At 70.0% G+C, this 57,671-nt stretch carries 48 protein-coding genes (1 of these 48 running past the window's edge); 17 read left to right on the top strand and 31 right to left on the bottom strand.

All coding sequences use genetic code 11. The features are described from left to right. Positions 1-942, top strand: partial view of a hypothetical protein gene (locus ACWD26_RS23735; protein ID WP_451273139.1) — the 3' portion only. 459 nt of this gene lie to the left of the window's left edge; the window shows 942 of its 1,401 coding nt (coding positions 460-1,401); its start codon lies beyond the left edge, outside the window; its stop codon occupies positions 940-942. Positions 943-997: 55 nt separating this feature from the next. Beyond that, positions 998-1,939 (top strand): RluA family pseudouridine synthase, encoded by a 942-nt coding sequence (locus tag ACWD26_RS23730; RefSeq protein WP_451273137.1) that lies wholly within the window; start codon positions 998-1,000, stop codon positions 1,937-1,939. A gap of 24 nt (positions 1,940-1,963) precedes the next feature. On the opposite strand, the gene ACWD26_RS23725 is transcribed toward ACWD26_RS23730, so the two are convergent. From ACWD26_RS23725 to ACWD26_RS23700, 6 genes are all read right to left on the bottom strand, one after another. After that, on the bottom strand, positions 1,964-3,445 hold the full coding sequence (locus tag ACWD26_RS23725; RefSeq protein ID WP_451273135.1) for a cytochrome P450: 1,482 nt from the start codon (positions 3,443-3,445) through the stop codon (positions 1,964-1,966). A 150-nt stretch (positions 3,446-3,595) separates the two neighbouring features. Continuing rightward, the gene (locus ACWD26_RS23720) at positions 3,596-4,222 is read right to left on the bottom strand and encodes a GTP-binding protein (RefSeq protein WP_451273133.1); all 627 of its coding nucleotides are present in this window, start codon (positions 4,220-4,222) and stop codon (positions 3,596-3,598) included. Continuing rightward, entirely contained in the window at positions 4,203-4,619 is a 417-nt protein-coding gene (locus ACWD26_RS23715; protein WP_451273131.1) for a DUF742 domain-containing protein, read from the bottom strand. Before ACWD26_RS23715 ends, ACWD26_RS23720 begins: the two co-directional genes overlap by 20 nt. Continuing rightward, a complete protein-coding gene (locus ACWD26_RS23710) occupies positions 4,616-5,023 on the bottom strand; it encodes a roadblock/LC7 domain-containing protein (RefSeq protein ID WP_451273129.1) in 408 nt (135 codons plus the stop codon). The genes ACWD26_RS23715 and ACWD26_RS23710 overlap by 4 nt, the downstream gene beginning before the upstream one ends. After that, entirely contained in the window at positions 5,020-6,657 is a 1,638-nt protein-coding gene (locus tag ACWD26_RS23705) for a sensor histidine kinase (protein ID WP_451273127.1), read from the bottom strand. Before ACWD26_RS23705 ends, ACWD26_RS23710 begins: the two co-directional genes overlap by 4 nt. 282 nt (positions 6,658-6,939) lie before the next feature. Further along, positions 6,940-7,575, bottom strand: a complete 636-nt coding sequence (locus tag ACWD26_RS23700; RefSeq protein ID WP_451273125.1) for a TetR/AcrR family transcriptional regulator — start codon at positions 7,573-7,575, stop codon at positions 6,940-6,942. Between the two features lie 193 nt (positions 7,576-7,768). On the opposite strand from ACWD26_RS23700, the gene ACWD26_RS23695 reads away from it, so the two are divergent. The 4 genes from ACWD26_RS23695 to atzF all read left to right on the top strand — a co-directional run bounded on the left by ACWD26_RS23695 (position 7,769) and on the right by atzF (position 14,621). Then, positions 7,769-8,593 (top strand): urea amidolyase associated protein UAAP1, encoded by an 825-nt coding sequence (locus tag ACWD26_RS23695; protein WP_451273123.1) that lies wholly within the window; start codon positions 7,769-7,771, stop codon positions 8,591-8,593. Then, on the top strand, positions 8,590-9,189 hold the full coding sequence (locus ACWD26_RS23690) for an urea amidolyase associated protein UAAP2 (RefSeq protein WP_451273121.1): 600 nt from the start codon (positions 8,590-8,592) through the stop codon (positions 9,187-9,189). The genes ACWD26_RS23695 and ACWD26_RS23690 overlap by 4 nt, the downstream gene beginning before the upstream one ends. Continuing rightward, a complete protein-coding gene (locus tag ACWD26_RS23685) occupies positions 9,186-12,710 on the top strand; it encodes a 5-oxoprolinase/urea amidolyase family protein (protein WP_451273119.1) in 3,525 nt (1,174 codons plus the stop codon). Before ACWD26_RS23690 ends, ACWD26_RS23685 begins: the two co-directional genes overlap by 4 nt. Positions 12,711-12,950: 240 nt before the next feature. Next, positions 12,951-14,621: an allophanate hydrolase gene (gene atzF, locus ACWD26_RS23680; RefSeq protein WP_451273117.1), complete on the top strand. Its 1,671-nt coding sequence runs from the start codon at positions 12,951-12,953 to the stop codon at positions 14,619-14,621. Positions 14,622-14,742: 121 nt separating this feature from the next. Here atzF and ACWD26_RS23675 read toward each other — a convergent pair whose 3' ends face one another. The 11 genes from ACWD26_RS23675 to ACWD26_RS23625 all read right to left on the bottom strand — a co-directional run bounded on the left by ACWD26_RS23675 (position 14,743) and on the right by ACWD26_RS23625 (position 26,235). Next, on the bottom strand, positions 14,743-17,592 hold the full coding sequence (locus ACWD26_RS23675) for a DEAD/DEAH box helicase (RefSeq protein ID WP_451273115.1): 2,850 nt from the start codon (positions 17,590-17,592) through the stop codon (positions 14,743-14,745). A 192-nt stretch (positions 17,593-17,784) separates the two neighbouring features. Beyond that, positions 17,785-18,744 carry a twin-arginine translocase subunit TatC gene (tatC, locus tag ACWD26_RS23670; RefSeq protein ID WP_451273113.1) on the bottom strand — a complete coding sequence of 320 codons (960 nt, stop codon included), beginning with the start codon at positions 18,742-18,744 and terminating at the stop codon, positions 17,785-17,787. Between the two features lie 50 nt (positions 18,745-18,794). Beyond that, the gene (gene tatA, locus ACWD26_RS23665) at positions 18,795-19,082 is read right to left on the bottom strand and encodes a Sec-independent protein translocase subunit TatA (RefSeq protein WP_451273111.1); all 288 of its coding nucleotides are present in this window, start codon (positions 19,080-19,082) and stop codon (positions 18,795-18,797) included. Between the two features lie 258 nt (positions 19,083-19,340). Beyond that, positions 19,341-19,535: a hypothetical protein gene (locus tag ACWD26_RS23660; protein ID WP_451273109.1), complete on the bottom strand. Its 195-nt coding sequence runs from the start codon at positions 19,533-19,535 to the stop codon at positions 19,341-19,343. 10 nt (positions 19,536-19,545) lie between these two features. Continuing rightward, a complete protein-coding gene (locus ACWD26_RS23655) occupies positions 19,546-19,806 on the bottom strand; it encodes a hypothetical protein (protein WP_451273188.1) in 261 nt (86 codons plus the stop codon). A gap of 53 nt (positions 19,807-19,859) precedes the next feature. Then, positions 19,860-20,927: a helix-turn-helix transcriptional regulator gene (locus ACWD26_RS23650; protein ID WP_451273107.1), complete on the bottom strand. Its 1,068-nt coding sequence runs from the start codon at positions 20,925-20,927 to the stop codon at positions 19,860-19,862. 15 nt (positions 20,928-20,942) lie between these two features. Beyond that, the gene (locus tag ACWD26_RS23645; RefSeq protein ID WP_451273105.1) at positions 20,943-21,896 is read right to left on the bottom strand and encodes a helix-turn-helix transcriptional regulator; all 954 of its coding nucleotides are present in this window, start codon (positions 21,894-21,896) and stop codon (positions 20,943-20,945) included. Positions 21,897-22,046: 150 nt separating this feature from the next. After that, a complete protein-coding gene (locus tag ACWD26_RS23640) occupies positions 22,047-22,418 on the bottom strand; it encodes an FKBP-type peptidyl-prolyl cis-trans isomerase (protein WP_319067263.1) in 372 nt (123 codons plus the stop codon). A gap of 62 nt (positions 22,419-22,480) precedes the next feature. Then, positions 22,481-23,473, bottom strand: coding sequence for an FKBP-type peptidyl-prolyl cis-trans isomerase (locus ACWD26_RS23635; protein WP_451273103.1), 993 nt, complete (start codon positions 23,471-23,473; stop codon positions 22,481-22,483). A 131-nt stretch (positions 23,474-23,604) separates the two neighbouring features. Beyond that, positions 23,605-24,966: a Pup--protein ligase gene (gene pafA, locus ACWD26_RS23630; RefSeq protein WP_451273101.1), complete on the bottom strand. Its 1,362-nt coding sequence runs from the start codon at positions 24,964-24,966 to the stop codon at positions 23,605-23,607. Between the two features lie 9 nt (positions 24,967-24,975). Further along, the gene (locus ACWD26_RS23625; RefSeq protein ID WP_451273099.1) at positions 24,976-26,235 is read right to left on the bottom strand and encodes an MFS transporter; all 1,260 of its coding nucleotides are present in this window, start codon (positions 26,233-26,235) and stop codon (positions 24,976-24,978) included. 107 nt (positions 26,236-26,342) lie between these two features. Here ACWD26_RS23625 and ACWD26_RS23620 point away from each other — a divergent pair, with 107 nt between their 5' ends. Next, positions 26,343-27,362 (top strand): LacI family DNA-binding transcriptional regulator, encoded by a 1,020-nt coding sequence (locus tag ACWD26_RS23620; protein WP_451273098.1) that lies wholly within the window; start codon positions 26,343-26,345, stop codon positions 27,360-27,362. A 140-nt stretch (positions 27,363-27,502) separates the two neighbouring features. On the opposite strand, the gene prcA is transcribed toward ACWD26_RS23620, so the two are convergent. The 6 genes from prcA to arc form a co-directional block, all read right to left on the bottom strand. Beyond that, positions 27,503-28,243: a proteasome subunit alpha gene (gene prcA / locus ACWD26_RS23615; RefSeq protein WP_451273096.1), complete on the bottom strand. Its 741-nt coding sequence runs from the start codon at positions 28,241-28,243 to the stop codon at positions 27,503-27,505. Positions 28,244-28,310: 67 nt separating this feature from the next. Then, a complete protein-coding gene (gene prcB / locus ACWD26_RS23610; RefSeq protein WP_451273094.1) occupies positions 28,311-29,156 on the bottom strand; it encodes a proteasome subunit beta in 846 nt (281 codons plus the stop codon). Beyond that, positions 29,108-29,707: an endonuclease domain-containing protein gene (locus tag ACWD26_RS23605; protein WP_451273092.1), complete on the bottom strand. Its 600-nt coding sequence runs from the start codon at positions 29,705-29,707 to the stop codon at positions 29,108-29,110. The genes prcB and ACWD26_RS23605 overlap by 49 nt, the downstream gene beginning before the upstream one ends. A gap of 49 nt (positions 29,708-29,756) precedes the next feature. Further along, entirely contained in the window at positions 29,757-29,972 is a 216-nt protein-coding gene (locus ACWD26_RS23600) for a ubiquitin-like protein Pup (RefSeq protein ID WP_123544333.1), read from the bottom strand. 188 nt (positions 29,973-30,160) lie between these two features. After that, on the bottom strand, positions 30,161-31,672 hold the full coding sequence (dop, locus tag ACWD26_RS23595) for a depupylase/deamidase Dop (protein ID WP_451273089.1): 1,512 nt from the start codon (positions 31,670-31,672) through the stop codon (positions 30,161-30,163). A 233-nt stretch (positions 31,673-31,905) separates the two neighbouring features. Beyond that, positions 31,906-33,672 (bottom strand): proteasome ATPase, encoded by a 1,767-nt coding sequence (arc, locus tag ACWD26_RS23590; RefSeq protein WP_451273088.1) that lies wholly within the window; start codon positions 33,670-33,672, stop codon positions 31,906-31,908. Positions 33,673-33,917: 245 nt separating this feature from the next. Between arc and ACWD26_RS23585 the strand changes: the two genes are divergently transcribed. Further along, positions 33,918-34,223 carry a ferredoxin gene (locus tag ACWD26_RS23585; protein WP_451273086.1) on the top strand — a complete coding sequence of 102 codons (306 nt, stop codon included), beginning with the start codon at positions 33,918-33,920 and terminating at the stop codon, positions 34,221-34,223. 91 nt (positions 34,224-34,314) lie between these two features. On the opposite strand, the gene ACWD26_RS23580 is transcribed toward ACWD26_RS23585, so the two are convergent. The 3 genes from ACWD26_RS23580 to ACWD26_RS23570 form a co-directional block, all read right to left on the bottom strand. Beyond that, complete coding sequence (locus ACWD26_RS23580) at positions 34,315-34,890, bottom strand: hypothetical protein (RefSeq protein WP_451273084.1); 576 nt, start codon at positions 34,888-34,890, stop codon at positions 34,315-34,317. A gap of 193 nt (positions 34,891-35,083) precedes the next feature. Continuing rightward, positions 35,084-35,986, bottom strand: a complete 903-nt coding sequence (locus tag ACWD26_RS23575; protein ID WP_451273082.1) for a tRNA (adenine-N1)-methyltransferase — start codon at positions 35,984-35,986, stop codon at positions 35,084-35,086. A 122-nt stretch (positions 35,987-36,108) separates the two neighbouring features. Next, complete coding sequence (locus ACWD26_RS23570) at positions 36,109-37,953, bottom strand: site-2 protease family protein (protein WP_451273080.1); 1,845 nt, start codon at positions 37,951-37,953, stop codon at positions 36,109-36,111. 232 nt (positions 37,954-38,185) lie between these two features. Between ACWD26_RS23570 and ACWD26_RS23565 the strand changes: the two genes are divergently transcribed. Both ACWD26_RS23565 and ACWD26_RS23560 read left to right on the top strand, forming a co-directional pair. After that, a complete protein-coding gene (locus ACWD26_RS23565; RefSeq protein ID WP_451273078.1) occupies positions 38,186-39,109 on the top strand; it encodes a RecB family exonuclease in 924 nt (307 codons plus the stop codon). 15 nt (positions 39,110-39,124) lie between these two features. Then, complete coding sequence (locus ACWD26_RS23560; RefSeq protein WP_451273076.1) at positions 39,125-39,796, top strand: response regulator; 672 nt, start codon at positions 39,125-39,127, stop codon at positions 39,794-39,796. Between the two features lie 83 nt (positions 39,797-39,879). On the opposite strand, the gene ACWD26_RS23555 is transcribed toward ACWD26_RS23560, so the two are convergent. The 4 genes from ACWD26_RS23555 to metH form a co-directional block, all read right to left on the bottom strand. Further along, a complete protein-coding gene (locus ACWD26_RS23555; RefSeq protein ID WP_451273074.1) occupies positions 39,880-41,463 on the bottom strand; it encodes an ABC transporter substrate-binding protein in 1,584 nt (527 codons plus the stop codon). A 92-nt stretch (positions 41,464-41,555) separates the two neighbouring features. Next, positions 41,556-43,160 (bottom strand): ABC transporter substrate-binding protein, encoded by a 1,605-nt coding sequence (locus ACWD26_RS23550; RefSeq protein ID WP_451273073.1) that lies wholly within the window; start codon positions 43,158-43,160, stop codon positions 41,556-41,558. A gap of 407 nt (positions 43,161-43,567) precedes the next feature. Beyond that, on the bottom strand, positions 43,568-44,272 hold the full coding sequence (locus ACWD26_RS23545) for an HAD family hydrolase (protein ID WP_451273071.1): 705 nt from the start codon (positions 44,270-44,272) through the stop codon (positions 43,568-43,570). A gap of 257 nt (positions 44,273-44,529) precedes the next feature. Beyond that, on the bottom strand, positions 44,530-48,057 hold the full coding sequence (gene metH / locus ACWD26_RS23540) for a methionine synthase (protein ID WP_451273069.1): 3,528 nt from the start codon (positions 48,055-48,057) through the stop codon (positions 44,530-44,532). Between the two features lie 380 nt (positions 48,058-48,437). On the opposite strand from metH, the gene ACWD26_RS23535 reads away from it, so the two are divergent. The 7 genes from ACWD26_RS23535 (at position 48,438) to ACWD26_RS23505 (ending at position 56,287) form a co-directional block, all read left to right on the top strand. Then, complete coding sequence (locus ACWD26_RS23535) at positions 48,438-49,202, top strand: IclR family transcriptional regulator (RefSeq protein WP_451273067.1); 765 nt, start codon at positions 48,438-48,440, stop codon at positions 49,200-49,202. A gap of 298 nt (positions 49,203-49,500) precedes the next feature. After that, positions 49,501-50,298, top strand: coding sequence for an MIP/aquaporin family protein (locus tag ACWD26_RS23530; RefSeq protein WP_451273065.1), 798 nt, complete (start codon positions 49,501-49,503; stop codon positions 50,296-50,298). Positions 50,299-50,399: 101 nt separating this feature from the next. Continuing rightward, positions 50,400-51,938, top strand: a complete 1,539-nt coding sequence (glpK, locus tag ACWD26_RS23525; RefSeq protein ID WP_451273063.1) for a glycerol kinase GlpK — start codon at positions 50,400-50,402, stop codon at positions 51,936-51,938. A gap of 56 nt (positions 51,939-51,994) precedes the next feature. Continuing rightward, complete coding sequence (locus ACWD26_RS23520; protein WP_451273061.1) at positions 51,995-53,611, top strand: FAD-dependent oxidoreductase; 1,617 nt, start codon at positions 51,995-51,997, stop codon at positions 53,609-53,611. A 157-nt stretch (positions 53,612-53,768) separates the two neighbouring features. Further along, positions 53,769-54,329, top strand: a complete 561-nt coding sequence (locus ACWD26_RS23515; protein ID WP_451273059.1) for an SMI1/KNR4 family protein — start codon at positions 53,769-53,771, stop codon at positions 54,327-54,329. 114 nt (positions 54,330-54,443) lie between these two features. Continuing rightward, complete coding sequence (locus ACWD26_RS23510) at positions 54,444-55,115, top strand: FadR/GntR family transcriptional regulator (protein ID WP_451273057.1); 672 nt, start codon at positions 54,444-54,446, stop codon at positions 55,113-55,115. Between the two features lie 158 nt (positions 55,116-55,273). After that, positions 55,274-56,287 (top strand): PAC2 family protein, encoded by a 1,014-nt coding sequence (locus tag ACWD26_RS23505; RefSeq protein WP_451273056.1) that lies wholly within the window; start codon positions 55,274-55,276, stop codon positions 56,285-56,287. A gap of 99 nt (positions 56,288-56,386) precedes the next feature. Here the strand turns inward: ACWD26_RS23505 and ACWD26_RS23500 are convergent, their stop codons facing one another. Beyond that, positions 56,387-57,397, bottom strand: a complete 1,011-nt coding sequence (locus ACWD26_RS23500) for an SMP-30/gluconolactonase/LRE family protein (protein ID WP_451273055.1) — start codon at positions 57,395-57,397, stop codon at positions 56,387-56,389. Positions 57,398-57,671 lie beyond the last annotated feature (274 nt).

Raw genomic sequence — 57,671 nt, 5'->3', positions numbered from 1 at the left:
GAGATGTCCGGCCTCTTCACCGCGCTGTGCACCGCGCCCGAGTCGAGCTCCGCCCTGGAAGCCAGGACCACGTTCCTGTGGGGCGTCCTGGCGGGCATCAGCGAGTACTACGCGGGCACCGTGCCCCATGAGCAGGAGATCGGCAGGCTCGCCCGGGAGGCGGTGGCCGCGTCCCGGGAGTGCGTGCGGCAGCACGGTGACGAGGGCGAGCTGGTGGTGGCCGCTCAGGCGGAGTGCGGCGCGGTCCAGCTCGTCGACAACCTGACCGGGATCCTCCAACTGCCGGCCCTCTTCGGCACCGAGGAGTACATCCGGATCAGGGGCGCCGACATAGGGGTGCACATCTACACCGTCCAGGACGACCTCTCGGAACGCTTCCGGGAGATCGTCGACGAGACCACGATGGTCGCCGTGCTCGCCCATGACCTGATCGACCAGGGCCGTGACACCGAGAACGGCAACCGCAACAATCTGGGTCTGCGCCTGCCCGACAGGGAACAGCTCTGGGACATCCTGGAGGTCTGCCTGAGCCACACCTGCGCGGTCGGGGGAGAGCAGTGGCAACGGGTTGTCGCGGGCTTCGTGGTGGGCACCTGCCTCTATGCGCGAGGAGGCAGGGAACGCGTCCACGACGGCGCCGCGACGAAGGTACGCAAAAGGCTTCGTCCGAGCGTGGACTGGACGTACGCGCCCCGGCTGGCCGACCACTTCGCCAAGGGCGGGTGCGGCTGCACGGAGCAGGCCGGTCCGGTCGACGTCGGGCCGGAACTCGACCGGCTCTACGCCGACAGCTCGACCATCGTGCGCGGCTGGCTGCACGGCCGCTGGGACGCGCACTTCGACGTGGCCCGGCTGCAGGGGCTCGCTCTCGCCTGTGCGTCGGCCGTACGGAACGACAGTCCGCTGTTCTCCGGCCGGAACGGAGCGGAAGTGATCCCCTGAGCGAGGTCCGCGCTCCGCCGTCTCGTCCCGGTGCGGGATCGTACGCTTGATCGTGATGAGACGCCGCACCCCGCCACCGCCCTCTCCCCTGCCGCAGCGCGAGGGAGTGGATCCGGTGCGGGTGCGGCTGCCGGCCGGGGACGCGTGGGCGACGGTGCGGGATCATCTCGTGACGCGGCTCGCGGCCGGGGCCGGCGTGATCGACTCGATGCTCGACGCGGGACGGATCGTGGACGCCGAGGGCCGTCCGGTGCCGAGGGACATGACGTACGTGCCGGGGATGTTCGTGTGGTTCCACCGGGAGCTGCCGGACGAGGAGCGTGTGCCGTTCACGGTCGACGTCGTGTACCGGGACGAGCATGTGGTGGTGGCCGACAAACCGCACTTCCTGGCCACCACCCCGCGCGGCAGCCATGTCGCCGAGACGGCCCTGGCGCGGCTGCGGCGGCAGCTGGGAGTCCCGGCACTGAGCGCGGCCCACCGGCTGGACCGGCTGACGGCCGGGCTGGTGCTGTTCACCGTGCGGCCCGAGGAGCGCGGCGCGTACCAGTCGCTGTTCCGCGACCGGCGGGTGGCGAAGGAGTACGAGGCGGTGGCCCCATACGACCCCGCACTGGACCTGCCGCGCACCGTGCGGAGCCGGATCGTCAAGGAGCGCGGGGTCGTGGCCGCCCACGAGGTCGAGGGCGAGCCCAACGCCGAGAGCCGGGTGGAGCTGCTGGAGCACCGGGACGGGCGTGCCCGGTACCGGCTGGTGCCGCGTACCGGGCAGACCCATCAACTGCGCGTGCACATGAGCGCGTTGGGGGTGCCGATCCTGGGCGATCCCCTCTATCCGGTGGTGACGGGCCCCGTGCCGGCCGGCGATTTCCGGCGTCCGCTCCAACTGCTGGCGCGGCGCCTGGAGTTCACCGACCCGGTCACGGGGCACGAGCACCGGTTCGTCAGCCCCCGGGTGCTGCGGGCCTGGTCCTCGTACGAGGAGTGGGCCACGTAGCGGGCCGGGTGCCCGGCTCTCGTCTCAGCTGCGGCGCAGCCGGCGCAGCCGGCGCAGGAGACGCCGCAGGAGGCCCGGGCGGTCGGCCGGTCCGGGCGTGGACGTGGGCTCGCCGGACGGGTCGGCGGGCTCCGGAGCCGTGGGCTTGGGCAGCTCCGCGCCGGTCTGCCCGGTGTGCGGGCGCTGCGCCGGAACCGACCTGCCGGGGGTGACCAGCGTGACCTCCTGCTGGGGCCCCGGCGTGAACTTCACCGGCAGCTCCACCAGATGCCGGTTGGAGATGGTCTCGGTCCATCGCAGCTCGTCCTCGTCGCAGGCCAGCTGGATGTCCGGAACACGGTTCAGCAGCGCGTCGACGCCCACATCGGCGATGGCGCGGCCGATGTCCTGGCCGGGGCACTCGTGGGGCCCGCCGCTGAAGGCGAGGTGGGCGCGGTTGCCCTGCATGTTGGCCTTGAGGTCGGGGCGGACGCGCGGGTCGACGTTGCCCGGTGCGATACCGAGGAGGAGGCCGTCGCCCTGGCGGATGTGCTGGCCGCCCAACTCGGTGTCCTGCTTGGCGAAGTAGGCGATGACGGCGCTGAACGGCGGCTCGTCCCACAGGGTCTGCTCGACCGCCTCGGGCACGGTCATCTGGCCGCCGTTCAACTGGGCGCGGAAGCCCGGGTCGGTGAGCACCATGCGCAGCACGTTGGCGAGGAGGTTGGTGGTGCTCTCGTAGGCGACGATGAGGACGAGCCGCAGGTGCTGGCCCACCTCCTCGTCGGTGAGCCGCGCCGGATGGTTGATGAGGTGGCTGGTGAAGTCGTCCTCGGGCTGGGCCCGGCGGCGGGCGACGAGCCGCATCAGGACGTCCATGATGTACGCGTTGCTGGCGAGGGCGGTCTCGGTGCCCTTGGGCAGGTCCCGGGCGGCCTCCACGATCCGGTCGTTGTACTCCTCGGGCATACCGAGGATCTCGCACATGGCCACCATCGGCAGGCGCTCGGCGAACTGGCTGACCAGGTCGGCCCGGCCCTCCTCGCAGAACTTGTTGACCAGGTACTGGGTCGCGCGGTTGATGTGGCGGCGGATGGCCCGGTAGTTGATGGTCGACATGGCGCCGCTGACCGCGCCGCGCAGCCGCAGGTGCTCGTCGCCCTCGGCGTGGCTGCAGATGGGCTGCCAGGCGAGGTGGGGCATGAGCGGGTGGTCCGGCTTGGCCGTGCCGTCCCGCATGGGGGTCCACAGGCGGGTGTCGCGGCAGAAGTGGGAGGGGGTGCTCACCATGTGCAGGTTCTCGTTGTGGCCGAGCACCACCCAGATCGGTACGTCCTGGTGGAGGAGGGCGGGGGCCACCGTGCCGTGTTCGGCGCGGAGTTTCTCGTACACGGCTCCCAGGTCCTCCGCCCCGGGGCCGTAGAGCCGACGCAGGTCGCCGGGGCCGAGGGCGTGTGCGGGGCAGCCGGGGGGCGGCCCGACCGAGGGGTCGTCCGTGTCGGTCGGGGAGTGGGGTTCAGGCGTCACGACGATCGCTTTCGAACGGGAGTGGATCCGGTGTGGGGTGCGGGGTGACCGGGAGGGGACACCGTGCGGGACGACACGGCTCCCGGTCGGGGACGGGTTCGGGGCGGGTGGCTCAGAGACGTTGTGGGACGCCCAGAAGCGGTACGGGGGTCATGCCGGCGCCGACGCCCCCGGCATCGCCAGGGAGTGCAGGAAGCGCATGAGGGTCATCAGGACGTCCCGGCTGGACGCCCGACGCCGCGCGTCGCAGCGGATGATCGGGATCTCCTCGGCCAGGTCGAGTGCCTGGCGCAGTTCCTCGAGGGCGTAGCGGGGGGCGTCCGGGAAGTCGTTGACCGCCACGACGAAGGGCACGTTGCGCTCCTCCAGGCGGTCCATGACGTCGAAGCTGACCTCGAGCCTGCGGGTGTCGACCAGGACGACCGCGCCGAGGGCGCCCTCGAACAGGCCGTTCCACAGGAACCAGAAGCGCTCCTGTCCGGGGGTGCCGAACAGGTAGAGCACCAGCTCGTCCGTGATGCTGATGCGGCCGAAGTCCATGGCCACGGTGGTGGCCGTCTTGGACTTGGAGCCGAAGTTGTCGTCGACTCCGATGCCGGCCTGCGTCATGGTCTCCTCGGTCGTCAGCGGCCTGATCTCGCTGACGGATCCCACCATGGTCGTCTTGCCGACGCCGAAACCGCCCACGATCACGATCTTCGCCGCGGCCTGCGCGGTGTGCGGCAGGTGGTCCTCGGTCCGTGGACCCGTGATGGTGTCAGAGCTTTTGAAGTCCATGCATCACCGCTTCGAGGAGGGAACGGTCTGCCCGCGCCTGCCGGACGACCGGTGCGCGCGCCTGTACCAGTTCGGCCGTCAGCAGCTCGGTGAGCAGGACGGTCACCACGCTGATCGGCAGGTTGAGATAGGCCGAGATCTCGGCCACGGAAAGGGGTGCCTGGCAGATCCGGAGCAGCGCCGACTGTTCCGGAGCGGCGGACGGGGGCGGATCTGCGCGCGCCACGATTAACGTGACGAGGTCGATCGGAGCTCGCTCGCCGTCCTCGCCGGTGAGGATGTAGAGCCGCTCGGGGGGACGCTGCCCCGTCGCGGTCGGCAGACCGTCCTCGGGCGGCGGCGGAGGCGGGGGCGGATCGTGCCTGGGCTGGCGGCGCTGGCGGCGGGGAGGCGTCATACGGTCTGCCCGTTCCGCCGCGGCGGACTGGTGAGGTGGGAGCCGATCCGGTCGACGAGGTCGCGCATGCGGTTGCTCATCAGTCCGGGCTCGGCGATCTCGTTGGCGAGCACCGCGAGATAGGCGTTGGATCCGGCGGCCATCAGATAGAAGTAGCCGCCGTTGATCTCGATGATGACCATGCGCATGTGGCCGTCGCTCTGCGGGATCTCCCCGGCCACGGCGCCGGCCAGGCTCTGCAGTCCCGCGCAGGCCGCGGCGACGCGGTCGGCGGCGTCCGGGTCGCCGCCGTGGCGGGCGATCCGCAGGCCGTCGGCGGAGAGCACGACGATCTGCTGGATGCCGGGTACTCCGTCGGCCAGATCCTTCAGCATCCAGTCGAAATTGGCTCGTTGCTGGATCACTTGAGGTCCCCCTCGTCGTCGGCCTCCGTGCGGGCCGGCTCGGTGTTCGCGGTGAGAGCGGTGGACGCCGTCGAGTCGTCCGGGTTCCTGAATGCGTTCGGGTCGGGGTCGCCCTTGAGCCCGGCCATGAACGCCTCGACCCACATGCCGGGCGGGGGCAGTTCCTTCTCCGGCTCGGGCTCCGGCTGCCAGACGGGAGCGGCGGCCATGGCGGCCTCGGCGGCGGCCTCCGCGGCGGCGGCCTCGGCGTAGCGCTGGCTCAACGGGATCTTGTTCCGGCTGCGGCGCTGCGGCAGCCCGTTGGCCGTCCACTCGGTGACGACGGGTACGTCGTCCTCCATGCCCCGGTCCATCTCCTCCGCGGAGCTCGGGATCCGCGGTCCGGTGGTGGGGCGGCGTCGCTTGGGCTTGCGGTTGGGGCCTTCGACACCGTCGGTGTCCATGGTCGGTACGGAGCCGATGCCGATGCCGTGGGCGAGGCCGGGGGCGGCCTCCTCGGTGAGCATGTTGCGGGGGACGACGACGACGGCGCGCACGCCGCCGTACGCGGACGGCCGCAGCGAGATCTGCATGTTGTACATGGTCGACAGCCGGCCCACGACGGCGAGGCCGAGGCGCGGGCTGCCGCCCAGGTCGTGCATGTCCATGCCCTGCCGGGCCTTTTCGAGCAGGTCCTCGACCTTGGCGCGGGCCTCCTCGCTGAGGCTGATGCCACCGTCCTCGATCTCGATGGCGATGCCGGTCTGCACCTCCACGGCGGTGACGTGCACCTTCGTGTGAGGTGGGGAGTAGCGGGTGGCGTTGTCCAGGAGTTCGGCGCAGGCGTGGATGACCGGTTCGACGGAGACGCCGTTGACGTTGACCTTGGCGATCGAGTCGAGCTCGATGCGGCGGTACTCCAGGATGCGGGACATGGCCCCGCGCAGCACGCTGTACAGCGGGACGGGCATGGGCCACACACGGCCGGGGCGGCCGCCGCCGAGGACGGCGATGGAGTCGGCGAGGCGGCCGATCAGCGCGGTGCCGTGGTCGATGCGCAGCAGGTCGTCGAAGACCTCGGGGTTGCGCCCGTGGTCCTCCTCCATCTCCCGCAGTTCCTTGTTCTGCTGGTGGACGATGGCCTGGACCCGGCGGGCGATGTTGACGAACGACCGCTGCGAGGAGTCGCGCAGGGTTTCCTCGCGGTCGATGATGTCGAGCACGGTGTACAGCAGGTCGCGCTGGGACTTGGGAATCTCGCGCCACTCGACGTCGCCGTCGACGACGTGACGAATCACCTCTGAGGGGGATTCTCCGGTGCGCAACCGGTACAGCGCGGCGGGCAGGATCTCCTTGCCCAGCCGGGTGAATTCCTGGTCGTGGGCGGCGATCCGCTGTTCGAGACCGGCGGTCTGCCGCTGGTGTTGGGCGCGCAGTTCACGGACCGTACGACGGCCGCCTCGCACCGCGAGGACGGCGACCGCGATCAGCAGGAGCGTCGCGGCGGCTCCGCACAAGCCGACGGCGAGCCGGGCCGGACCCGTCACCAGGGAGACGGTGGTCCCGGTCGCCGCGGCCATCAGTATCGCGGGGAGTGGCAGCAAGCGCGCGTAGGAAAGTTCACGGCCACCGGGAGGCTTTTGAACACTCACCATGTATGCCCTCTGAAGAAGAATCAAACTGGGTCTTCGGTATTTTTTGGAACAAGCGCACGAATACACCTCAACTCGGTGCGCTGCGGGCGAGCTTAGTCCGACCGGATCATCGCTGTGTCATATTCAGCAACCGACTGAAATCGCCCTCGCGACAGGAGTACGCTCTGGTTATTTACACGCTGGGGCATTAATCGCACACAATGCGTAACGGCGCGCGGGCGTGCGAACCGAGCTCCTTGACAGGGTGAATCGGCGTCCGAGCCGGGGTTCCGGGATGCCTTGTCAGGCGCCGGCGATGCGCAGTGCGGCGTCCGCCGTCGCCTCCGCGAAGAGGGAGACGGGCCGGTCGGGGTCGGAGCGGTGCACGAGGATGACACCCTCGATCAGCCCGAAGACGAGGTCCGTCCGCAGCTCCAGCGCACTTTTGGCAAGCACCCCGCCCGCGTCCGTCGCCGCGATCAACTGCCGGTAGGCGTCCTTGAGTTCGGCCCGTACGGCATGGAAGCCGGCGAAGCGTTCGGTGCGGACCTCCGGGAGGAGATAGAGGCCGCCGAGGTTGTGCGGGCCGCCGCACAGGAGGACCACGTCGGCGCGGCACAGCTTCCACAGCCGGTCCTCGGCCCGAACGGTGTCCTGGACGAGGAGCTCACGGGCATAGGCGAGCGACGGCTCGACCGTGGACTCCAGCAGCTCGGCGAGCAGTTCCTCCTTGCCGGAGACATGGTGGTACATGGACGCCTGCCGCATACCGGCGCGCTCGGCGACGGCCCGGGTGGTGGTGGCCGCGTAGCCCCGTGTCGTGAACAACTCGGCGGCGGCCGCGAGCAGTTCGGCGCGGGGCGAGAGCCCGCTCTCCGGGCGCTGTTCGGCCCGGGGCCTGCCGACCCGCCTCCCACCGGTGCCACCCGCGCTTCCCATGCGTTCGATCCTCGCACACGGCCCGCCACGCCCCGGCTGTGACCGGTCGCGCGGTTCCCCACGCCGCCGACGAGGCACGATCATCGTGAGAGGTCGGTAACTGCCCGGCAACGCAAGGGACATGACGCCGACCCGGCCCACTCCTAATTTCTGTCGCACGACAGAAACACACGCCGCACCCGGAGGTCCCGCGATGGCGACATCGACGACGTACGGAGCACGTGACCACGCCCGCGCACAGGAGGGCGCCCAGGCCGAGGCCATGCCCGTGGTGCCCGCGAGCGCCTGGCCCGAGCCGCCCCGCGAGGCGGAGCGGCTGGTGTGGGCGGAGACGGTGGCGGGCGGGAACTACACCCACAAGGTGCTGGCCCGGGGCACCGAGCTCCAGCTGACCGATCTGCGGGGCGACGCCTGCGCCCATCTGCTCCTGCACCACGCCGACCGCCCCTGGGAGCGGCTGAACGTCGCGGACACCGTCAAGGTCCAGTGGAACGCCTACCTCGGCGAGGGCGTCCTGCTCCTGTCCGACCAGGGCCGCGTCCTCGCCTCGGTGGTCGCCGACACCTCCGGCCGGCACGACGCGCTGTGCGGCACCTCCACGCTGGTGCGCAACACCGAGCGGTACGGCGACGGCACCCCGCAGTCGCCCTCCCCCGCCGGACGCGAGCTGTTCAAACTGGCCGCCGCCAAGAACGGCCTGGAACCCCGGGACCTGCCGCCCTCCCTCTCCTTCTTCCAGGGGGTGGAGGTACGCGAGGACGGCACCCTCGACTTCACCGGCTCCACCGGCCCCGGCGGCAGCGTGACCCTGCGCACCGAACAGGACGTGACCGTACTGATCGCGAACGTGCCGCACCCGGCCGACCCGCGACCCGACTACGTCAGCACCCCGCTGGAGGTGCTCGCCTGGCGCGCCCGGCCGACCCGGCCCGGCGACCCCCTCTGGGACGCCACGCCCGAGGGCCGTCGCGCCTTCCTGAACACCGCCGAGTTCCTCGCCGCGAGGGGGATCGCATGAAGACCGTCGTTCCGGCCAGAGCCGCCTGGTCGTCCGTGATACCCGCCGGTGAGACCCTCACCATCACCGATCTGCACGGCAACCAGGCCGTCGACTTCCTCGTGTACGACGCCCACGACACGTCCGTCCGCTACAGCGCGCCCGACACGATCCACGCGCAGGGCGGCATCTTCCTCACCACCGGCAGTGTGCTGATGTCCAACGAGCACACCCCGCTGATGACCGTGGTCGCCGACGACGTCGGCCGGCACGACACGGTCGGCGGGGCCTGCTCCAAGGAGTCGAACTCCCTGCGGTACGGGCACCACACCTGGTCGCAGCACGCCTGCGTGGACAACTTCCTCGCGGAGGGCGCCAGGCACGGCCTCGGCAAGCGCGACCTCGTGTCGAACGTCAACTGGTACATGAACGTGCCCGTCGAGAAGGACGGCACCCTCGGCATCGTCGACGGCATCTCCGCCCCCGGCCTCGCCCTGACCCTGCGCGCCGAGCGCGACGTGCTCGTGCTGGTCTCCAACTGCCCCCAGATCAACAACCCCTGCAACGGCTTCGACCCGACGGCGGTGGAGATGACGATCACCGGAGCCGGCACATGACCTTCGACACCCTGCTGGTCGCCAACCGGGGCGAGATCGCCGTCCGGATCATCCGCACCGCCCGCGAGCTGGGCCTGCGGACGGTCGCGGTGTACTCCGACGCCGACCGCGCCGCCGCCCATGTCCGGCTCGCCGACGAGGCGGTACGGCTCGGCCCGGCGCCCGCGCGACAGTCGTACCTCGACGCGGACCTGGTCCTGAAGGCCGCCAAGGACACGGGCGCGGGCGCCATCCACCCCGGCTACGGCTTCCTCTCCGAGGACGCGGCCTTCGCCCGCCACTGCGAGGACGCGGACATCGTGTTCGTCGGCCCTACCCCCGAGCAACTGGAGCTGTTCGGCGCGAAGCACACCGCACGGGAGGCCGCCGAGGCCGCGGGCGTGCCGCTCCTGCCCGGCACCGGCCTGCTGCCCTCGCTCGACGACGCCCTCGACCACGCCCGCGCCCTCGGCTACCCGGTGATGCTCAAGGCCACCGGCGGTGGCGGCGGCATCGGTATGTCGGCATGCCGGTCCGCCGACGAACTGACCGAAGCCTGGGAGCGGGTGCGGCGCGTCGCCGCCGCCTCCTTCTCCGCGGCGTCTTCGTCAGGTCTCTTCCTCGAACGTCTCGTCGAGCGGGCCCGCCATGTCGAGGTCCAGGTCTTCGGCGACGGCGACGGACTCGTCGTCACCTTCGGCGACCGCGACTGCTCCCTGCAGCGCCGCAACCAGAAGGTCGTCGAGGAGGCCCCGGCCCCCGGCCTCCCCGACCACGTACGCGAGCGACTGGCCGCCGCCGCCCGCGACCTGTGCGCGAGCGTCGAGTACCGCTCCGCCGGAACCGTCGAGTTCGTCTACGACGCCGCACGCGAGGAGGCGTATTTCCTGGAGGTCAACACCCGCCTCCAGGTGGAACACCCCGTCACCGAGGAGATCTACGGTGTCGACCTCGTCGCCTGGATGCTGCGCCTGGCACGCGGCGACCTGGCCGTCGTCCAAGCCCCGGGACAACCGCGCGGCCACGCCGTCGAGGCCCGTGTCTACGCCGAGGACCCCTCCCGTGAACACCGGCCCAGCGCGGGCCTGTTGACCCGGGTCGAGTTCCCGCGGGGCGTTCGGGTGGACGCCTGGGTCGAGACCGGCACCGAGGTCACCACGTCGTACGACCCGCTGCTCGCCAAGGTGGTCGCGTACGGCCCCGACCGCGCCCACGCGCTGCGCCGGCTCGACGAGGCGCTGGCGCGGACCCGGGTCGACGGCATCGAGACGAACCTGGGCCTGGTCCGGGCGGCCCTCGACGACCCGGCCTTCCGGCAGGCCACCCACTCCACGGCCACCCTGGCGACCGTGACCGACCCGACGCCCCGGGTCGAGGTCGTCGCGGGCGGCACCCTCACGACCGTGCAGGACTGGCCGGGCCGCACCGGCCACTGGCAGGTCGGCGTCCCGCCCTGCGGCCCCATGGACGACCTGTCCTTCCGCCTCGGCAACCGGGCTGTCGGCAACCCCGAAGGCGCTCCCGGCCTCGAATGCACCCTCCAGGGCCCCTCCCTCCGCTTCACCCACGCCACCACGGTCTGTGTGACGGGCGCCCCGGCCCCGGTGACCGTGGACGGCGCCCCGGTCGCGCAGTGGGAGCCGGTGACCGTGCCCGCGGGGGCCGTACTGGCCGTCGGCGCGCCCACGGAACACGGACTGCGCACCTACGTCCTGTTCGCGGGCGGCGGCCTGGACGTCCCCTCGTTCCTGGGCAGCGCGGCCACCTTCACCCTGGGCCGCTTCGGCGGCCACGGCGGCCGGGCCCTGCGCACCGGCGACGTCCTGCACGGCGGTACGGTCACGGAAGGCCGCCCCGTCCCGCCGGAGGCGCGACCGCGGTTCACCTCTGCCTGGCGGGTGGCCGCCCTCGAAGGCCCGCACGCGGCACCGGAGTTCTTCACCGAGGAGGACATCCACGAGTTCTACGGGGCCGACTGGAAGGTCCACTTCAATTCGGCCCGCACCGGCGTACGCCTCATCGGCCCCAAGCCCCGCTGGTCCCGCACCGACGGCGGCGAGGCGGGCCTGCACCCCTCCAACATCCACGACACCCCGTACTCGGTCGGCGCGGTCGACTACACGGGCGACATGCCGGTCCTCCTCGGCCCGGACGGCCCTTCCCTGGGCGGCTTCGTCTGCCCGGCCACGGTGCTCTCGGCGGAGCGCTGGAAGCTCGGCCAGCTGCGCCCCGGCGACACGGTCCGCTTCCTGCCCGTGGCCGACGACGGCTCACCCCGCCCCGCGATCGTCGACGGCGGGGTCCTGGCCCGCGACGGCGATGTGACCTACCGCCGCAGCGGCGACGACAACCTCCTGATCGAGTTCGGCCCGATGCAGCTCGACCTGGCCCTGCGTATGCGGGTGCACGCCCTCATGGAGGCGGTGGCCGAAGCGAGCTTCGACGGCGTCACCGACCTCACCCCCGGCATCCGCTCCCTCCAGATCCAGACGGACCCGACGGCCCTGCCACAGCCCGAACTCCTCGCGGAGGTACGGCGGATCGTGTCGGCCCTCCCCCCGGCGGACGAACTCGTCGTCCCCTCCCGCACGATCCACCTCCCGCTCTCCTGGGACGACCCGGCCACCCGCGAGGCCATCGCCCGCTACATGGCGGGCGTCCGCGACGACGCCCCCTGGTGCCCCTGGAACATCGAGTTCATCCGCCGCGTCAACGGTCTGGCCTCGGTGACCGACGTGTACGACACGGTCTTCGCCGCCGAGTACCTGGTCCTGGGCCTGGGCGACGTCTACCTGGGCGCCCCGGTCGCGACCCCGCTGGACCCCCGCCACCGCCTGGTCACGACGAAGTACAACCCCGCCCGCACCTGGACCGCCGAGAACTCGGTCGGCATCGGCGGTGCGTATCTCTGCGTCTACGGCATGGAGGGCCCCGGCGGCTACCAGTTCGTCGGCCGCACCACCCAGGTCTGGTCCCCCTGGCAGCAACGCGGCGCCTTCGAACCCGGCTCGCCCTGGCTGCTCCGCTTCTTCGACCGCGTCAAGTGGTACCCGGTGGACGCCGACGAACTGCTGACCCTCCGCGCGGACATCGTCTCGGGCCGCTTCGTACCCCGGGTGGAGCACGGCACCTTCTCCCTGGCCGAGTACGAGAGGTTCCTCGAGGAACACGCCGACTCCGTCGCCGAGTTCAGAACCCGGCAGCAGGCCGCCTTCGCGACGGAGAGGGCCGCGTGGGAGGCCGCAGGCGAGTTCACGAGGACGGAGACGACGACAGCCGCACCGGCTCCCCCGACCGAGGTCCACGTCCCCGAGGGCGGCCATCTGATCGAGGCCGAGTTCACCGCGTCGGTCTGGCAACTGAACGTCCAGCCGGGCGACCGGGTGACCACCGGCCAGCCCCTCCTGTCCCTGGAAGCCATGAAGATGGAGTCCCGAGTCCACGCCCCCGCGGACGGTGTCATCCACCAGATCCTGACCACCCCGGGCAACCAGGTGGACGCGGGCACCCCCCTGATCATCCTGACTCCGGTAAGCCCCTAGGGGCGCGGGAAACTGCGCGAGCGACCTTCAGGGGCGCGAGGAACTGCGCGAGCAACCACGACCCACCCGCACCCGCACCCGCACCCGCCGACGAGCCCACACCCCCGAGCTCTCAGGCGCAAGGGGGTCGAAGGGGCACAGCCCCTGGGGGATGGGACGGGTAGGGGCGGCGGGGGCGAAAACCCACGCGCACCCCCACCGGCCCCGCACCCGACCACAACACCCCACCCAGGAGCACAGATGCCCCCGTCCCCCACCCCCACCCCCACGCTCACCAGAGTCCGCATGGCCTACGCCCGCATCGAGGCCGTGAACCGCCCCGAGATCTGGATCGACCTACGCCCCCAGGCCGACGTCGAGGCCGAGGCCCAAGCCATCGACGCCCGCCTCACCACCGGCGCCCGGCTCCCCCTCGCCGGCCGCCTCTTCGCCGCCAAGGGCAACATCGACGTCCACGGCCTCCCCACGACCGCCGGATGCCCGGCCTACGCGTACACACCGGACGCCGACGCCCCCGTGGTCGCCCGTCTGCGCGAGGCCGGCGCCCTCGTCCTCGGCACCACCAACCTCGACCAGTTCGCCACGGGCCTGGTCGGCACCCGCTCCCCGCACGGCGCCGTCCGCAACGCCCACGACCCCTCCCGCATCAGCGGCGGCTCAAGCTCCGGCTCGGCCGTGGCGGTGGCGCTCGGCATCGTCGACTTCGCCCTCGGCACCGACACCGCCGGCTCCGGCAGGGTCCCCGCCGCCTTCAACGGCATCGTCGGCCTGAAGCCCACCCGGGGCCTGGTCCCCACCACCGGTGTGGTCCCGGCCTGCGCCTCGATCGACTGTGTGACGGTGTTCGCCCGCACCCTCCCGGAGGCCGAACTGGCCCTCGCCCACATGGCCTCCCCACCCGACCGCACCCTCCCGTCACTCCCCCGGCGCACCCCGGGCCCGTGGCGCGTAGCGGTCCCTCCGCGCGAACAGGTGGGCGAGCTGGACGAGGGCTGGGCGGAGGCGTACGAGGCTGCGGTGACCCGTCTGACGGCCGCCGGCGCGGACGTACGCCCCCTCGACCTGACCCCCTTCACCGAGGCGGCGGCGATGCTCTACCAGGGCGCGTTCGTGGCCGAGCGCTACACAGCCGTGGGGAGCTTCGTCGACAAGGCGATCGCGGACGGCGTCGGTTCCCTGGACCCCACGGTCGCCGGCATCATCACCCGAGCCCGGGACATCCCGGCCCACCAGCTCTTCGCCGACCAGGACCGTCTGGCCGCCCTCCGCAAGCGGGCCCTCACCGAACTGGCCGACGCGGACGCCCTGTTGCTGCCGACCGCGCCGGGCCACCCCACCCTCGCCGAGGTCGCCGCCGACCCGCTGGGCGCCAACGCCCGCCTGGGCCGCTTCACCAACTCCACCAACCTCTTCGACCTGGCGGCGGTCGCCGTTCCCGCGGGTGAGGTGAACGGCCTCCCGTTCGGCGTCATGCTGATCGGCCCGGCCTTCACGGACGACCGCCTGGCCCGCCTCGCCACGCTCCTCCAGCCGGACGCACGCCTGGCGGTCGTGGGCGCCCACCTCTCGGGCCAGCCCCTGAACCCCCAACTCCTGTCCCTGGGCGCCCGTCTGGAGCAGACGACCACCACGGCCCCGGTCTACCGCCTCCACGCCCTCCGCACGACCCCGCCCAAGCCGGGCCTGGTCCATGTCGGCGAAGGCGGCGCCCCCATCGAGACGGAGATCTGGCGCCTCCCGGCGGAGGGCCTGGGCCGCCTCCTGACCACGCTCCCCCGGCCCATGACCCTGGGCACCATCGAACTGTCCGACGGCACCCGAGCCCCCGGCTTCCTCTGCGAGCCCGCCGCCCTACAGGACGCCCCCGACATCACGGAGCACGGCGGCTGGAGAAACTATCTGGCCCGCTGAGCAACAGCCCGCGCCTCCACCAAGGGACGCGGGCAGCCTGCCCTCAGGGGCGCGGGGAACTGCGCGACCAGCCCCCACACACCCGCACCCGCCGACGAACCTCCACACCCCCCAGGCGAACTCACCCCACCGACGAGTAAGCCACAACCCCCCTCAACAACCCGTCAACCGCCTTACGCGCACTCTTCCCCACGCTCGACCCGGAGGGCGCCGCGGCAGAGATCTGCCCCAGCACGTCAATCACCTGCTTGCACCACCGCACGAAGTCCCCGGCCGGCATCTCCGCCTCCCGAAGCACCTCGTCCAGCCCCGACCCGGACGCCCACATGTACGCGGCCCAGGCGAAGCCGAGGTCGGGCTCCCGCTGCCCGACCCCCTCGCTCTGCGTGATCCGAAACTCCTCCTCCAACGCGTCCAGCCGCCCCCAGATCCGCACCATCTCCCCCAGCGCGGCCTTCGCGTTCCCGGACGGCAGCTTCGGCGCCATCGCGTCGTCGCCGACCCGGGCCTCGTACACCAGCGCGGACACACACGCGGCGAGCTCGGCGGGCCCCAGCCCCTCCCAGACCCCGGCCCGCAGACACTCACTCGCCAGCAGATCCAGCTCGCCGTAGAGCCGCGCGAGCCGCTTCCCGTGCTCGGTGACCTCGTCGCCCCGGAGATAGTCCAGTTCGGTCAGCAGCGCCACGATCCGGTCGAAGGTCCGCGCGATCGTGTTCGTCCGGCCCTCGATACGCCGCTCCAACTGCGCGGTGTCCCGCTTGAGCCGGTAGTACCGCTCGGCCCAACGCGCATGATCCTCACGCGCGTCGCAGCCATGACACGGGTGCGCCCGCAGCTCGGCGCGCAGCCGGGCGATCTCACGGTCGTCCGCGGCCGCGGCCCGCCGCTTGCGGTGCCGGTCGGGCACGAGATGCCCGGCCTTGGTGCGCAGCGCCGACGCCAGATCCCGCCGTGACTGCGGCGACCGCGGATTGAAGGACTTGGGAATCCGCATCCGGTCCAGTGCCTCCACCGGTACCGGGAAGTCCATCGACGCCAGTCGCTTGACCTGCCGCTCGGCGGTCAGCACCAGCGGACGCGGCCCGTCGTGCTGCTCGAACCCCCGGTGGCCGTTGGACCGCCCGGCGGGCAGCCCGGGGTCCAGCACCAGCGCCAGGCCCGCGTACTTGCCCGTCGGCACATGGATGACATCGCCGGGCTTCAGCTTCTCCAGCGCGACGGCCGCCTCGGCGCGCCGCTGGGCCGCGCCCTGCTTCGCCAGCTCGGTCTCGCGGTCCTTCAGCTCCCGCCTGAGGCGCGCGTACTCCTCGAAGTCCCCGAGGTGGCAGGTCATGGACTCCTTGTAGCCCTCCAGGCCCTCCTCGTTGCGCTGCACCTGCCGGGAGATCCCGACGACCGACTTGTCGGCCTGGAACTGCGCGAACGATGTCTCCAGCAGCTCACGGGACCGGTGCCGCCCGAACTGCTCGACCAGGTTGACCGCCATGTTGTACGACGGCTTGAAGCTGGAGCGCAGTGGATACGTACGGGTGCCCGCGAGTCCGGCCAGATGGTCGGGGTTCATGCCGCGCTGCCAGAGCACGACGGCGTGGCCCTCGACGTCGATGCCGCGCCGGCCCGCGCGACCGGTCAACTGGGTGTACTCGCCGGGGGTGATGTCGGCGTGCTGCTCGCCGTTCCACTTGACGAGCTTCTCCAACACCACCGAGCGGGCGGGCATGTTGATGCCGAGCGCGAGGGTCTCGGTGGCGAACACGGCCTTGACGAGGCCGCGTACGAAGAGTTCCTCGACGACTTCCTTGAACGTCGGCAGCATGCCCGCGTGGTGGGCCGCGATACCGCGCTCCAGGCCTTCCAGCCACTCGTAGTAGCCGAGGACGTGGAGGTCCTCGTGCGGGATCGACGCCGTGCGCTCCTCGACCAGGGCGCGCACCCTGAGGCGGGCGTCGTCGTCGTTCAGCCGGAGCCCCGCGTACAGGCACTGCTGGACGGCGGCCTCGCAGGCGGCGCGGCTGAAGATGAAGGTGATGGCGGGCAACAGGCCTTCGGAGTCGAGCCGTTCGATGACTTCGGGGCGGCTCGGGATCCAGATCCTCGACCGCTGCCGGCGGTCGCGCTCACGGTCGGCCTCGCGCATGGCGCGGCCGCGTCTGCGGTCCTGGAAGGAGGGACGGCTGGCCTCCATGCGCGCCATGCGCGTGAGGTCGGGGTTGACGGCCTTCTTGTTGCCCTCGCCCTCCTCGAAGAGGTCGTACATCCGCCGCCCGGCGAGCACGTGCTGGAACAGCGGCACGGGCCGGTGCTCGGAGACGATCACCTGGGTGTCGCCGCGCACGGTGTCCAGCCAGTCGCCGAACTCCTCCGCGTTCGACACGGTGGCCGAGAGGGAGACGAGGGTGACCGACTCGGGGAGATGGATGATCACTTCTTCCCAGACGGCGCCGCGGAAGCGGTCGGAGAGGTAGTGCACCTCGTCCATGACGACATGGCCGAGGCCGAGGAGGGTCTGGGAGCCCGCGTACAGCATGTTCCGCAGCACCTCGGTGGTCATCACGACCACGGGGGCGTCGGAGTTGACGCTGTTGTCGCCGGTGAGCAGGCCGACCTTGTCGGAGCCGTAACGGCGGCACAGGTCGGCGTACTTCTGGTTCGACAGGGCCTTGATGGGTGTCGTGTAGAAGCACTTCTTGCCCTGTCGGAGGGCGAGGTGGACGGCGAACTCGCCGACGATCGTCTTGCCCGAGCCGGTGGGGGCGGCCACCAGGACGCCCTTGCCCGCCTCCAGCGCCTGGCAGGCCTCGATCTGGAAGGGGTCGAGACCGAAGTCGTACATCTCGCGGAAGGAGGCGAGTGCGGTGGCCTGCTCGGCAGCGCGCTTGCGGGCTGCCGCGTACCGCTCGGCCGGTGAGAGGTCCTCTGTCATCGTGCTTTCGAGACTACCGGCCCGCACTGACAACAGGACGATCATTATCCGGATCGGTGTCTGGGCGGCACAGGATCACCGCAGTTCAGGGCCGTGCGTGTGGGGACGGTCGTGGTCCGGCGCACACGGCGGCGCGCGAGGTGGCGGGAGCGATTTCGCGCCGGACGCGCGAACGGCCGGGTGCGCGCGGTGTGGGCGCCCCGGCCGTGTGGCGGGCTGCGAGGTGTCGTCCTCGGGTCAGGTCACGTCGTCGTAGCCGTTGATCCGGTCGCGTTCGGTCTCCGGCGACGGCGACGGCGACGGCAGGGCCCGGCTCGCGGAGACCGTCTCGACCTCGCCGACGTCCTCGGGGGTGAGATCCAGCTCGGAGGCCTCGTCGTCGGCGGGACCCAGCGCATCGCGCTGCCGGCGCCGCTTGTCGTTCAGCAGGGAGAACCCGGTGGCCAGGAAGTACAGCAGGATGATCGGCGTGGCCAGCGAGAGCATCGAGACCGGGTCGACGGTCGGGGTGGCGAACGCGGCGAAGACGGTGACACCCATGATCATGGCCCGCCACCAGCCCAGCATCCGGCGTCCGGTGACCATGCCGGTCATGTTCATCATGACGAGCACGAGCGGCAGCTCGAAGGAGAGCCCGAAGACGATGACCATGCGGGTCACGAGGTCCAGCAGCTCGTCCAGGGGCAGCAGGTTGACGGCGTTGTCAGGGGTGAAGTCGAGCAGGACCTCGGCAGCCGCGGGCAGCACGTGGTACGAGAAGTAGGCGCCCACCATGAACAGCGGGAAGCCGGCCGCGACGAAGGCCATCGAGTAGCGCTTCTCGTGCCGGTGCAGGCCGGGCGCGATGAAGGCCCAGAGCTGGTAGAGCCAGACGGGGCTGGCGAGAACCACACCGGCCGTCAGGGACACCTTGATCATCAGCGTGAACGGGCCCATCAGACCCGACATGGTGATGTTGCCGCAGGCTCCCGTGCTCTCCTTGGCGAGCTCCGTGAAGTCCCGCGTGCAGCCGACGGACTCCTGGACGGGCCGGGTGAGGAAGTTGATGATCTCCTGGTAGAAGACCAGGCCCACCACCGAGGCCAGGACGATCGCCAGGAGTGCTTTGCCCAGCCGGTTGCGGAGCTCGCGAAGGTGCTCCACGAGGGGCATCCGCCCCTCGGGATCCTTCTCCTTGTTGCGGGCAGACTTGAGCAACCCACGTTCCCATCTCGTGCGGCAGGCCGGAGCTCTTGTCCGGCCTTGCGTCAGCGCTTGGTCGTGTCCGTCGGCTCGGTGACCGGGCGGGAGCTGGTCACATCGCCGGGGGCGGCCTGGATGGTGCGCTGCGCCGGGGCCTCACTGCCGGGGTGCGGAGGCGCGGCCGCCGCGGTCGTGTCGTCCTGGCCGTCCGACTTCATGGCCTTGGCCTCGCTCTTGAGGATGCGGGCGGACTTGCCGAGCGAGCGCGCCATGTCCGGAAGCTTCTTCGCACCGAACAGCAGGATGATGACGACGAGGATCAGAATGATCTCGGTGGGGCCGAGCCTACCCATAGCTGTCTACCTTCTTCACCGAGGCGGCGGGTGGGGGCTGTCCGACCAGTCGGACAGGTGTCCGAACGATCGTACTGGCAGCGATCGTAACGCTCAGGGGTGAACGCTAGGCAATGCCTGTGCGTACTCCCGATTCGCGACCCGGGCCTCGTTCTCCGTGCCGCGACAGGCAGCGTACCTGCCGAAGGTGAGAAGGTGACAGGGCGAAGTGGCGCAAAACGCACCGGGCCATCAACTCACAGGAGCCTCGGCCGGAACTCACAGAGTGTCCACGGAGCGGGCCGCGCTCGCCGTCGCCCGCTCCAGATCCTCCGCCGCCCGGTTGATCCGCCGTGCCGACTCCGTGACCTGCGCGCCCAGCCGCTGAGCCTCCACGAAGACCCGCACGGCGAGCACCCCGAGCACGACGAGCCCCACAAAACCCATAGCTACCGCGAACATCGGCCAGAACATGGCGACGACCCTAGCCCGCCGAATGCAGCCGCAGGGTCCGCACCCCGCCCCCGGTGAGCAGCTCGACGATCCGCTCCCCGGCCGGCTTGCGAACGGAAATGCCGCACTCGGGGCAGGTGAAGGAGTAGAAGGTCGTCTTGCTGGTGGCGCCGATGGCGAGCCGCAGCGCGCTCGCGCCCAGCTCGAAGTTGGCCCGGCAGTCGGGGCAGCCGGCTCTGAACACCACGTCGACCGCCCTCTTCATGCCCGCGAAGGCGACCGCCACGGTCATCTCCTGGATCTCCTGCACACCGGACTTCACACCAGACACAACGGACCCGCCGCTCACAGCCCTCGCTCCTGCCTGTCGTACCGCCGCTCCTGAACTCCGTGAGGCGCACCGAGCGGGCCGGGCCCGTCGGACGCCGGTGCGACCTCGTCGTAGGCCGCCAGTGCCTCGCGGGCGGCCCGGCGGGCGCTGTCGGCGAGGTCCTGCGGGGAGACGATCCGCCCGTCGCGCCCGAGCCGCAGCGCGAGACGCCGCAGCGAGGCGGGGTCGGGGGTGCGCAGACTGATGCGCAGCCCACCGTCCGGCAGCTCCTCGGCGCTGTCGTGCGGGTAGTACTCGGCCACCCAGCGCCCGCCGGGGCCGACCTCGACGACGACCTCGGGGTCCTCGGCGGCCGGCTGCACCAGCGCCTCCGACAGGTCCCGCAGCTCGATCTCGGGCGGCGCGGACGGCTCGTCCAGGATCTTGATCTCGGCGACCCGGTCCAGCCGGAACGTACGCCGCGCCTCGGAGCGGCGGCACCAAGCCTCGACATAGGTGTGCCCGACGCTGACCAGGCGAATCGGGTCGATCTCGCGCTCGGTGACCTCGTCACGGGCGGGCGAGTAGTAGCGGATCCACAGCCGCCGCCGCTCCGAGATGGCCCGGTCGACGTCCGCGAAGACCCCGCCCTCGGCCTCGAAGGTGACCGACAGACGCGAGCTGGCGCCCGCCGCCTCCCCGGCCGCGGTCTCGACCTTGGCGGTGGCCCGCAGCAGGGCCTGCCGGTCGCTCTCGCGCAGCCCGGGCAGCGTGGCCACCGCGCGGGCGGCCACCAGCAGGGCGGTGGCCTCGTCGGCCGCCAGCCTGAGCGGCTCGGCGGCCTCCGCGCCGAGCGCGGCCGGGTTGTGCCACCAGATGCGCTCGCCGTCGGTGTCGATGTCGAGCAGATCACCGCCGCGGAAGCTGGTCCCGCACATGGGCAGCACATCGAGGTCCGACACCAGCTCGTCCTCGGTGATCCCGAAGGCGCGGGCCACGTCCTCGATCCGCGCGCCGGGCCGCTCCCGCAGATACGTCACCAGGGAGAGCATCCGCCGGGTCTGGTCGATGGCGTTCCCCGGCCGCGCCGGCTTTCCCACCACGTTCTTACGTCCCCCTCAGCCCTTGGCCACGGCACGCAGCCGGTCCACCACATCGGCCCGCAGCTCGGCGGGCTCCAGGACCACCACGTCGGGCCCGAACTCGACCAGCCAGGCATCCAGACCATGCCCGTACGGAATCTCCAACTCGTCCCAGCCGTCCCCGAGTTCCCGTACGGCGGAGGCCTTCGACCGCAGCGGGTAGCCGGCGCCCGTGCGCAGCCGGATCAGCGCGGAGCGGTCGGCGGTCTCCCCCGCCCAGCTCGCGACCGTCTCCCGCACGGTGACGACGTCCGGGACGGGCGCGGTGAAGGCGCTGCCCCGGCTGCGCACCTTGCCGGTGATCCGGGAGAGCCGGAAGACCCGCTCGGCGCCCCGGTCCCGGTCGAAGCCCGCGAGGTACCAGTGACCGCGCCAGCACTCCAGCGCCCACGGCTCGACATGGCGGGGCTCGGGACGGGCGGCGGTGGCCTTGCGGTACTCGAACACGACCGGGCGGCGGTCGCGGCAGGCCAGCATCAGCGGTTCGAAGGCGGCCTCGTGCACCGGGATGCGCGGCTCCAGTGCGCCATGGGCCTCGTAGGGGTCGACGTCCTCGGGCAGCCCGGCCGCGCGCAGCTTCTGCAGGGCGCCGCTCGCGGCACCGGCGAGGCGGGCCTGCTGCCACACCTTCGCGGCGAGCCCGAGGGCCGCGGCCTCCTCGGCGTCGAGGGTGATGGGCGGGAGGCTGTTGCTGTCGCGGCGGGCCAGATAGCCGACCTCGCCGTCGAGGTTCTCCACCGTCTCGATGACCAGGCCCAGTTCGCGCAGATCGTCCTTGTCGCGCTCGAACATGCGGTTGAAGGAGTCGTCGGAACCGGCTTCCAGATAGGCCTCGATGGACTCCCGCAGCTCACGCTTGCTGAGCGGCCGGCGCGTCCCCAGCAGACACAGCGCCAGGTTCATCAACCGCTCGGCCTTGGCAATGGCCATCGACGCCCTTCCTCCGGGTGCTTCTGCGGCACGACCGTACCGCTACGAAGCGTCGCGGCAAAAGCCGAGGGCCCATGCCCGAACAGGCATGGACCCCAGACGGTCGTGACCGGTCGCGGCCCGATCGGCCCCGACACGGCATCCGACAGATCAGACCCCGAGGAGGTCGACCACGAAGATCAGCGTCTCGCCGGGCTTGATCGCCGGGGTCGGGCTCTGGTTGCCGTAGGCGAGGTGGGCCGGAATGGTCAGCTGACGACGGCCACCGACCTTCATGCCCTGCACACCCTGGTCCCAGCCCTTGATGACACGACCGCCACCGAGCGGGAACCGGAACGGCGCACCGCGGTTCCAGCTGGCGTCGAACTCCTCACCGGTGGAGAAGGAGACACCCACGTAGTGCACGGTCACGGTCTGGCCCGCCTGGGCCACCTCGCCGTCGCCCTCCCAGATGTCCTTGATCTCCAGGTCCGCCGGCGGCTCGCCCTCGGGGAAGTCGATCTCGGGCTTCTCAATGCTCACGTCTTCAGGCTCCTGCTTGTGTACGAACAAGACAACGCGGGACAGTCTCGCATCCCTGAGGTTTACATCTTTGCGAGGATGTCCACGGTGAACACCATCACGGAGTCCTTCTTGATGTCGCTGCCGCTCGGCGGCGTGTCCCCGTAACCCAGCTCCGGCGGGATGACGATGAGGAGGCGACTGCCCACCTTCTTGCCCGTCATGCCCTGCGACCAGCCCTTGACGACCTGCTTCAACCCGAACGAGCTCAACGCCTCGCGGCTGTAGGAGGAGTCGAACTCCTTGCCGGTGTCCCAGATGACGCCCTTGTACTGCACCAGAAGGCTGTCGTCCGCACCGACCTCGGGGCCGTCGCCCTCCAGGATGTAGTTCGCCACCAGCTTCGTCGGCGGGTCCACCTTCGGCACCTCGATGGAGGGCGCCTTGCCGTCGGTGTTGGTCCCCACCTTCGGCAGGTCCACATTGTCCTGCGCGACCTTCGTGCCCTTGGCGGAGCTCTTGCCGTTGAAGGTGTTCTGGACGTCGACGACGAAGACCAGCGTGTCGGTGCCCTTGATACCCGCCTGCTGGTTGCCCCCCGTGCCGTAGCCCCAGGTCGGCGGCACCGCCATCTGGACACGGCTGCCGGCCTTCTTGCCGGTCAGCGCATACCGCCACCCGTCGATGATGCCCTGCGGGCTGAGCTGGATGACCAGCGGCGTCTTGCGGTCGTAGGAGTTGTCGAAGACCTTGCCCGTGGCCCAGATCTGCCCCAGATAGTTCGCCTGGATGTAGTCACCCTCGGCGACCGTCTTCCCGCTGCCCGCGATCACCGTCTTCACCGCCAGATCCTTCGACGGGTCACCACTGCCCTTGGCCACCGTCGGCTTCTCGTCGAACTTCACACCGCCCGTGATGGCCGGCAACGGACCGTCCACGATCTTCGGCGGCTTCGCCGCGCTCGCCGACGCGGACGGGCTGCTGCTGGCCTTGGCCGAGTCGGACTCGCCGTCACCACAGGCGGCGAGCGTGACCAGTCCAGCGGGGACAGCGATGAGGAGTGAGCGTCGGCGCACGGTGAAGGCCTCGTATCGGTCGATCTTGTCGGATGGCGTGCGCGCAACTCTACGGCGTGAGAAGGGCGCCGTACGGCAAACGTACGGCGCCCCGCGTTGCGTTCCGGCAATCCGGCCCGGAACTCATCCGCTCACATTCCCGCGATCAACTTCTCCACCCGGTCGTCCACCGAACGGAACGGGTCCTTGCACAACACCGTGCGTTGCGCCTGGTCGTTGAGCTTGAGATGCACCCAGTCGACCGTGAAATCCCGGCGCTGTTCCTGCGCACGCCGGATGAAGTCCCCACGCAGCCGGGCCCGAGTGGTCTGCGGCGGAACCGACTTCCCCTCGAAGATCTTCAAGTCATTGCAGATACGGGCGGCCTGACCTTTCCTCTCCAGGAGGTAGTAGAGACCACGACGGCGGTGAATGTCGTGATACGCGAGGTCTATCTGCGCGACCCGCGGATGCGACATGGTCATGTTGTGCTTGGCGCGGTACCGCTCGATGAGCTTGTACTTCATCACCCAGTCGATCTCGGTACCGATCCGGTCGAGGTCCTCGGCCTCGATCGCGTCCAGCGTGCGGCCCCACAGCTCCAGGACCTGCTCGACCGTCCCCGTACGGATGCCGCGGCGCTCCACGAAGTCCACGGCCTTCTCGAAGTACTCGCGCTGCACCTCCAGCGCGGAGGCCTCACGGCCACTGGCCAGCCGCACCTTGCGACGGCCGGTGATGTCATGGCTGACCTCACGGATCGCCCGGATCGGGTTCTCCAGAGTGAGATCACGCATGACCGTGCCCGCCTCGATCATGCGCAGCACCAGGTCGGTGGCACCGACCTTCAGCAGCATGGTCGTCTCGGACATGTTCGAGTCGCCCACGATGACGTGGAGACGGCGGTACCGCTCGGCGTCCGCGTGCGGCTCGTCACGCGTGTTGATGATCGGCCGGGAACGGGTCGTCGCCGAGCTGACGCCCTCCCAGATGTGCTCCGCGCGCTGGCTCACGCAGTACACCGCACCACGCGGAGTCTGCAGCACCTTGCCCGCGCCGCACAGCAGCTGCCGGGTGACCAGGAACGGAATCAGGATGTCCGCGAGCCGGGAGAACTCCCCGTGCCGCGCCACCAGATAGTTCTCATGGCAACCGTACGAGTTGCCCGCCGAGTCCGTGTTGTTCTTGAAGAGGTAGACGTCGCCCGCGATTCCCTCCTCGTGCAGGCGGCGTTCGGCGTCGACCAGCAGTCCCTCGAGAATGCGCTCGCCGGCCTTGTCGTGAGTGACCAGTTCGGTCACGTTGTCACATTCGGGTGTCGCGTATTCCGGATGTGAGCCCACGTCGAGATAGAGGCGGGCCCCGTTCCGCAGAAACACATTGCTGCTGCGGCCCCATGACACGACACGGCGGAAGAGGTACCGCGCCACCTCGTCAGGAGACAGACGGCGCTGTCCCCTGAACGTGCACGTGACGCCGTACTCGTTCTCCAGCCCGAAAATGCGGCGGTCCATGACTGAACATTACGCCCGATCCACCGAGCTGAAACGGGGTTCGGCAGCACGGTTTGGATCATTTTCCGATGAGACCGCAACCACCGCACCCTCGGAAGGAACAGCGAGAACCCGCCCCGTCGCCAGCAGAACCAGCAACGACACGGCTCCCGCGGCACCCGGCACGACGAAGCCCCAGAGCGCGCCGCCCCACTCGACGACAGGGCCGGCGGCGGCCGTCCCCAGCGATTGGCCCACCGTGAACGTCGTCACGATCCACGAGAACGCCTCGGTCACCGTGCCACGCGGCGCGTGCTTGTCCACGAGGACGAACACACACGCGATGGCAGGCGCCAGGAACACACCCGCGAGCGTCGTGAGCCCCGTCATCCCCACCGGACCCGGCATCAGCGTCAGCGGCACGTAGCAGACCGCCAGCAGCGCCACCAGCACCTGCAGACGACGCTCCGGCGCCCCGGTCCACCGCCGCGCCCCGTAGACCGTGCCGCCCACAAGCGCCCCCAGCCCGACACCCGCCATCAGCCACCCGTAGACGGCGTCCCCACCATGGCCGTCCGCGTACGAGACGGCGGCGACGGTGATCGAACCCAGCGCGACACCCACGAAGAGGAACGCCCCCAGCAGCGCCAACATCCCGGGCGAGCGCAACGCGCCCAGCCAGTGGGCCTCGCGCGGAGCGGAGCGCCAGGCCCGCGACGGCGGCGAGACGACCACCCAGAGGGCGCCCAGCACCCCGATGACACTGAGCACGACGAGCGCGGCCGACGCCGACCACAGCGACACACACAGGGTCACCAGCAGCGGCCCCACGGTGAACATGATCTCCTGGGCCACCGCGTCCATCGCGTACGCCGTGTGCACCTGCTCCTCCCTGCGCAGGACCGAGGACCACAGGGCCCGCAGCCCGCCCTCCAGGGGTGGCGTGAACAGCCCTGCGACGGCCATGGCGAGATACGCCACCGGCAGCGGATCCAGCCCCGACAGGGCGAAGACGATCATGGCGAGGGCCGAGACGACCGCCGCCGGCAACTGCACGCGCGGCTGCCCACGAAGATCCACGAGCCGCCCCAGCAAGGGCTGTCCGACCGCGTTGGCCAAGCCGTACACGGCCGCCAGGCCACCCGCGAGGCTGTAGGTCCCGCCCTCCGCACGGACGAAGAGCACGATCGCGATCGCGGCGGTGGCGTTCGGCAACCGGCCCACCAGTGTCCCGGCGAGCAGTCGGGCGGCGTGCCGCGTCCTGAGTATCTCGAGGTATCCGGCGGCCATGTCCTGCCTCTCGACGGCTTTCGGCAAGGGAAGTGTTACGTATAACGTCCTCCGTCATACGTACCATGTGCCCAGACCGCCAGTCCAGACGAAGGAGCAGACCGACGGTGGCACGAGGTAGTACACGGCCCACGAGCCGTGACGTCGCCCAGGCCGCCGGCGTCTCACAGGCCGCCGTCTCCCTGGTCCTCGGCGACAAATGGCGCGGCCGCGTCTCGGAAACCACCGCCGAACGCGTACGCCAAGCCGCACGGGAACTGGGCTACCGGCCCAACCTCGCCGCCCGCAACCTGCGCCTCGGCCGCACCCGAACCGTGCTCCTGGTGGTCCCCGCCCTCACGACCGAGTTCTTCGCCGGCGTCTACACGGGCGCCGCCCGCGTCGCCGCCCGCCACGGCTTCGGCGTGGTCCTCTACCCCTCCCCCGAGGGCGTCGGCCCCGCCCGCGACCCCTTCGCCTCCGCCCAGGCCGCGCTCGACGGCGTGATCGCCTCATCGATGGCCGCGGACGCGCTCAGCGCCATCAGAGGCGACCAACTCCCCCTGGTCATGCTGGACAGCGACCCCGAAGGCAGCCTCGGGGCGGCGACCGTCAACCTCGACATCCGCGACGGAGTCCGGCAGGTCGCCGAGCACCTGCTCACTCTGGGACACCGCCACTTCCTGCACCTCGCCGCCGACATCCCCTCCTGGACCTTCGACATCCGCGCGCGCGAACTGGCGGCACGGGTGGGCTCGGTACCGGGCACGTCCCTGCGTACGGCCGCCGCGCCGATCTCCATCGAAGGAGCACTGGCCGCGGCCGAGGCGGCACTGGCGGGGACCGACGCCGGAGGACGGCCCACCGCGGTGGTGTGCGACGACGACAAACTCGCGGCCGGGGTCTACAAGGCCGCACGGCGGTCGGGCCTACGGGTACCGGAGGACGTCTCGGTGACAGGGCTGGACGACCTCGCCCTCGCCACGGCACTCGACCCCGAGCTGACGACCGTACGGCTGGACGCGGAGCTGTTCGGCGAGCGGGGGATGGAGGCCCTGCTGGCCGTCCTGGAGGGGCGCACGCCGGCGGAGGGGGATATTCCTGTGGAGCTGGTGGTTCGCGAGTCCACGGCACCACCGAGGGCCTGAGGAGGGCCACCCACCTCCCGGCCGGACGGGACTGTCGCACCGTTCCCACGCCGTGCGGGGCGCGCTACCGCCGCTCCACGCCGCGCGCCCCGGCCTGTGTCGGCCGGGGCGCACTACGGGCGGGGTCGCGGAAGCCGGCCCTACTCCTCTTCCTCGGAGCTTTCGGCCTCGGTGGCGGCGCCGTCGGTCTCCAGGAGCCGGGCGAGCTGGCGGCCGACGATGCGCTTGAACTTGCGCTGCTGCGGACGGGTGCGATCGAGAACAGCGACCTCGAGGCGCTCGGCGGGGATCTCCCGCTGAGTGCCGTTGGTGTCACGGGACAGCGCCTGGACGGCGAGCTTCAGGGCCTCCGCCAGGGACATGCCGTCCTCGTGACGCTGGTCCAGATAGCTGCTGATCTGCTCGGCGTTACCGCCGACCGCGACCGAGCCGTGCTCGTCGACGATCGAACCGTCGTGCGGCAGCCGGTAGATCTGATCCCCCTCAGGGGCCTCCCCCACCTCGGCCACGACCAGCTCCACCTCGTACGGCTTCTCAGCCGACGAGGAGAAGATCGTGCCCAGGGTCTGGGCATAGACATTGGCGAGACCACGGGCGGTCACGTCATCACGGTCATAGGTGTAACCACGCAGGTCGGCGTACCGCACACCACCGATCCGCAGATTCTCGTACTCGTTGTACTTACCGGCGGCCGCGAAACCGATCCGGTCGTAGATCTCGCTGAACTTGTGCAGCGCACGGGACGGGTTCTCACCGACGAACACGATGCCGTCGGCATACTGCAGCACGACCAGGCTGCGGCCACGGGCGATGCCCTTGCGGGCGTACTCCGCCCGGTCGGCCATGGCCTGCTGGGGTGAGACATAGAACGGCGTCGACACCGGTTATCCGTCCCTTTCTGTCGAAGTCACTGGATCACCTTGATAAGAGGGCCGTCGACCGGACCGGCTAGAGCAGAGCGGCGCGCGGGCCGTCGGGCTGCTCCAGACGCCGCTCCAGGATCGAGCGGGCGATCTCGGACGACTCCTCGTCGGTGAGCCGGCGGAAGCCGTCCTCGGTGATCACGGTGACGATGGGGTAGATCCGGCGGGCGACATCGGGACCACCGGTCGCCGAGTCGTCGTCTGCCGCGTCATAGAGGGCCTGGATCACGAGGGTCGTGGCCTCGTCCTCGGAGAGGTCGGCACGGAAGAGCTTCTTCATGGCACCGCGCGCGAAGATCGAACCGGAGCCGGTGGCCGCGTAGCCACTCTCCTCGGAACGGCCACCCGTCACGTCGTACGAGAAGATGCGGCCCTTCTCGCGGTCCACGTCGTAACCGGCGAAGAGCGGGACGACGGCCAGACCCTGCATGGCCATGCCCAGGTTGGAACGGATCATGGTCGACAGACGGTTGGCCTTGCCCTCGAGGGAGAGCTGAGCCCCTTCGACCTTCTCGAAGTGCTCCAGCTCCAGCTGGAACAGCTTCACCATCTCCACGGCCAGACCGGCCGTGCCGGCGATCCCGACAGCCGAGTACTCGTCGGCCGGGAACACCTTCTCGATGTCCCGCTGCGCGATCATGTTCCCCATCGTGGCCCGGCGGTCACCGGCGAGCACCACACCGCCGGGGAACGTCACGGCCACGATCGTCGTGCCGTGCGGGGCCTCGATCACGCCCTGGGTCGGCGGCAGCTGCCGCTTGCCGGGCAGCAGCTCCGGCTGGTGCTCCGACAGGAAGTCCATGAAGGACGACGACCCAGGCGTCAGGAAGGCAGCTGGTAGACGCCCGGTGCTACGAGTGTTGGCTTCCACGCGTTTCCTTCCACGTATGTCGCAGCCCGCCTTATGACGTCGGGCCGATCCTTGAACTGCCCCAGCGCCGCGTTGCAGCTGAAGCACAGTACGCCTCGGACCCTACCCGTCTCGTGGCAGTGATCCACATGCACCGGCAAGGCCGCCAAACATATGCAGCAGACGCCTCCTTGGGAGGCGATCAGCTCGTCGCGTTCGGCTTCCGTGATGCCGTACTCGCGCTTCAGATGGTCCTGCCTGCTCTGGACAGCCCGGCACGCCTTGCAACGCGTCGACAGGCCGTCGGACGCGGTTGCGTTGCGATGCCACTCGCTGTGCGGCTTGATGTCGCCGCATGTCCGGCAGAGTATGTGCCCGGGAGGGACGTCCACCCTCTCCCGCACGGGCTTCCCCATGGCCTGCCTGCGACGCCGGTAATGCGCGGCGCTGTACTCGGCCACGCACTCCCGACACCTCACCTGAAGGCCGTCGCTACGGTTCTTGTCCTTGGCGAAAGCGGTGACAGGCAGCACTCGCCTGCAGCCGCTGCACCGCTTCTCGACCTTTTCCATCCCCCGCAACCCGAATCTTCAATTCGAAGGCTAGAGCAGCCCTCAGCCTTTACTCGCCACCCTTTTGCACGAAGGAGCGCACGAAATCCTCGGCATTTTCCTCGAGTACATCATCAATTTCGTCGAGAACCGAGTCCACGTCGTCGCTCAGCTTCTCCTGGCGTTCCTTGAGGTCCTCCGAAGCCTGCGCCTCCGGCGCCTCCTCGACCTCTTCAGTGGAACGGGTGGCCTTCTGCTGGCCGCCGCCGGTGTCCTTGGTCGCCATAACCCTCACCCCGCTCTGTTGCCCGACATGGTCGACAGGTCGGCATTCCTGCCGATCGGTGATGATCAGACCCTACAAGCCGGGTCTGACATTGGCCCCGTTGTTTCCACAACGTCCGGGGACCACCTCGATGATTCCCGGACGGCGGTGTTTCCACCCTGCCCCGCTGATCACGATTGAGGCCCGGTTCAGTTGCCGGACAGCACCCTGACCAGGTCTTCCGCCGTGCGGCAGCGGTCCAGGAGCTCCTTGACGTGATTTCGCGTTCCGCGAAGCGGTTCGAGGGTTGGGACGCGCTGGAGCGAATCCCGGCCCGGGAGATCGAAGATCACCGAGTCCCAGGAGGCCGCGGCGACGTCGTCGGCGTACTGCTCCAGGCAGCGCCCGCGGAAGTACGCCCGGGTGTCCTCCGGGGGCTTCGTACGGGCCCGGTCGACGTCGGCCTCGTCCAGGAGCCGCTTCATCTTGCCGCGGGCCGCGAGACGGTTGTAGAGGCCCTTCTCGGGGCGCACGTCGGCGTACTGGAGGTCGACGAGGTGGAGCCGGGCGGCGTCCCAGTCGAGGCTGTCGCGGCGCCGGTAGCCCTCCATGAGCTCCCGCTTGGCGACCCAGTCCAGTTCCCCGGACAGACTCATCGGGTCGTTCTCCAGGCGGTTGAGGGTGTCCTCCCACCTGCTCAGGACGTCCTTGGTCTGTTCGTCGGCGTCGGCCCCGAAGCGCTCCTCCACGTACTTGCGCGACAGCTCGTAGTACTCCATCTGGAGTTGCACGGCGGTCAGGGTGCGGCCGCTGCGGAGGGTGACGAGGCGTTGCAGGGACGGGTCGTGGGAGACCTGGTGGAGGGTGCGTACGGGCTGGTCGACGGCCAGGTCGACGGCGATGAAGCCGTCTTCGATCATCGACAGCACCAGCGCCGTCGTGCCCAGTTTCAGGTAGGTCGAGATCTCGGACAGGTTGGCGTCGCCGATGATCACGTGGAGGCGGCGGTATTTCTCCGCGTCCGCGTGGGGTTCGTCGCGGGTGTTGATGATGGGGCGCTTGAGTGTGGTCTCCAGGCCGACCTCGACCTCGAAGTAGTCGGCGCGCTGGCTGAGCTGGAAGCCGTGTTCGTGGCCGTCCTGGCCGATGCCGACGCGGCCGGCGCCGGCGAAGACCTGGCGGGAGACGAAGAAGGGGGTGAGGTGGCGCACGATGTCCGAGAAAGCGGTTTCCCGCTTCATCAGGTAGTTCTCGTGCGTGCCGTAGGAGGCGCCCTTGTTGTCGGTGTTGTTCTTGTAGAGGTGGATCGGCTGGGCGCCGGGGAGCTGGGCGGCGCGTTCGGCGGCTTCGGCCATGATCCGTTCGCCGGCCTTGTCCCACAGGACGGCGTCCATGGGGTTGGTGACCTCTGGGGCGCTGTATTCGGGGTGTGCGTGGTCGACGTAGAGCCGCGCGCCGTTGGTGAGGATGACATTGGCGAGGCCGATGTCCTCGTCGGTGAGCTGGCTGGAGTCGGCGGCTTCGCGGGCGAGGTCGAAGCCTCGCGCGTCCCGCAGCGGATTCTCCTCCTCGAAGTCCCAGCGGGCCCGGCGGGCCCGGTGCATCGCCGCGGCGTAGGCGTTGACGATCTGGGACGAGGTGAGCATGGCATTGGCATTGGGGTGGCCGGGGACGGAGATCCCGTACTCCGTCTCGATGCCCATTACTCGCCGTACGGTCATGCGGCCCTCCTTGCCCGGCGGCGTCCTCGGTCGGGGACGCTGCTCAAGTACCGCTGGCGCTCCGGTGCGTGTGCGGTGCCCGTCCCCGCACTGCGCGACGTGGCGGTACGAAAGAGCCTAGAACGGCTCTGCGCTGGTGGGGAGATCATTTGCGTCATTGCCTTGCTCCGGCTTTACCTGGAAAACAGTCGGCTGCGGGTACCCACTGAGGGCACCCGCAGCCGCCCTGTGTTTTACAGGTACTGTCCGGTGTTCGCCACCGTGTCGATGGAGCGTCCGGTGTCGGCGCCCTGCTTTCCGGTGATCAGGGTACGGATGTAGACGATCCGTTCGCCCTTCTTTCCGGAGATTCGGGCCCAGTCGTCCGGGTTGGTGGTGTTGGGCAGGTCCTCGTTCTCCTTGAACTCGTCCACGCAGGCCTGGAGGAGGTGGGAGACGCGGAGGCCCTTCTGGTTCTTGTCGAGGAAGTCCTTGATCGCCATTTTCTTGGCGCGGCCGACGATGTTCTCGATCATGGCGCCGGAGTTGAAGTCCTTGAAGTAGAGGACTTCCTTGTCGCCGTTGGCGTAGGTGACTTCCAGGAAGCGGTTCTCCTCGGATTCGGCGTACATGTGTTCCACTGCCGTCTGGATCATGCTCTGGACGGTGGTGGCCTTGGAGCCGCCGTGTTCGCCGAGGTCGTCCGCGTGGAGCGGGAGGCGCTCGGTGAGGTACTTCTGGAAGATGTCCTTGGCCGCTTCGGCGTCCGGACGTTCGATCTTGATCTTCACGTCGAGGCGGCCGGGGCGCAGGATGGCGGGGTCGATCATGTCCTCGCGGTTGGAGGCGCCGATGACCACGACGTTCTGCAGGCCTTCCACGCCGTCGATCTCGGCGAGCAGCTGGGGGACGATGGTGTTCTCCACGTCCGAGCTGACACCGGAGCCGCGGGTGCGGAAGAGGGATTCCATCTCGTCGAAGAAGACGATGACGGGGGTGCCCTCGCTGGCCTTCTCCCTCGCACGCTGGAAGACGAGGCGGATCTGTCGCTCGGTCTCGCCGACGTACTTGTTGAGGAGCTCGGGGCCCTTGATGTTGAGGAAGAAGCTCTTGCCCTGGGCCTGGCCGGTCACTTCTGCGACCTTCTTGGCCAGTGAGTTGGCCACGGCCTTGGCGATGAGCGTCTTGCCGCATCCGGGGGGTCCGTAGAGGAGGACGCCCTTGGGCGGGCGCAGTTCGTGCTCCTTGAACAGGTCGGGGTAGAGGTAGGGGAGCTCGACCGCGTCGCGGATCATCTCGATCTGGTTGCCGAGGCCACCGATCTGCTCGTACCCGATGTCGGGGACCTCTTCGAGGACGAGTTCCTCGACCTCGCTCTTGGGCACGACCTCGTAGACGTAGCCGGAGCGGGGTTCGAGCAGGAGGGCGTCGCCGGGGCGGATGGTGATGTCCAGCAGCGGCTCGGCGAGCCGTACCACCCGTTCCTCGTCGGTGTGCCCCTGCACGAGTGCGCGCTCGCCGTCCTCGAGGATCTCCTTGAGGGTGACGATGTCGCCGACGCTCTCGAATTCCATGGCCTCGACCACGTTGAGAGCTTCGTTGAGCATCACTTCCTGGCCGCGCCGGAGCTCTTCCAGGTCGACGCTCGGGCTGACGTTCACCCGGAGCTTTCGGCCTCCGGTGAAGATGTCGGCCGTGCCGTCCTCGTTCGCCGTGAGGAAGACACCGAAGCCGGCCGGCGGCTGTGCGAGCCGGTCGACTTCTTCCTTGAGGGCCACGATCTGGTCGCGGGCCTCACGGAGCGTGTTGGCGAGCCGCTCGTTCTGTGCGGACACGCCGGCCAGATTGGTCTGCAGCTCGACGATCCGCTCTTCGAGAATCCTCGTGTGTCGCGGAGAGTCGGCGAGCTTGCGTCGCAGGACGGCGATCTCCTGCTCAAGGTAGGCAATCTGCCCGGCGGGGTCGTCGGACCCTCGTCCCGGGCGGATGCCGCGGTTCATGTCGTCGTCGTGGGCTGCCACGGTCCTCACCTCCTCCAAGGGGAGCTGGACGCTTCCAGACCCTACCTGGGTGGGTGTCGATTGAAACCCCTAGATCACAAAGACGGTCGGGGTGTGTCCGATCTTCACCCTTGCGCTCTCCCTCACGCCAGGGGAATACCCACCGAACATGATTGGGAAGCGGCCCCAGGTAGGGTCGAAGTGTTCAACACCCGTCAGAGCCTGCATCGTTCCCGACCGGCTCGACGAATGAAACGGCAGGAGAGATGAGCGTGCAGCAGGAGGCCGGAGCCGAGGGCGAGGCGCTCGAGGTCTGGATCGACCAGGACCTGTGCACCGGTGACGGTATCTGCGCCCAGTACGCGCCCGAGGTGTTCGAGCTGGACATCGATGGGCTGGCCTACGTGAAGAGCGCGGAGGACGAGTTGTTGCAGGCTCCGGGGGCCACAACGCCCGTTCCGCTGCCGCTTCTCGCGGATGTGGTGGACTCCGCGAAGGAGTGTCCGGGCGACTGCATCCATGTACGTCGCGTTTCGGACAGGGTCGAGGTCTTCGGTCCCGACGCGGAGTGACTCGTCGGGCACTCCGCGTCGTCGTGTGTCTGTTTTCTCACACCGGGTTTGCCGGGTGATCACTTCCCGTTCGTCTGCCGTCGGGTGGTGTTCAGACGCTTTGTGCTCCGGCGGGCGTAGAGCGCGTGAACGCCCCGTTCTTCCACTGCCACTTGACGGGGTCGGTGACGTCGGGGCAGCAGTTGGGGACGTCCTCCGACGAGTAGCCGTGGAGGGTCGCGGTGACGACGGCGTCACGGACGGCGAAGTCGGTGACGGTCTTGCGGTCCTCGGGGTTCACGAGGGTGGCCACCACGCGGGGCTGCGCGGCGTCGGTGGAGCGGGTGAGGACGTACACGCCGTCGGGCGGCGTGCCCATGCTGGCGTCGCAGTGCACGACGGCCACGGTCTCCGGGCGGCCGTCTCCGTCGAGGTCCCCGGAGCGCTTCTGTTTCACGACGATCCCGACGGGTCCGCAGTCGAGCGGGAGGTCCACCTCGGTGGGGTCGGGGGCCGCCACGACGGCCGGGGCCGGCTGGGTCCTGGGGTCGGCCTGGGCCGCTCGCGCCGCGTCGGGTTGGAGGGCGGACGACAGGGCCACGACTCCGGCGAGGGCGGTGGCCGTGGCGAGCCAGTGGATGGGGCGGGTGTGCGCGTGTGCCAGTTCCGGGACGGCGGATTGCTGCACTAGGAGCGTCTCCTGAGGGTGCTGTGCCGGTTGGGATGACCGCATGGTGCCACACGTCACAGGGGTGGGGAACGGCGGGGTACGTGGTTCCCGCAGCTTTCTGGTGGCGCGTCAACGGGAAAACGCCGTGGCCGAGTTCCCGGGCGCTGCGGGGAACTCGGCCACGTCAATGGCGTGTTCGTCGTACGGGTGGTCAGCGGCCGGTGCCGCCGTCGGCGTTGGGTCCCGCGTAGTCCTCGCCGTAGGCGCCCTTGGCGGGGCGGCGGCGGCGCATGGGGGGCTCGACGCCGTCGGCGAGGCGGCGGGCGGTGAGCAGGAAGCCGGTGTGGCCGATCATGCGGTGGTCGGGGCGGACGGCGAGGCCCTCGATGTGCCAGTTGCGGATCATCGATTCCCAGGCGCTGGGCTCGTTGAAGCAGCCGATCTCGCGGATGGACTCGACGGTGCGGGCGAGCTGGGTGGTGGTCGCCACGTAGCAGCAGACGATGCCGCCGGGGACGAGGGCCTTGGAGACGGCTTCCAGGCATTCCCAGGGGGCGAGCATGTCGAGGATGACGCGGTCGACGTCGGTGTCCGACAGGTTGTCCTGGAGGTCGCCGACGGTGAGCTGCCAGGCGGGGTGGGGGCCGCCGAAGTAGCGCTCCACGTTCGCCTGGGCGATCTCGGCGAAGTCGGCGCGGCGCTCGTAGCTGTGCAGCATGCCCTGGTCGCCGATGGCGCGCAGCAGGAAGCTGCTGAGCGAGCCGGAGCCGACGCCGGCCTCGACGACACGGGCGCCGGGGAAGATGTCGGCGAAGGCGAGGATCTGCCCCGCGTCCTTGGGGTAGACCACGGCGGCGCCGCGGGGCATGGACAGGACGTAGTCGGGGAGCAGGGGGCGGAGCGCCAGGTAGGCGACGTTCCCCGTGGTGCGGACAACACTGCCCTCGGGAGCGCCGATCAGCTCGTCATGCGGGAAGGAACCCTTGTGGGTGTGGAAGTTCTTTCCCTCTTCGAGCGTGAACGTGTAGTGGCGTCCCTTGGGGTCGGTGAGCTGGACCTGGTCCCCGACCTTGAAGGGCCCGCGACGGCGGGCGGCACCGGTCGGTTCGGACATGTGACCCAGCGTACCGGTCCCCGGAGGGCGCGCCGACCACGGTGGGGGTGGGCTCGCGTCCGTGGGGGCATGCGGGTCCGTGGTGGCTGGTCGCGCAGTTCCCCGCGCCCCTTTCGGGGCGCTCAGCTGGGCCTTGCCATGGCCTTCACGAAGGCTCGCTCGACGTCGGCCGCAGAGAGGACTCCGTAGATCTCTCCTGACTCCTCCACCACCAGGTATTCGGTGGCCGGGGCCGCGCGGAGGGCGTCGAGGAGGGCTTCGCCCGCGAGTTCCGCGGAGACGCGCATGCCGTCGGTGAGGTCCTGGGCGAGGCCGCTGACGGCTACCCAGGGGCGGCGGTGTTCGGGAACGCCGACGATGGCGGCTTCGCGGACGAGGGAGAGGGGTTCGCCGTCGGGGTCGACGACGACGAGGGCGCGGGCGCCGGCTTCGTTGGCGCGGCGGAGGGCCTCGGAGAGGGGGGTGTCGGTCTCTACGGGGACGGCGCGGCGGGTGAGGGTGCGGGCCTGGAGTTCGGGGAGGTGTTCGCGCAGTCGGGCCATGCGGAGGCTGTTGCCTGCGCCGGTCCAGATGATCGCGGCGAGGATCGCGGCGAGGAGGGCGTCGAGGACGGTGTCCATACCGACGCTGTCCTCGGCGGCGGAGCCGAGCAGTCCGGACTGGGTGAGCAGTGGTAGGCCGATGAGGACGGAGAGGGCGAGGGCGCGGCCGACCCAGGCGGCGGCGATGGTGCCGCTCATCGGTTTGCCGGTGATCTTCCAGACGACGGCGCGGAGCATGCGGCCGCCGTCCAGGGGCAGGCCGGGGAGGAGGTTGAAGGCGGCGACGATCAGGTTGGAGACCATCAGGCCGGCGAGCAGGACGCCGGGGACGGTGCCTGGTTCGACGGCCAGCAGGGCGACGTAGAAGACGCCGGCGAGGACGAGGGAGAGCAGGGGGCCGACGAAGGCGAGGATGAACTCGCGGCCGGGGGTCTCGGACTCCTTCTCGATCTCCGAGACGCCGCCGAAGAACTGGAGCTGGATGCGGCGCACCGGCAGTTTGTAGCGCAGGGCGGCGATGGTGTGGGCGAGTTCGTGGACGAGTACGGAGGCGTAGAAGGCGACCGCGAAGAAGAGGGCGACGAGGTAGCGGGTGCCGCCGAGTTCGGGTAGGACGCGGTCGAGCTGGCCGCCGAAGACCCAGGTGATCAGGGCGGCGACGAGGAACCAGCTGGGCGCGACGTACACGGGTACGCCGAAGGGGCGGCCCATGAGGATGCCGCCGCCGGGCTCCTTGGGGCGCTCGGGGGGCTTGGGGGCGGTGTCCGGGTGGGCGTGGGGGCGCTCGGAGGTGACCGTGCGCTCCGGCTCGCCCGCCGGCGTCTTGTGCGGGTTGGGTGGCGTGGCCGGGGTCGCGGGGTCCGCCGAGGGCCTGCTCATCGGGTCCGACGGCGGTCCGTGCGTCGCGTCGGCTGAGGGGCGGTGCGTCGCGTCCGCGGGTGGTGTGTCAGCCCGGTTCGCGGGTGGTGGCTCCGTCGCGTCCGCGGGCGGTTGCCGGGTCGGGTCCTCGGACGGTCGGTCCACCGAGCCCTCGGGCTGGTCCACCGAGCCCGCGGGCTGGTCCGGGGAATCCGCGGGTGGTTGGTCAGCCGGGTCTGTCGGCGGCTTGTTCGCCGAGCCCGCGGGCGGTTGGTCCGTCGGGCCTGCCGACAGGTTGTGCGCAGGGCTTTGCGACGGCTTCGCGGCCTCGGAGTCTTTGGGGAGGTTGGCGGCGGAGGGTTCCTCGACGGCGTCGTGCTGCTCGGTGGTGCCCGGCTTCTCGGGGGCCGGCGAAGGGGTGGCGTCGGGATCGCCGGGGCCGTGGTGGGCCGTGGGCGGGGTGGGGGCGGGGCTGTCCGCCGGTGGCTCGGTCGCGTCGCGGTGTGCGCGCTCGGGCGCCTCGTCGCTGTCGGACCGCGGCTGCCCGCTCCCGCCGCTCGTCTCCACGATGTCCCCTCGTTCGAAGCGTCTTCCGCGCCCGGTGGCCGGGCGGAAGGGTCTGCGGTCGATGCTATGCCGTCGCCGGGGTGCGTTCCTCCCCGGCACCCCCTCTCTCTTCCCCGCGTCGCACGAGGCACACGGGTGTCGACTGCGGTGACGTCGGCCGGGGCCGTCGTGCGGAGCCGTCGTGCGGGGCCGTGGCTGTCACTGTCAGTGGCGGGTCGTATGGTCTGTGGTCATGGAAACCAGCACCGACGGCACCGGCACCGTCCCCGTGGGCGGCGAGGGCGACCGTCCCGCCGTGCGGGCTGCCGCGCCGCCTGCCTCGCTGTCGCCCTCGCGCGCCAGTGACTTCATGCAGTGTCCGCTGCTGTACCGGTTCCGGGTGATCGACCGGCTGCCGGAGAAGCCGAGCGAGGCGGCGACGCGGGGGACGCTGGTGCACGCGGTGCTGGAGAGGCTTTTCGACGCGCCGGCGGCCGAGCGGACGGCGCCCAGGGCCAGGTCGCTGGTGCCCGGGCAGTGGGACCGGCTGCGGGAGAGCAGGCCGGAGGTCGTGGAGCTGTTCGCGGACGACCCGGAGGGTGAGCGGCTGGCGCGCTGGCTGGCCGAGGCCGAGCAGTTGGTGGAGCGCTGGTTCACGCTGGAGGACCCGACGCGACTGGAGCCCGCCGAGCGGGAGTTGTTCGTGGAGGCGGAGCTGGACTCGGGGCTCAGGCTGCGCGGGATCATCGACCGGGTGGATGTGGCGCCCACGGGCGAGGTGCGGATCGTCGACTACAAGACGGGGAAGGCACCTAGGCCCGAGTACGCGGAGGGCGCGCTGTTCCAGATGAAGTTCTACGCCCTGGTGGTGTGGCGGCTGAAGCAGGTGGTGCCGCGTCGGCTCCAGCTCGTCTATCTCGGCAGTGGTGATGTGCTGACGTACGACCCGGTGGTGGCGGATCTGGAGCGCGTGGAGCGGAAGCTGCTCGCGTTGTGGGAGGCGATCAGGCTGGCCACGGAGAGCGGGGACTGGCGGCCCCGGCCGACGAAGCTGTGCGGCTGGTGCGACCACCGGTCGGTGTGTCCGGAGTTCGGTGGTACTCCCCCGCCGTACCCCCTCCAGGTGAGGTCGCCCGAGGCTGGGGCCGACGGGCAGGGCAGAATGGGCGCGGACTAGCCGAAGGAGATTTTCGTGGCCATCCGCGTCCTACTGGTCGACGACCAGCCGCTGCTGCGTACCGGGTTCCGGATGATTCTGGAGGCGGAGCAGGATCTCGCGGTCGTCGGGGAGGCCGGGGACGGCCTTCAGGCGCTCGACCAGGTGCGGGCGTTGCAGCCCGATGTGGTTCTGATGGACATCCGTATGCCTCGGATGGACGGGGTGGAGGCGACCCGGCAGATCACGGGGCCGGGGCGCGACGGGCCGGCGAAGGTGTTGGTGCTGACCACGTTCGATCTGGACGAGTATGTGGTGGAGGCGCTGCGGGCGGGCGCCAGCGGGTTTCTGCTGAAGGACGCGCCGGCCAATGAGCTGGTGCAGGCGATCCGGGTGGTGGCGGGCGGGGAGGCGATGCTCGCGCCGAGCATCACGCGGCGGCTTCTCGACAAGTACGCGGTGCATCTGCCGTCGGGTGACGAGCCGGTGCCGGACACGCTGCACACGCTGACCGACCGTGAGGTAGAGGTGCTGAAGCTGGTGGCCCGGGGTTTGTCGAACGCGGAGATCGCCGCCGATCTGTTCGTCAGCGAGACCACCGTCAAGACGCATGTGGGGCATGTGCTGACCAAGCTGGGGCTGCGTGACCGCGTGCAGGCGGCGGTGTACGCGTACGAGAGCGGGTTGGTGCGTCCCGGCGCCCAGTAGGCGATCGGGCGTCGAACCACGCGCCGAGGGCGCCCTCTTCACCGGAAGAGGGCGCCCTCGGTCGTGCGGGGACCGGCAGGGCGTCAGCCCTTGCTGATCTCCCAGAAGCGGAAGACGGTCGACGCGTCCAGGCAGTACTCCAGGCCGTAGACGTTGTCGCGGACGACGGCGTACTGCTTGGCCTGCCAGATGGGGATGAGGGGGACGTCGGTGGCGACGATGTTCTGCAGTTCGGCGTACTCCTTCTCCGTGGAGGAGCGCTCGCTCTCGGCGGCGGTCTTCGGGAGGAGTTCACCGGTGATGGTGTCGTTGGAGTAGTTGTTGCCGAGCACGTTGCCCTTGCCGAAGAAGGGGCTGGTGAAGTTGTCGGGGTCCGGGTAGTCGGGGACCCAGCCCTTCACGTAGACGCCGTACTTGCCGGCGGCGATGTCCTTCTCGTACTGGTCGAAGGCGACGGACTCCACCTTCGCGTCGAACAGGCCGCTGTCGTTGAGCTGCTGGGCGACGGCCTCCAACTCCTGGTCGGTGGAGGGGCCGTAGCGCGACGGCGTGGACCAGAGGGTCAGTTCGACCTTGTCGGTGATGCCGTCGGCGCGCAGGGCGGCCTGGGCCTTGTCCTTGGAGGGGCGGGCGCCGTAGGTGTCGAAGAAGGCCGTGTTGTGGCCGGTGATGCCGGCCGGGATGATCGAGTACAGCGGCGTGGCGGTGCCCTGGTAGACCTCGTTGACGAGGGCGTCGCGGTCCAGGAGGTAGGCGATGGCCTGGCGGACGCCGAGCTTGCCGGTTACGGGATCGTCCATGTTGAAGACGAGGTGCTGGACCTCGGCGCCGGTGCCGTCGACGATGTCGACGCCGTCGGCGGTGGAGGTGTCGGTCTCGATGTCGGAGATGTCGGAGGCGCTGAGGCCGCGGTAGGTGACGTCGAGGTCGCCCTCCAGGAGGGCCTTCTTCAGGGCGTCCTGGTCGCCGTGGAAGAACTTGAGGGTGACGCCGCTGTTCTCGACGTCGGCAGTGCCCGTGTAGTTCTCGTTGACGGTGAAGACGGCCTCGTCCTCGCCGAAGGACTCCAGCTTGTAGGGGCCGGAGCCGACCGCCTCGCCGTCCTTGCGGAGGCCGTCGGCGTCGTAGGAGCTCTCGTCGACGATCGAGCCGGCGCCGGAGGCGATCTTGCTGGGGAAGGTGGCGTCGGCGTACTTGAGGTCGAAGCGGACGGTCTTGTCGTCCGGGGTCTCGACCTTGTCGAGCATGGGGAACATGATCGCGGGGCCGGCGTCGTCGTTGATCTTCAGCATGCGGTCGAAGGAGAACTTGACGTCCTTCGCGGTGAGCGCCTCACCGTTGCTGAACTTCAGTCCGTCCTTGAGGGTGCACTCGTAGACCGTGGCGCCGCTGTCCGCGAAGGAGCACTCCTCGGCGAGGTCCGGTTCGGGCTCGGTGGCGCCGTTGGGGAAGCTCAGCAGCGACTGGAAGACGTTGTTGAAGAGGAGCCAGGACCCGGGGTCGTAGCCGGAGGCGGGGTCGGTGGCCAGGACGTCCTCGGACATCCCGATCGCCACGTTGGAGCCGGAGTCCCCGGATCCCCCCGATTCGGAGCCACAACCGGTCAGCAGGCCGGCGGCCAGCCCTGTCGCGATGGTCAGGACGGGCCACTGGGTGCGTATGTTCACGTATGGATGCCTTGTGTCGTCGGATGCATTGCGGGCGCTCCGGGGTCCCCCGAGGCCGTTCGGCCTCGCCCGGGGCGGATGGTGAGGTCCGGTCAGTCGCTTCTGCCGCGGCTCAGCTCCCAGAGCTGGAGCGTGGAGGCGGTGTTGAGGGCGTATTCGGCGCCGGTGATGTCGTCGCGGGCGGCGACGTACTGGTTGCCCTGCCACAGCGGCAGAACGGGTACGTCGTCGGCGACGATGTCCTGGATGCCGGTGAGGCTTCCGGAGGCGGTGAGGCGGTCGGCCTCGCGGCGGGACTCGGGGATCAGCTTGCCGCGGATCTCGCTGTTCGCGTAGGGCGAGCCGAGGAAGTTGTCCTTGTCGAGGAAGGGCGCGAGGTAGTTGTCGGCGTCGGGGAAGTCGGGGAACCAGCCCATGCCGTAGACGGCGTACTCGCCCTCCTGTTCGGCCGGGCGGAACGTCGACCAGGGGGTGCCCTTGATGGTGACGTCGAACAGGCCGCTGTCGTTGAGCTGCTTCCTGAGCAGCTCGAACTCCTTCTTCGTGGCCGCGCCGTAGTGGTCGGTCGTGTAGTGGAGGGTCAGCTTCACCGGGGTGGTGATGCCGGCCGCTTCCAGGGTCGACCTGGCCTTGGCGGGGTCCGGGTCGCCGTACTTGTTGAAGAACGAGTTGGAGTGGCCGGTGATGCCTGCGGGGACCAGCGAGAAGAGGGGTTCGGCCTGGGAGCCGTAAACCTTGGCGACGAGTTCGCCGCGGTCGATGGTCTCGGCCATGGCCCGGCGGACGGCTGTGCTCCTGACCGGGGAGGCGTCGGTGTTGAAGGCGAGGTAGCGGATCTCGAGGCCGGCGGACTCGATCACGTCGATGTCGCTGTCGTGGGACGCGGAGAGCTTGGTGATCTGTTCCGGCGTCATGGTGCGGGTCATCAGGTCGATGTCGCCGTCCTGGAGCGCGGTGCCCATGGCGTCGGCGTCGGCGAAGGAGCGCAGCTCGACCTTGTCGTTCTTCGGGTCCAACTGGCCGCGGTAGTGGGGGTTCTTGGTGAAGACGGCCTTGACCAGTTCGCCGTCCTCGACCTCGGCGTCCAGGGTGTACGGGCCGGAGCCGTCGACCTGGAAGCCGTCGCGCAGCTCGCCCTTGTCGTAGTCGGCGGGGTTGACGATGCCGGCGACGGGGGTGGACAGCTTGTACGGCAGGGTCGCGTCGGGGCCGTTGAGGTGGAAGATCACCTCGTTGTCGCCCTTGGTCTCGACGAGGTCGATGGTGGACAGCAGGGCGAAGACACCGCTGTCGGCCTTGATGGAGCGGGCGCGGTCGATGGAGAACTTCACGTCCTCGGCGGTCACCGGGGAGCCGTCGGCGAACTTCAGGCCGGTCCGCAGCTTGCAGGCGTAGCGCTCGTTGCCGCTGTCGGTGAAGGCGCAGCTGGAGGCGGCCTCGGGTTCCGGTTCGCCGTCGCCGCGGGGCTGGACCAGGAGGGTCTGGACGGTCTGGCGGAGGATGTTCCAGGTACCGACGTCGTAGGCGTAGGCCGGGTCGATGGGCGCCGGGGCCGCCTTCGAGGCGGCGAACCGGTCGGTGGTGCCGACGACGATCGCGTCACCGCTGCCGCCCGCGCTGTCGGTCGCTCCGCAGGCGGCGAGTACCGGGGTGAGCAGACCGATCAGGGCCGGCAGCACCAAGGTCTTGCGGTTCATGCTCGTTGTTTCTCCAGAGCTGTGTTCCGAGACGGGTGCCGGCGGGGTGGTGCGAGCGCGTCACGGGATGTACGGCGATGTTCTCGCGTCGAGATTAGCCCGCACCGCCAGAGGGGTTCGTACGTACCGGAGTTGAGTTCCCATCACGCTGCGGAACCGGGCGCGGACGGAAACGGTGTAGCACGCACGGAATGTTTGGGTGCACCCTTCACCAATCGGGACACAAGGGCGCGCCGAACACCCCTGAATGCGGGGATTGGGCGCGCTCGAAGGGGCTCCCGGAGCCCCTTTCGAGTGGCAAACGTCACAGCCGGAAAGGGGTTCCCAAGTGCGGGAATTCAGTCATTCCCGGCCGATTGAATTTCCCGGACCCTGCCCTGTGAGTGATCTTGGAATTCCTTGCGTTTTCAATTGACCGTCGCCGCCATCAGGCCGCGCAGAAATGGCAGGTCGACCTCTTCCAGGGAGGTCACGACGGTGCGCCGGGCGGCGGGGGCGATGGGGGCCACGGACGGGACGGCGACGACATGGCAGCCTGCGGCCTCGGCGGCGGCGACGCCGGTCGCGGTGTCCTCGATGACCGCGCACCGGGCCGGGTCGGCACCCAGTCCGGAGGCCGCCAGCAGGTAGGGGTCGGGGAACGGCTTGGTGCGTTCGACCTCGTCGCCCGCGACGGTCAGCGCGAAGTGCTGGGGGCCGAGCGAGGCCAGGACGCGGTCGATGATGCGCCGGTGCGAGGCGGAGACCAGAGCGGTGGGCACGCCGTGCGCGGCGAGTTCGGCGAGGAGTCTGGAGGCGCCGGGCATCAGCGGCAGCGCGCGCCCGATGCGGGCCTCGAAGCCGTCGTTGAGCAGCACGGTCAGCTCGGCGAGGGTGATGTCGGCGCCGGTGGCCTCGATCAGGAAACCCGCGCTGCGGCTCATGGGGCCGCCGACCACGACATGGCGCCAGGAGTCGTCGAGGACATGACCAAGGCCGGCGAAGACCTCGACCTCCACGTCCCACCAGAAGCCCTCGGTGTCCACGAGGGTGCCGTCCATGTCGAGGAGCACGGCCTGCAGGGCGGAGCCTTCGGCCGTACGGGTTCCTAGCGCGGGGATCGTCGTGGTCATCCGGCGCACCTCCTTGTGGGACGAGCAGGCCGGTTCCCGGATGGGGAACCGGCCTGCGGTGGACCGACCAGTCTACGACGCCGCCCGAGGGAACGCGCGGCCAAATGCCTTGCGGGGCTGCCGACCAGGCGCGGTCCGCCTCACAGCCTTGGGGGGCCAACGCGCCCCTGAAGGGGCGCGGGGCTGTACTCGATGTGCGGCTCCGCCGGCGCGGCCAGCCCCCACGCACCCGCGGTCGAACACGGCTCCCAGCGGAGCTACCGCGCGTTGAAGTACTTCGCCTCGGGGTGGTGGATGACGATGGCGTCGGTGGACTGCTCGGGGTGGAGCTGGAACTCCTCCGACAGCTGTACGCCGATCCGCTCGGGCTCCAGCAGCTCCGCGATCTTGGCCCGGTCCTCCAGGTCGGGGCAGGCGCCGTAGCCGAGGGAGAAGCGGGCACCGCGGTACTTGAGGTCGAACATGTCCTCGATCGCGGCCGGGTCCTCCCCGGCGAAGCCCAGCTCGGAGCGGACGCGCGCGTGCCAGTACTCGGCGAGGGCTTCGGCCAACTGCACGGACAGGCCGTGGAGTTCGAGGTAGTCGCGGTAGGCGTTGGACTCGAAGAGCTGGGCGGTCTCCTCGCCGATGCGGGAGCCGACGGTGACGACCTGGAGGCCCACGACGTCCCTCTCGCCGGACTCCTCCGGGCGGAAGAAGTCGGCCAGGCACAGGCGCCGGCCCCGTCGCTGGCGCGGGAAGGAGAACCGGGTCCGCTCGTTCCCGTCGTCGTCCAGGATGATCAGGTCGTCGTCCTTGGACACACAGGGGAAGTAGCCGTAGACGACGGCCGCTTCGAGGAGGTTCTCGGTCTGCAGCTTGTCGAGCAGGCCGCGCAGCCGGGGCCGGCCCTCGGTCTCGACGAGCTCCTCGTAGGTCGGCCCGTCGCCCGTGCGGGCCTGCTTGAGCCCCCACTGGCCCTTGAACAGCGCGCCCTCGTCCAGCCAGGTCGCGTACTCCTTGAGCTGGATGCCCTTGATGACGCGGGTGCCCCAGAACGGCGGGGTGGGGACGGGGTTGTCGGTGGCGACGTCGGAGCGGACGTGGCCCTCCTCGGGGCGCTCCTCGACCACGGTGGTGGCGGCCGTCGCCCGTACCCGGCGCTGCTTGAGCTCGGGCAGCTTCGCCCCGGGCACGCCCCGCTTGACACCGATCAGGGCGTCCATGAGGCGCAGGCCCTCGAAGGCGTCGCGGGCGTAGCGGACCTCGCCCTCGTAGATCTCGTGCAGGTCCTGCTCGACGTAGGCGCGGGTGAGGGCTGCGCCGCCGAGGATGACGGGGTAGTCGGCGGCCAGGCCGCGCTGGTTGAGCTCCTCCAGGTTCTCCTTCATGATCACCGTGGACTTGACCAGGAGCCCGGACATGCCGATGACGTCGGCGCGGTGCTCGGCGGCGGCGTCCAGGATCGCGGAGACCGGCTGCTTGATGCCGAGGTTGACGACGTTGTAGCCGTTGTTGGACAGGATGATGTCGACGAGGTTCTTGCCGATGTCGTGGACGTCGCCGCGCACGGTGGCCAGCACGATGGTGCCCTTGCCCTCCGCGTCCGACTTCTCCATGTGCGGCTCCAGGTAGGCCACCGCGGACTTCATCACCTCGGCGGACTGCAGCACGAACGGCAACTGCATCTGCCCCGAGCCGAACAACTCACCGACGACCTTCATCCCGTCCAGCAGGGTGTCGTTGACGATGTCGAGAGCGGGACGGTCCTGGAGGGCGGCGTCCAGGTCGGCTTCGAGGCCGTTCTTCTCGCCGTCGATGATGCGGCGCTTGAGGCGCTCCTCCAGCGGGAGGGCGGCCAGTTCCTCGGCCTTGCCCGCCTTCAACGACTTGGCGGTGGCGCCCTCGAAGAGCTGCATGAGCTTCTGGAGGGGGTCGTAGCCCTCGGTGCGGCGGTCGTGGATGAGGTCGAGGGCCGTTTGCACCTCCTCCTCGCTGAAGCGGGCGATCGGCAGGATCTTCGAGGCGTGCACGATCGCCGAGTCCAGGCCCGCCTTCACACACTCGTCCAGGAAGACGGAGTTGAGGAGGATACGGGCGGCCGGGTTCAGGCCGAAGGAGATGTTCGACAGACCGAGGGTGGTCTGGACGTCCGGGTGACGGCGCTTAAGCTCGCGGATCGCCTCGATGGTGGCGATGCCGTCCCCCCGGGACTCCTCCTGACCGGTACAGATGGTGAAGGTCAGGGTGTCGATGAGGATGTCCGACTCGTGGATGCCCCAGTTGCCGGTGAGGTCGTCGATGAGCCGTTCGGCGATCTCGACCTTCTTCTCGGGGGTGCGGGCCTGGCCCTCCTCGTCGATGGTCAGCGCGATCAGCGCGGCACCGTGCTCCTGGGCGAGCCGGGTGACCTTCGCGAAGCGGGACTCGGGGCCGTCGCCGTCCTCGTAGTTGACGGAGTTGATGACCGCGCGGCCGCCCAGCTTCTCCAGCCCGGCCTGGATGACGTCCACCTCGGTGGAGTCGAGGACGATGGGGAGGGTGGAGGCGGTGGCGAATCGGCCGGCGAGTTCGGCCATGTCGGCGACGCCGTCGCGGCCCACGTAGTCGACGCAGAGGTCGAGCATGTGCGCGCCCTCGCGGATCTGGTCGCGGGCCATCTCCACACAGTCGTCCCAGCGGGCCTCCAGCATGGCCTCGCGGAACTTCTTCGAGCCGTTGGCGTTGGTCCGCTCGCCGATCGCCATGTAGGAGGTGTCCTGGCGGAAGGGGACCGTCTGGTAGAGGGAGGCGGCGCCGGGCTCGGGCTGCGGATGGCGTTCGGCGGGCGTGGCGCCCCGCACGCGCTCCACGAGTTGGCGCAGGTGTTCGGGGGTGGTGCCGCAACAGCCGCCGACCAGGTTCAGGCCGTAGTCGCGTACGAAGGTGTCCTGGGCGTCGGCCAGGCCCTCGGGGCCGAGCGGGAAGTGGGCGCCGTCCTTGGTGAGGATCGGCAGGCCCGCGTTGGGCATGCACAGCAGCGGGGTGCGCGAGTGGCGGGCCAGATAGCGCAGGTGCTCGCTCATCTCGGCGGGGCCGGTGGAGCAGTTCAGGCCGATCATGTCGATGCCGAGCGGCTCCAGCGCGGTCAGCGCGGCGCCGATCTCCGAGCCCAGCAGCATCGTGCCGGTCGTCTCGAACGCCATCGAGACCAGCAGGGGCACGTCGGTGCCGGTGGCCTCCATGGCGCGGCGGGCGCCAAGGATCGAGGACTTCGTCTGGAGGAGGTCCTGTGTGGTCTCCACGATGAGGGCGTCGGCGCCGCCGGCGAGCAGGCCCTCGGCGTTCGCCTGGAAGCCGTCGCGGAGCGTGGCGTAGTCGATGTGGCCGAGGGTCGGCAGCTTCGTACCCGGGCCGATGGAGCCGAGGACCCAGCGCTGGCGGCCGTCGCGGGCGCCGAACTCGTCGGCGGTCTCGCGGGCGATGCGGGCGCCGGCCTCGGACAGCTCGTACACGCGCTCGGCGATGTCGTATTCGGCCATCGCGGTGTGGTTGGCGCCGAAGGTGTTCGTCTCGACGCAGTCGACGCCCACCGAGAAGTACTCCTCGTGGACCGAGCGGACGATGTCCGGGCGGGTGACGTTCAGGACCTCGTTGCAGCCCTCCAGCTGCTGGAAGTCCTCGAGGGTGGGGTCCTGGGCCTGGAGCATGGTGCCCATGGCGCCGTCGGCTACCACCACTCGGGTGGCGAGGGCCTCACGCAGTGCGTCGGATCGGGCCCGGCCTGCGGCGGCGGACGTAGGGGACGGGTTCGGCAACGAGGCCATGGAGCTGCTCCCTGGAGTGCGACGGCTGTCGGCTTTGCGGCTTCCCGTGGAAGGCGCACGCCGCAAGGGTAGCCCGGAGCGCCGCGGATGGTCAGGGGCGTCCACGGGACGGACGAACGTGGCGTGGGTGGCCGGGTGCGGTTTACTCCGACGACGAATGGACGTCGGACACCGCTCCGGCACGGCATGACCACCCCACGATCACACGATCACCGAACGGACACCGGACGGGCACGGGAGAATCACCGCTCGGCGAGCGTGGCCGAAAAGCTGTTGACGGCCATTGGCGAGAGGTCGGCAACGACCGGTAGTGTTCGACATTGCCGAACGTTGGGGATCATTCACGTACGGCGGTCGAAGGGGACGGAGGCAGGACGGCGATGGCACGGAACATCCAGTCGCTCGAACGGGCGGCCGCGATGCTGCGGCTGCTCGCGGGCGGCGAGCGGCGGCTCGGCCTGTCGGACATCGCCTCGTCGCTGGGCCTCGCCAAGGGCACCGCCCACGGCATATTGCGCACGCTCCAGCAGGAGGGCTTCGTCGAGCAGGACGACGCCTCCGGGCGGTACCAGCTGGGGGCCGAACTGCTGCGGCTGGGGACCACCTATCTCGACGTCCACGAGCTGCGGGCCCGCGCCCTGGTCTGGACGGACGACCTGGCCCGCTCCAGCGGCGAGAGCGTCCACCTGGGGGTGCTGCACCAGCAGGGCGTGCTGATCGTGCACCACGTCTTCCGGCCCGACGACAGCCGGCAGGTCCTGGAGATCGGCGCCATGCAGCCCCTGCACTCCACGGCGCTGGGCAAGGTCCTCGCGGCGTACGACCCGGTGGCGCACAGCGAGGTCCTGGAGGCCGAGCGCAAGGCGTTCACCGAGCGGACCGTCTGCGCTCCGGACGACTTCGAGGGCGTCCTGGACATCACCCGCGCGCGCGGGTACGCGGCCGACGTCGAGGAGACGTGGGAGGGGGTCGCCTCCATCGCCGCCCCCATCCACGACCGGCGGCGCATGCCCGTGGGCGCGGTCGGCATCACCGGCGCCGTGGAGCGGCTGTGCCGCGAGGGCGAGCTGCGCTCCGAGCTGATCGCGGCCGTACGGGACTGCGCCCGCGCGGTGTCGCGGGACCTGGGCGCGGCGCGGTTCTGACGGCCGCCACCCGGCACGGCGAAGGCCGGGACGCCTCACGGTGTCCCGGCCTTCGCCGTACGCGTGCGTACGCGTCATCCGCCCGCGTGTGCCCCGCAGCCATCACAAGATCGACGAGCCGGTTCGATCAATAACGATCGTGCTTTCGACAACACAACTCTTGACGTGCCTGTAACGCCGGAGCAAGACTCCCGTCCATCGGTCGACATTGTCGAACACCTACCGGCAATCCGCGCTAGAGTGTGACAACGCCAAGGGCCGAACTCTTTCCCCTGGACGAAGGACAAAGGAGTCGCGGGTGTCCAGCTCCGACATCTTCATCGGCGAGACCATCGGTACCGCCATACTCATCCTGCTCGGCGGTGGCGTGTGCGCGGCCGTCACACTGAAGGCCTCCAAGGCCCGTAACGCCGGTTGGCTCGCCATCACCTTCGGGTGGGGTTTTGCCGTTCTCACGGCCGTCTACACCTCCGCGCCGCTCTCCGGCGCCCACCTGAACCCGGCCGTGACCCTGGCGCTCGCGCTGAAGGACGACGGCATCGAGTGGAGCCAGGTCCCCACCTACTGGGGCGGGCAGCTGCTCGGCGCGATGATCGGTGCCGCCCTGGTCTGGGTCGCCTACTACGGCCAGTTCCACGCCCACCTCACCGACCGGGAGATCGTCGGCGAGCCGGCGGAGGCCGCCCGGGCCAAGTCCGTCGAGGCCCGGGAGACCGCCGCCGGCCCCGTGCTCGGCATCTTCTCCACCGGCCCCGAGATCCGCGTCGCGTGGCAGAACATCGCCACCGAGGTCATCGGCACCATCGTGCTCGTCCTCGCGGTCCTCACCCAGGGCCTGAACGGCGAGGGCAAGGGTCTCGGCACGCTCGGCGCCCTGATCACCGCGCTCGTCGTGGTCTCGATCGGTCTGTCCCTCGGCGGCCCGACCGGTTACGCGATCAACCCGGCCCGTGACCTCGGCCCGCGTATCGTGCACGCCCTCCTGCCCCTGCCCAACAAGGGCGGCTCCGACTGGGGCTACGCCTGGGTCCCGGTGGTCGGTCCCCTGATCGGTGCCGCCATCGCCGCAGGCATCTACAACGTCGCATTCGCTTAAGAGCACCGAGCCGCTGACTTCCGGAACCCCGTGATTTCACGAAACGCTCAGCACGCGCCGTACGTACAGCCCTTCGACCAGTGAACTTTCAGGAGCACACCGTGACCGACGCCCACACCGCCGGCCCCTTCATCGCCGCCATCGACCAGGGCACCACCTCCAGCCGCTGCATCGTCTTCGACCGCGACGGACGCATCGTCTCCGTCGACCAGAAGGAGCACGAGCAGATCTTCCCGAAGCCGGGCTGGGTCGAGCACAACGCCACCGAGATCTGGACGAACGTCCAGGAGGTCGTCGCCGGGGCCATCGAGAAGGCCGGCATCACCCGGGACGACATCAAGGCCATCGGCATCACCAACCAGCGCGAGACCACGCTGCTCTGGGACAAGAACACCGGTGAGCCCGTCCACAACGCCATCGTCTGGCAGGACACCCGCACCGACGCCCTCTGCAAAGAGCTCGGCCGCAACGTCGGCCAGGACCGCTTCCGCCGTGAGACCGGCCTTCCCCTGGCCTCCTACTTCGCCGGTCCCAAGGCCCGCTGGCTGCTCGACAACGTCGAGGGTCTGCGGGAGCGCGCCGAGGCCGGGGACATCCTCTTCGGCACCATGGACACCTGGGTCATCTGGAACCTGACGGGCGGTGTCAACGGCGGCAAGCACTACACCGACGTCACCAACGCCTCCCGCACCCTCCTGATGAACCTGCACACCCTGCAGTGGGACGAGAAGATCGCCGAGTCCATCGGCGTCCCGCTGTCGATGCTCCCGGAGATCCGCTCCTCCGCCGAGGTGTACGGCGAGATCACCGGCGGCAAGCTCGGTGACCTGCTCGGCGGCATCCCGGTCGCGTCCGCGCTCGGCGACCAGCAGGCGGCCCTGTTCGGCCAGACCTGTTTCGCCGAGGGCGAGGCCAAGTCCACGTACGGCACCGGCACCTTCATGCTGATGAACACCGGCGAGAAGATCATCAACTCCTACAGCGGCCTGCTGACCACGGTCGGCTACCGGATCGGCGACCAGAAGCCGGTCTACGCGCTGGAGGGCTCGATCGCCGTCACCGGTTCGCTGGTGCAGTGGATGCGCGACCAGATGGGGCTCATCTCCACCGCCGCCGAGATCGAGACGCTGGCGCTCTCGGTCGAGGACAACGGCGGCGCGTACTTCGTGCCGGCCTTCTCCGGTCTGTTCGCCCCGTACTGGCGCTCCGACGCCCGCGGTGTGATCGCCGGTCTGACCCGGTACGTCACCAAGGCGCACCTCGCGCGCGCCGTCCTGGAGGCCACCGCCTGGCAGACCCGTGAGATCACGGACGCCATGACCAAGGACTCGGGCGTCGAGCTCGCTGCCCTCAAGGTCGACGGCGGCATGACCTCCAACAACCTGCTGATGCAGACGCTCTCGGACTTCCTGGACGCCCCCGTGGTGCGCCCGATGGTCGCCGAGACCACCTGCCTCGGCGCCGCCTACGCCGCCGGTCTCGCCGTCGGCTTCTGGACCAACACCGACGACCTGCGCGCCAACTGGCGTCGGGCCGCCGAGTGGACCCCCCGCATGGACGCGGAGACCCGCGACCGTGAGTACAAGAGCTGGCTCAAGGCCGTCGAGCGGACCATGGGCTGGATCGAGGACGAGAGCTGAGCCAAGGGCCCACGACGGCTCCTTCCGCCGGCTCTGATGAGGAGTAAGAACCCGACATGACCAGTCAGTCCACCCTGCAGACCCTGCCTGCCCTGGGGACGCGCCCGGCGTCCGGCTCGAACCCGAGCCGTGCCGAGACCCGGGAGCAGCTCTCCAAGGCGTCGTACGACCTTCTCGTGATCGGCGGCGGCATCCTGGGCATCTCCACCGCCTGGCACGCCGCGCAGTCCGGGCTCAGGGTGGCGCTGGTCGACGCCGGTGACTTCGCCGGCGCCACCTCCTCCGCCTCCTCCAAACTGCTCCACGGGGGCTTGCGCTATCTGCAGACCGGCGCGGTGAAGCTGGTGGCGGAGAACCACTTCGAGCGCCGTGCGGTCTCCCGCCAGGTGGCCCCCCACCTGGCGAACCCGCTCACGTTCTACCTCCCCGTGTACAAGGGCGGGCCGCACGGCGCGGCGAAGCTCGGGGCGGGCGTCTTCGCCTACTCCGCGCTCTCGGCGTTCGGTGACGGCGTGGGTCATCTCCTGTCCCCCGCCAAGGCGGCGCAGGACGTGCCCGAGCTGCGCACCGAGAACCTCAAGGCCGTGGCCGTGTACGGCGACGACCAGATGAACGACTCCCGGATGGCGCTGATGACGGTCCGCGCGGCCGTCGAGTCCGGCGCGGTGGTGCTGAACCACGCCGAAGTAACCGGGCTGCGCTTCACCAAGGGCCGGGTGACCGGTGCGGAGCTGCGCGACCGGCTCTCCGGCGACGAGTTCGGGGTCAGCGCGCGGCTGGTGCTGAACGCGACCGGGCCGTGGGTCGACCACCTGCGCAGGATGGAGAACCCGAACGCGGCCCCCTCCATCCGGCTGTCCAAGGGCGCGCATCTGGTACTGAAGCGGACGGCTCCGTGGAAGGCCGCGCTCGCCACCCCGATCGACAAGTACCGCATCACCTTCGCCCTCCCCTGGGAGGACATGCTGCTGCTCGGCACGACCGACGAGATGTACGAGGGCGACCCGGCGGACGTCGCGGTCGACGACAAGGACATAGCCCAGATCCTGGACGAGGCCGCGTTCTCGATCCGGGACCAGCAGCTCGACCGTGACCTGATCACGTACGCCTTCGCCGGTCTGCGGGTGCTGCCGGGCGGCCCCGGCGACACGGCGAAGGCCAAGCGCGAGACGGTCGTCACCGAGGGCCGGGGCGGCATGCTGTCCGTCGCGGGCGGCAAGTGGACGACGTTCCGGCACATCGGCCGAACGATCATGAAGAAGCTGGAGACTCTGCCGGGCCGGCCGCTGGGCGAGGACTTCGAGCCGGTCGCCTCGCTGCCGAAGAGGCTGCCGCTGCCGGGGGTCGCCAACCCGCGCGCGGTCGCCCACCGGCTGCTGGTGGACCGTCCGGCGCCGGGCCCCCGGATGGGCGCCGACACCGCCAGGCACCTGGCCACGCACTACGGGTCGCTGGCCTTCGACATCGCCCGCCTCGCCAACGAGAACCCCGAGCTGGGCGAGCGCGTCCACCCCGACGCGCCGGAGATCTGGGCGCAGGTCGTCTACGCCCGCGACACCGAGTGGGCCGAGACGGTCGACGACGTCCTGCGCCGCCGGACGACGCTGACGATACGGGGGCTCGCGACGGACGGGGTCCGTGCGAAGGTCCAGGACCTGCTCGACAAGAAGTAACCGACCCGGCGGTGCCGCCCCTCCCCCTGACCGGGGCCGGCACCGAGCGGTACGGCCCCCACCGCTCCGGGGCCGGATCAACTGAGGGGCGGCTCCGTCCGACGGGGCCGCCCCTCCCGCATGTCCGGGTGTCGGTGCCCGGTGTTTTCATGGGCGCATGAACAACGATCAGGCCACCGTCGAGATCCTCGCGGCGCTGCGCGCGGCGTTCGCGGTGGACGACGGCGGTGAGTCGGCGCTCGGCTGGGACGCGGTACGGGCCTTCGAGGCGGAGCACGGGGTGGAACTGCCGGAGCCGTACCGGTCGTTCGTGGCGGAGATATCGGACGGCTCGTCCCAGGGCCCGCCGGAGTACGGCCTCGTGGGGCTGGCCGAACTGCCCTCCGACTGGGGCGACGACGGGGAGACGCGGGATCTCGGTCGGCCGTTCCCGCTCACAAAAGCGTGGCTGTGGGAGGAGGACGACGGGCCGTACGAGGACCCCGACGCCGCCATCGAGCAGGTCTTCGACCACGGGTCGATCGTGCTGGGCACGGACGGCTGCGCGATGAACTGGCACCTCGTCGTCACCGGCCCCCACCGCGGGCACATCTGGCATGTCACCGATGTGGGAGCCATGCCCTTCGGCGCGGAGTTCGGCCATACGACGTCCGCGTCCGGCTTCGCCGGCTGGGTGGCGCACTGGGCGGCCGGGAAGGAATGGTTCGACGCGGCGTGACGGCGAGGCCGCGGACCGAGACCGCGGACTTGGCCGACCTGGAGTCTTTGGCCTGATAGAGCCCCCATAATGGCTTGAGACATCGGATGTCTGAACGGCTGGGAGGGTTCACTCATGGCAGTCACCGACGAGGCGATCGAGAAGATCAAGGGGATGATCGTCTCGGGCGCGCTCCGCCCCGGCGACCGGCTCCCGAAGGAGAGCGAGCTCGCCGCCGATCTCGGGCTGTCCCGCAACTCCCTGCGCGAGGCGGTGCGCGCCCTGTCGTTGATCCGCATCCTGGACGTACGGCAGGGGGACGGCACCTATGTCACCAGCCTCGACCCCCAACTCCTCCTCGAGGCACTGAGTTTCGTCGTCGACTTCCACCGCGACGACACGGTCCTGGAGTTCCTCGCGGTACGCCGCATACTGGAGCCGGCGGCGACGGCGATGGCCGCCCTGCGGATCAGCGAACAGCAACTGGACGCGCTGGGCGCCCAGTTGGACAAGCTCGGCACCGACCCGTCGGTGGAGGAGCTGGTCGCGTGCGATCTGGAGTTCCACCGGGGCATCGTGCAGACCTCCGGAAACTCCGTGCTCTGCTCGCTCCTCGACGGACTGTCGGGCCCCACGACCCGGGCCCGCGTCTGGCGCGGCCTGACCCAGGAGGACGCCGTCAGCCGGACCCTGCACGAACACCGCGCCATCCTCTCCGCCCTCCGTGACCGCGACGCCGACGCCGCGCGCTCCTGGGCGACGGTGCACATCGCGAGCGTGGAGCAGTGGCTGCGCTCGTCCCTCTGAGAAGTGGATCACTTACCGCACCGACGGCCGACGAGTGTTTGAGCCCTGCGAACGGGGCATTGATCCGTTCACTCCCCCGTGCAAGGGGGCTGCGGAGGCCCCCTCGGCACGCCGTAAGGTTGGGGCGTACGAGAGGGCACGTCGGAAGGAGGCGCTGGGTGATCGAGCTGGAGGGGGTTCCCGAGCTGATCGACCCAGTGATGGTGGCCGCGTTCGAAGGCTGGAACGACGCCGGCGACGCCGCCTCCACCGCGGTCGCGCACCTGGACAGGGAATGGAAGGGCGAGGTGTTCGCGGCGCTGGACGCCGAGGACTACTACGACTTCCAGGTGAACCGGCCCACGGTGTGGCTGGACGGCGGCGTACGGAAGATCACCTGGCCGACGACAAGGTTGTCGGTGGTCAGGGTCGGCGGCGACAAGCCCCGTGATCTCGTACTCGTCCGGGGTATCGAACCGTCGATGCGGTGGCGCTCGTTCTGCAACGAGCTGCTGGGCTTCGCGCACGAGCTGGGCGTGGAGCTGGTGGTCGTCCTGGGCGCGCTGCTCGGCGACACCCCGCACACGCGTCCGGTGCCCGTCAGCGGTGTCACGTCCGACCCGGACCTCGCGCAGCGGATGGATCTGGAGGAGACCAAGTACGAGGGCCCCACGGGCATCGTCGGCATCCTCCAGGAGGCGTGCACGCACGCGGGCGTCCCGGCGGTCTCGCTCTGGGCCGCGGTGCCGCACTACGTGTCGCAGCCGCCGAACCCGAAGGCGACGCTGGCCCTCCTGAACCGTCTGGAGGACCTGATCGACGTGCGCATCCCGCTGGGCGAGCTGCCCGAGGACGCGCGTGCCTGGCAGGTCGGCGTGGACCAGCTGGCCGCCGAGGACAGTGAGGTCGCGGAGTACGTGCAGACGCTGGAGGAGGCCCGCGACACGGCGGAGCTGCCGGAGGCGTCGGGCGAGGCGATCGCGCGAGAGTTCGAGCGGTATCTGAGACGGCGCGACGGAGGCGGCCCCGCGGGCGGCCCCGCCGGCTCGGCCGGGGGGCACGCCACGGCCGACGGGGGCGAACTGGGCCCCGGGGCGTGGAATCCGAAGGACAACCCCGGTGGTCGTACGCGTCCGCAGAAGCCGCCGAAGCCTGAAGCCGCGGACGATGACGAGGATTCGTCGGACGACTGAGACCGGTTCCGGCGGCAGACGCTTCGCCGGATCCGCGGTGCGTCATGGCTGGTCACGCAGCTCCCCGCCCCCCTTCGGGCGCGGGGAGCGCACCGGCGGTTACATGACACTCCTCTTCACTGCCACCACCGTGTACGTCGTGTCCGGGGTCGGGGTCGTCGTGAAGCGGGCGTTGGGGAGATACAGGCGGTTGTTGTGGGCCGCGACCGTCGTCGGGACGTCGAAGTCGGAGTCGGTGAGGCGGCCCTCGAAGATGCCGCTGCGGCCGTCCTCGGCGAGCTTGAACACGTCGATCGCGTTCTGGCGGTTCTGGACCACGTAGAGGCGCTGGCCGAGGAGAAGCAGGCCGTCGCCGTTGGTGAGGGGGGCCGCGTCGCCGAGGTCGACGAGCCTGGTGACCCCGGTCCTCGGATCGACCCGGTGGAGACCGCCGGCGCCGGACTGGACGACCAGGAGGGCCTTGCCGTCGGGGGTGCGGGTGATGCCGTTGGCGTTGACGACCTCGCCGGGGGCCTGGGTCCAGTCACCGCTCAGCGTGACCGTGACGACCTCGTCCTGGGCCGGCAGCGAGCCGTTGCGGCCGAGCGGCAGGGCGTACAGGGCTGGCTGGAAGGAGTCGGTGAACCAGGCGGCGCGCGGGGTGAGGAAGACGTCGTTGGCGAAGGTCGGCGTCTTCGTGGTGAGCGTGTACGACGCGACGATCGCGCCGGTGCGCACGTCCACGACCCGGGCGCCCTGAGCGCGCCCGGCGACGAACAGCCGCCCTCGGTCGTCGAGTTTGAGCCCGACGGAGGGCGTACCGGGGCCCGCGGAGATGATGCCGCCCTTGCCGGTGCGCAGGTCGGCGCGGTAGATCGAGCCGTCGCCGAGGGAGCCCAGGTAGGCGTTCGGGCCGGCGCCGATGGTGATGCCCTCGGGGCGGAAGCCGTTGGGCAGCGCGATGACGTCGGGCCAGGCGCTCTCCGAGGCGGAGGCGGAGGCGGAGGCGGAGGCGGTCGCGGCCGAGGTCCCGACGAGCAGCGCGCCCGCGGTGGCGGCCGACGTGGTGAGCAGTCTTCGCCGACTGAGATGACGAGCGGAGGGTGAATGCGGGGGTTGCGGGGGTGCCACTGTGCGTCCCTTCCACGAAGGGACCGGCAGCTGGCCGGTCCGGCTTGCAACTGACGACTGTCACCCCATCACATGCCGACCGGCCCCGCAGCCGGTCGATAAGCGACCGACAGCGCCTTGACAGGCCTGGGACAGCTTCTGTCCGGATTGCGGCGTGAACGGCAGGCGGTGAAAGGGGGCTTCACCTGAAGCGAAGGGCGCCTCCTCCGGCCGGAGGAGGCGCCCGCAGAGTCGTTACTTCAGTTGGTTCGCTCGGTGTTGGTTCGGTCGAGGT

Source organism: Streptomyces sp. NPDC002787 (assembly GCF_053592095.1).
Note: the sequence above shows the minus strand (reverse complement) of the source record. Positions and strands in the feature narration are given on the sequence as shown.

What these genes read in the sequence shown, in the direction of transcription:
- ACWD26_RS23730 (WP_451273137.1), top strand. Translation starts at nt 998, where the DNA reads ATGAGACGCCGCACCCCGCCACCGCCCTCTCCCCTGCCGCAGCGCGAG.
- ACWD26_RS23720 (WP_451273133.1), bottom strand. Translation starts at nt 4,222, where the DNA reads ATGGACTTCAAAAGCTCTGACACCATCACGGGTCCACGGACCGAGGAC.
- ACWD26_RS23715 (WP_451273131.1), bottom strand. Translation starts at nt 4,619, where the DNA reads ATGACGCCTCCCCGCCGCCAGCGCCGCCAGCCCAGGCACGATCCGCCC.
- ACWD26_RS23705 (WP_451273127.1), bottom strand. Translation starts at nt 6,657, where the DNA reads ATGGTGAGTGTTCAAAAGCCTCCCGGTGGCCGTGAACTTTCCTACGCG.
- ACWD26_RS23700 (WP_451273125.1), bottom strand. Translation starts at nt 7,575, where the DNA reads ATGGGAAGCGCGGGTGGCACCGGTGGGAGGCGGGTCGGCAGGCCCCGG.
- ACWD26_RS23695 (WP_451273123.1), top strand. Translation starts at nt 7,769, where the DNA reads ATGGCGACATCGACGACGTACGGAGCACGTGACCACGCCCGCGCACAG.
- ACWD26_RS23690 (WP_451273121.1), top strand. Translation starts at nt 8,590, where the DNA reads ATGAAGACCGTCGTTCCGGCCAGAGCCGCCTGGTCGTCCGTGATACCC.
- ACWD26_RS23685 (WP_451273119.1), top strand. Translation starts at nt 9,186, where the DNA reads ATGACCTTCGACACCCTGCTGGTCGCCAACCGGGGCGAGATCGCCGTC.
- atzF (WP_451273117.1), top strand. Translation starts at nt 12,951, where the DNA reads ATGCCCCCGTCCCCCACCCCCACCCCCACGCTCACCAGAGTCCGCATG.
- ACWD26_RS23675 (WP_451273115.1), bottom strand. Translation starts at nt 17,592, where the DNA reads ATGATCGTCCTGTTGTCAGTGCGGGCCGGTAGTCTCGAAAGCACGATG.
- tatA (WP_451273111.1), bottom strand. Translation starts at nt 19,082, where the DNA reads ATGGGTAGGCTCGGCCCCACCGAGATCATTCTGATCCTCGTCGTCATC.
- ACWD26_RS23660 (WP_451273109.1), bottom strand. Translation starts at nt 19,535, where the DNA reads ATGTTCTGGCCGATGTTCGCGGTAGCTATGGGTTTTGTGGGGCTCGTC.
- ACWD26_RS23655 (WP_451273188.1), bottom strand. Translation starts at nt 19,806, where the DNA reads ATGACCGTGGCGGTCGCCTTCGCGGGCATGAAGAGGGCGGTCGACGTG.
- ACWD26_RS23645 (WP_451273105.1), bottom strand. Translation starts at nt 21,896, where the DNA reads ATGGCCATTGCCAAGGCCGAGCGGTTGATGAACCTGGCGCTGTGTCTG.
- pafA (WP_451273101.1), bottom strand. Translation starts at nt 24,966, where the DNA reads ATGGACCGCCGCATTTTCGGGCTGGAGAACGAGTACGGCGTCACGTGC.
- ACWD26_RS23625 (WP_451273099.1), bottom strand. Translation starts at nt 26,235, where the DNA reads ATGGCCGCCGGATACCTCGAGATACTCAGGACGCGGCACGCCGCCCGA.
- ACWD26_RS23605 (WP_451273092.1), bottom strand. Translation starts at nt 29,707, where the DNA reads ATGGAAAAGGTCGAGAAGCGGTGCAGCGGCTGCAGGCGAGTGCTGCCT.
- ACWD26_RS23600 (WP_123544333.1), bottom strand. Translation starts at nt 29,972, where the DNA reads ATGGCGACCAAGGACACCGGCGGCGGCCAGCAGAAGGCCACCCGTTCC.
- dop (WP_451273089.1), bottom strand. Translation starts at nt 31,672, where the DNA reads ATGACCGTACGGCGAGTAATGGGCATCGAGACGGAGTACGGGATCTCC.
- ACWD26_RS23585 (WP_451273086.1), top strand. Translation starts at nt 33,918, where the DNA reads ATGAGCGTGCAGCAGGAGGCCGGAGCCGAGGGCGAGGCGCTCGAGGTC.
- ACWD26_RS23575 (WP_451273082.1), bottom strand. Translation starts at nt 35,986, where the DNA reads ATGTCCGAACCGACCGGTGCCGCCCGCCGTCGCGGGCCCTTCAAGGTC.
- ACWD26_RS23565 (WP_451273078.1), top strand. Translation starts at nt 38,186, where the DNA reads ATGGAAACCAGCACCGACGGCACCGGCACCGTCCCCGTGGGCGGCGAG.
- ACWD26_RS23550 (WP_451273073.1), bottom strand. Translation starts at nt 43,160, where the DNA reads ATGAACCGCAAGACCTTGGTGCTGCCGGCCCTGATCGGTCTGCTCACC.
- ACWD26_RS23545 (WP_451273071.1), bottom strand. Translation starts at nt 44,272, where the DNA reads ATGACCACGACGATCCCCGCGCTAGGAACCCGTACGGCCGAAGGCTCC.
- metH (WP_451273069.1), bottom strand. Translation starts at nt 48,057, where the DNA reads ATGGCCTCGTTGCCGAACCCGTCCCCTACGTCCGCCGCCGCAGGCCGG.
- ACWD26_RS23535 (WP_451273067.1), top strand. Translation starts at nt 48,438, where the DNA reads ATGGCACGGAACATCCAGTCGCTCGAACGGGCGGCCGCGATGCTGCGG.
- ACWD26_RS23520 (WP_451273061.1), top strand. Translation starts at nt 51,995, where the DNA reads ATGACCAGTCAGTCCACCCTGCAGACCCTGCCTGCCCTGGGGACGCGC.
- ACWD26_RS23515 (WP_451273059.1), top strand. Translation starts at nt 53,769, where the DNA reads ATGAACAACGATCAGGCCACCGTCGAGATCCTCGCGGCGCTGCGCGCG.
- ACWD26_RS23510 (WP_451273057.1), top strand. Translation starts at nt 54,444, where the DNA reads ATGGCAGTCACCGACGAGGCGATCGAGAAGATCAAGGGGATGATCGTC.